Origin of the sequence: Antrihabitans stalagmiti, from assembly GCF_016482825.1 — a bacterium.
Taxonomy (GTDB): Bacteria; Actinomycetota; Actinomycetes; order Mycobacteriales; family Mycobacteriaceae; genus Antrihabitans; species Antrihabitans stalagmiti.
Genome location: NZ_JAEMNV010000008.1, coordinates 173,015 through 230,685 on the forward strand (window position 1 = coordinate 173,015; position 57,671 = coordinate 230,685).

Here is a 57,671-nt window from a genome sequence, read left to right on the forward strand (position 1 = left end):
CCTGCTGGACCAGGGCTTGCGAAACTACTGGGGATACAACACCTTCGGATTTCTCGCACCCCACAACGAGTACGCATCGGCCGACAAGCCCGGCGTGACGGTCTCGGAATTCAAGGCGATGGTGCGAGCCTTCCATGCCGAAGGTATCGAAGTGATCCTCGACGTCGTCTACAACCACACTGCCGAAGGCAACCACAAAGGCCCGACCATCAATTTCCGCGGCATCGACAACGCCGCGTACTACCGACTCGTCGACGACGATCTCGCGATGTACATGGACTACACCGGAACCGGCAACAGCCTCAACGCCCGTCATCCGCATACGCTGCAGCTGATCATGGACTCGCTGCGGTACTGGGTGTTGGAAATGCATGTCGACGGCTTCCGGTTCGACCTAGCCTCGACGCTCGCGCGCGAATTGCACGATGTGGACCGGCTGTCCGCGTTCTTCGATCTCGTGCAACAGGATCCGGTCGTCAGCCAGGTCAAGTTGATCGCCGAACCGTGGGACGTCGGCGAAGGCGGCTATCAGGTCGGCAACTTCCCCGGACTGTGGACCGAATGGAACGGCAAGTACCGCGACACCGTGCGCGATTACTGGCGTGGCGAGCCGGCGACGTTGGGAGAGTTCGCATCTCGCCTCACCGGATCGTCGGACCTGTACGAGGCGACCGGTCGACGACCCAGCGCAAGCATCAATTTCGTCATCGCACACGACGGCTTCACGCTGCGAGATCTCGTCTCCTACAACGAGAAGCACAACGAGGCCAACGGCGAGAACAACAACGACGGCGAGAGCCACAACCGTTCGTGGAACTGCGGCGTGGAAGGTCCGACCGACGACCCCGACGTACTCGAACTGCGCGCACGGCAGAGCCGCAACATCCTCGCCACATTGCTGTTGAGTCAGGGCACGCCGATGCTCGCGCACGGTGACGAGATCGGCCGAACCCAGCAGGGCAACAACAACGTCTACTGCCAAGACTCCGAGTTGTCGTGGGTGGATTGGTCACTCCTCGACAAAAACGCCGACCTGCTCGAGTTCACCCGCAACGTCATCACCCTGCGACGCAAACATCCGGTCTTCCGGCGCCGCAGGTTCTTCGAAGGTCAACCGATCAGGACGGGTGATCAAACCCGCGACATCGCGTGGCTCACACCGTCCGGCGACGAGATGACACCCGAGGACTGGGACAGCGGTTTCGGTAAATCGCTCTCCGTGTTCCTCAACGGCGACGGGATTCCGGAGCCGAATCAACGCGGCGAGCGTGTTGTCGACGACTCGTTTCTGCTGTGTTTCAACGCCCACGATGCCGAACTCGAGTTCTCCACACCCGGCAGTCTCTACGCCTCCGAATGGTCGGTCGCCATCGACACGTCGGAACCGACAGGTCTGGCGGACGTCACACTTACTGCAGGAGAAGCCATCACAGTCGCAGCCCGGTCCCTACTCGTCCTTCGCCGCACAGCATGACGTCGATCCCGATTAGCGCGACGTACCGACTGCAACTGCGCGGCGACGCGTTCACCCTCGATGATGCTCGCGCAGTCGCTGACTATCTGCAGCGTCTCGGCGTATCGCATCTGTACCTGTCGCCGATCCTCTCGGCAGCGGACGGATCGCAGCACGGCTACGACGTCACCGATCCGACCAGTGTCTCGGCTGCACTCGGCGGTTCGGCTGCGTTGCGCTCTCTTCGAGCCGAATTGCATACCCGCGATATGGGTTTGATCGTCGACATCGTTCCCAACCACGTCGGTGTCGCTGATGCTGCACAGAACGCGTGGTGGTGGGACGTGCTGAAGAACGGCCGAAACTCGGTGTACGCCGACTTCTTCGACATCGACTGGGGCGCGGAGAACGGCGCGGGTGGCCGGATCGCGATCGGCGTCCTCGATGGCGAAAACGATGCCGCCGCTTTGGCAGTCGACCGCTCCGGTGCCGAGCCGATGCTGGCGTTCCACGACATGCGGTTCCCGCTGGCACCCGGTACCGCAGACGGCAATCCCCTCGCCGTCCACGACCGGCAGGCTTACCGACTGGTCAACTGGCGGGTAGGTCTGGCCACCTACCGGCGCTTCTTCGCCGTCAGCACGCTCGCGGCCGTTCGCCAAGAAGATCCGCGCGTTTTCGACGCGACTCATTCCCAGGTCGCCGAATGGGTAGCAGACGACATCGTCGACGGGATTCGTGTCGACCACCCAGATGGATTGTCCAACCCCGCAGCGTATCTGGCGCGGTTGCGCGCGCTACTTGGTCCGAACCGATGGTTGGTAATCGAGAAGATCCTCGGCGCCGAGGAACCACTCGACGCCACACTTCCGATCGACGGCACTACCGGTTACGACGCTTTGGCCGAACTCGGCGGCGTCTTCGTCGATCGGTCCGGCGAGGCGACGTTGACTCGATTGGTGCACGACCGAACGGGCGTCGCGGCCGATGCGGAATGGCTCGACGACACCGAGTCCGTGCTCAAACGGACTGTCGCGCAAACGGACCTCGCCCCTGAGGTTCGTCGTCTCGTCGCCGCCATTGCGCGCGAGGTACCGAATTCGGGCGACGCCGTTGCACTGGCTGTCGCGACGGTCGAAGTGCTCGCCTCGATGCGCGTCTACCGCGCAGACTACGAGCCGTTGGCAGGAACACTCACCCGTGTGATCGGCGCTGTCGAGAGGCGCAAACCGGAACTGACGGAACCGCTTTCGGTCCTCACCCGGGCATTGATAGCCGATGGAGAGGCCGCGACCCGGTTCAGCCAGGTGTGCGGAGCTGTCACGGCGAAGGCTGTCGAAGACTGCCTGTTCTATCGAGCGAACCGCCTCGTCTCCCTACAGGAAGTAGGCGGGGACCCAGCTCGATTCGGACACTCCCCCAACGAGTTCCATCTGGCCAATGCAGAGCGCGCCAACCGCTGGCCGATGGCGATGACGACGTTGTCGACGCACGACACAAAACGTGGCGAGGACGTACGCGCTCGCATCGGCGTTCTCTCGCAGGCTGCGCAGGAGTGGTCCGACTTCGTTACCGAGTCCGAAAAAGTGGCACCGAGCCCCGACCCCGCCACCGGAATGTTTCTGTTGCAGAACATGTTCGGGGTCTGGCCTGCCGACGGCGCCGGCGTGGACACCGTACCGGCGCTGCGTGAGCGCATCCACGCCTATGCGGAAAAAGCGATACGCGAGGCCGGCGTACGCACGACCTGGAACGACGTCGACACCGAGTTCGAAGAAGCGCTGCACACCTGGCTGGATACTGTCATCGATGGGCCTGCGGGGGTGTCGATGACCGCCCTCGTAGCGCGACTCGCTCCGCATGGTTGGTCGGATTCGTTGGGGCAGAAGCTCTTACATCTGTGCGGGCCCGGGATACCCGACGTCTATCAGGGCACCGAGGTGTGGGAGGACTCGCTCGTCGATCCCGACAACCGACGCCTTGTCGACTTCGATGCTCGCCGAGGGTTGCTTGCCGCAGCGAAGGAGCCGCCGCCGGTCGATGGCAGCGGCGCAGCCAAGCTGTGGGTGGTCGCGCACGCGCTCTGGTTGCGCAGGCAACGCGCCGAGTCGTTCGTCGGCGGCAGTTACACACCCGTGTTCGCCGATGGCGAGCGCGCGGGACACCTACTCGGTTTCGGTCGAGGTCGACCCGGTCAGGCGCCGGATGTAATCGCTCTGACCACGCGGCACTCGGTTCGGTTGAGCGAGACCGGATGGGGTGATACCGCGCTGACCCTGCCCGACGGTGAGTGGAGTGACCAACTGTCCGGCTCGACCCACTCCGGCAGGATCGATGCGGCCTCGCTGTTTTCCCGCCTTCCGGTCGCGCTGCTCGTACGCTGATTCCAGTCGACAATCTAGGAGTTCCGATGCCCGGACAGTTCAGCGGTACCGCCGTGATCGACCGACCTATCGCCGACGTTTTCGAATTCCTCGCAGCGGGAACGAACGACCCGAAGTTCAGTCCGCGCGTCGTCGAGATGGCCAAGAAGACCGAGGGACCTCCCGGGCTCGGCACGATCTTCGTCAGCACTGTCAAGGATGCAGGCATGACCACCCATCGCGAATTCGAATTGGTCGACTTCGTCGCGCCGACAAGGATCCGCTGGAGCGAGCGGTCGAAGAACAACATCACGGTCACCGAAGGTGGCTACGACCTGGAGGCGATCGGCGACTCGCAGACCCGCGTCACCGTGTTCAATTCGTTTGCTGGACACGGCATCGGCAAGCTCATCGTCGGGTTCGCTCGAAAGGCCGCGGCAAAGGACGCTCCTGCGTTCGCCGAACGGATCAAGGCCGCCGTCGAAGCGTCCTGACACCCCGGCGCGCTCGGAGCGGCACTGACCGCGCGGTTTCGTTCGAGCCTCGGACGGGTAACCAAATCCGTACCTAGTACGGAGGTTGTAGTGGATGGACGCCAGAAGACAGCACGCGATGCCCAGTTGTACACACTCGCGGTTGTCTCGCTAGCGCTGATCGTTCTGATCATTTCGGCAGTCTGGGTTGCCGCCAGCGACAACGATTGCGCCGACGACACCGTTCTCGCATGTCACAGCACAGCGCGCGCGGCGATCACCTATGTTCCGTCCACGCTGCTGCTGGTCGGCGCGGTCGGTGCGTTCGTTCGCACCTACCAGGTGTGGCGCCGAAACGACGAGTGGCGAATCTGGCACGGCGCAGGCTGGGTCCTGTTCGTTGTGCTGGCGATCTACCTCGGTATGGCTGCCGCCCTGATTACCGGCGCGATGTAGGGCATGCTCGAGTACATGAGTTCCATACATCGCTTCGAAGTCTGGGCCCCGATCCCCCGCTCGGTCGGTCTGTATCTCGACGGCGACATCCACGCGATGCAGCGAGACGCGTCCGGCTGGTGGCGTGCCGATGTTGCTGCCCAACCGGATTCACGCTACGGCTTCGTCCTCGACGACGATTCGACCGTATTGCCCGACCCTCGGTCACCGCGACAACCCGCAGGTGTTCACGAACCCTCGCAGCTGGCCGTGCTCGACGAGGCCGGCTGGACCGACGCCGCCTGGACCGGTCGCCAGCTCGCCGGTGCCGTCGTCTACGAGTTGCACACCGGAACCTTCACCGAGGCAGGGACTTTCGACGCAGCGATCGAACGCCTCGACTACCTGGCCGATCTCGGTGTGACACACGTGGAGATCATGCCCGTCAATGCGTTCAACGGCGTACACAACTGGGGCTACGACGGTGTGCTCTGGTATGCCGTGCACGAGCCCTACGGAGGTCCGGCTGGATTGCAGCGCCTCGTCGACGCCTGCCATGCTCGTGGTCTGGCCGTTGTTCTCGACGTCGTCTACAACCACCTCGGACCGTCCGGCAACTATCTCGACCGCTACGGTCCGTACTTGGCCGAGGGTGCCAACACCTGGGGCAGGACCATCAACATCGCAGGTGCCGAGTCGCACGAAGTCCGCCGCTACATCATCGAGAACGCGCTGCGTTGGTTCCGTGAATTCCACATCGACGCACTGCGTTTGGATGCTGTCCACGCCCTCGTCGATCACACCGCGATTCATCTGCTCGAAGAGTTGGCCGTCGAAACCGCCAGATTGTCCGCACATCTGCGCAGGCCGTTGTCGTTGATCGCCGAGAGCGACCTCAACGATCCGCGGTTGATCTCGCCGCGCTCGGCAGGCGGCTACGGACTGACAGCGCAGTGGGACGACGACATCCATCACGCGATCCACAGCGCTGTTTCGGGCGAACAGCAGGGCTACTACGGGGATTTCGGATCGCTGTCCGGCCTTGTTCGCACCCTCGAACACGGATTCTTTCATGCTGGAACGTATTCCAGCTTTCGCGGGCGGCAACACGGCAGACCGATCGATATCCGACGTACCCCCGCAAGTTCGTTCTTGGCCTACACCTGCACGCACGATCAGATCGGTAACCGCGCGATCGGCGACCGACCCGGGTCGTATTTGGCTGCAGGACAATTGGCGATCAAGGCCGCGCTCGTGTTGCTCTCGCCGTACACGCCGATGTTGTTCATGGGCGAGGAATGGGGTGCGAGCACCCCATTTCAGTTCTTCACCTCCCACCCCGAACCCGAACTCGCCGAAGCGACGGCGAAGGGCCGCAAGGCCGAGTTCGGCGCGCATGGCTGGAACACCGACGACATTCCGGATCCGCAAGACCCCGAGACGTTTTCGCGGTCCAAGCTCGACTGGTCCGAGCTGGATTCCGAACCGCACGCGCGGCTGCTCGATTGCTATCGCAGCCTGCTGACGCTGCGTCGCACCCGGTCCGAGATCACCGACCCGTGGCTCACCGAGCTCACCGCCGACTACGACGAGGACGAGCGCTGGATTGTGCTGCGACGTGGCACTTTACGGATCGCTGCCAATCTCGGTCCCGACCCGGTTGTAGTCCCCGTCGGGGGCACCCCGATCCTGTGGTGGGAGGAGCCGACCAGCGCCGAAACCGGTGCGACTACGACGATTCCAGGTCATTCGTTCGCGGTGCTGGAGACGAACCGCAAAACATAGGGCGCTGCGCGCCTCGTGCGTCGCCGCCTACGTCAAATATCGGTACGCCGGCGAACCCGGCTCGAGGCGCTCGCATTGCATCCGCGACTTGTCCATCCGTTCGAGCAGGCCGGAAAGTCCTTCTGCAGCAGCTAGTTCGATGCCGACGAGTGCGGCACCGGTCTCCCTGTTGTTCCGCTTCACGTACTCGAACAGCGTGATGTCCTCTTGCGGGCCGAGTACCTCGTCGAGGAAGCGCCGCAGTTGGCCGGGTTCCTGCGGAAAGTCGACGAGGAAGTAGTGCTTGAGACCGAGGTGCACCAGGGAGCGTTCCAGGATCTCGCCGTAGCGGGAGACGTCGTTGTTGCCTCCTGAGATGAGGCAGACGACGGTCGATCCTGGCTCGACCCGCAGATTCTCCAGTGCCGCAACGGATAACGCACCAGCGGGCTCGGCGATGATGCCTTCGTTCTGATACAGCTCCAGCATCGCCGTGCAGATGGCACCCTCGTCGACGTGCGTCATGGCAAATGCGCCGGACCCTGCTGCGGATTCCGTCGTGAAGACCAGCGGCAACGAACCATGCGAGAACGCGCGCGCACCGAGACCCGACAGCGTCTTGTAGGGCAGATCGCCGATCCGTCGCACCGCGGCGCCGTCGACGAAAGGATCGATCTCTGGCAGCGTGACCGGGCCGCCGGCGATGAGCGCAGCCGTCATGGAGGCTGCACCTGCCGGTTCGACGCCGACGATCGCCGTGGTGGGGGTTCGTTCGCGAAGGTAGGTCGCCACACCCGCTATACATCCGCCACCACCGACCGGAACGATGACCGTGTCCGGAAGACCGTCGAGTTGTTCGAGGATCTCGGCGGCGATCGTGCCCTGACCTGCCGCGGTTCGCACGTCGTCGAAGGGTGGCACCATCGTCGCTCCGGTGCGCGCGACGTCGGCCGCAGCGGCGGCGGCGGCTTCGTCGTACGTCGTGCCGGTTGCGATCACCACGACGTAACGACCGCCGTGGACGCGGATGCGATCGAGTTTCTGCTTCGGCGTGTTGGACGGTACGTAGATGCGGCCGTCGATACCCATCGCGCGGCAGGCGAACGCGACACCTTGGGCGTGATTGCCCGCGCTCGCCGCGACGACGCCTGCTGCGCGCTCGGCATCGGAGAGCTGCACGATCAGGTTGTACGCGCCTCGGATCTTGTACGACCGAACCACCTGCAGGTCTTCACGCTTGAGGAAGACGTTCGCCCCGGTGGCCGCCGACAGTCGATCGCTGCGCTGCAGCGGCGTCGCCGCGATGACCTCGGAAATTCGCTTCGCGGCAGCGTCGATCTCGTCCGCGGTGAGAGCGGAACGAGAATCCTGTAGTTCAGCGACGTGTTGCGAAGTAGACACCCGAACATGCTGTCACCCGAACCACCGCGATGGCCACTTGGGTCGCAGCCAACAAACCCTCTAAGCAGCGGAGAGAACGAAGATCGGGATCTCGCGGTCCGTCTTCTTCTGATATTCGTTGTAATCAGGCCACACTTCGGCCGCGCGCTCCCACCAGGTTGCCTTCTCGTCACCGTGGACTTCGCGTGCGTTGTAATCGCGTTTCGTCGGTCCGTCCTGCAACTCGACGAGCGGTTCGGCGACGATGTTGTGGTACCACACCGGATGCTTCGGAGCGCCACCCAGCGACGCCACCACGGCGTACTCACCCTCGTGCTCAACGCGCATCAACGGCGTCTTGCGCAGTTTGCCCGACTTGGCACCCTTGGTTGTGAGCAGGATGATCGGCACGCCCTGCAGCGTGTTGGCTTTGGTGCCGCCCGACTGCTCGAAGGTCTCGGCTTGCTTGCGGGCCCAATCGGATGGGCTGGGTTCGTATTCACCGGTTAGAGGCATATCGCTGACAACTCCTTGCGTTCGTCTGTGATTCCCGACGCCGATGTTTTTCGTCGACGACTTCAATGTTCGTTGGACCGAAATCTCTGATGCGTATACCCTGAATCCATGGCGACTATGCAGCACGAGGGCTTCGCGGGTAACGCTGCTCCCAAGACTCTCTCCATCGCCGGCACCGAATGGCCGCTCTTCAAACTGGAAGCTCTCGCCGCCGGTCTGCTTGTGTTGATGCTCGTCTTCCTGGTAATCCAGACGCCGCCCGTCGCGGTGCTCTCGGCGGCCGCAGCAAGCGCGGTCGTCTGGATTCTCGGTTCATACCGGCAAGCATCCAGGTCCGAGTAGAGCTTTCAGATCACCCATCAACGCTGACGACGGTGTGACGCGATAACTGTCGTCCACCTTCAACATGGTGGTCTTGTTGTTGCTGACCAACCGCAGATGCACGTCCGCCGTGCCGGGATGGCTCGCCAGAATGCGCTTCAGTGCGCGCACCTTGTCCTCGGTGCAGACCCTCGTCGGAATGCTGACCGCAACCGGCTTCGCCACGCCGACCGACGAAAGGTCGGGCACCGCAAGGTCGTTCGCGATGAGTGAGATCCGGTCGTCGCGTACCGACACTCGCGCCTTCACCAGGACGACGGAGTCTTCGCTGATATCCATGCCGTACACGGCGTAGGCCTGCGGGAAGAACAGCACCTCGATGCTGCCGACCAGATCCTCGATCTGCGCGGACGCCCACGCCAGACCGTTTTTGTTGATCCGCCTGTTGACCGAAGCAAGAATGCCGCCGACGACCACCTGGGTGCCGTCCTTGATGTCACCTTCGAGAATCGCCGCGATCTGAGTGTCCGACTGCGCCGCGAGTACGTGTTCGACGCCGTTGAGCGGATGGCCGGAAACGTAGAGGCCGAGCATCTCGCGTTCCAGGGCAAGACGATGTTTCGTCTCCCACTCTTCGTCAGGGACCTTGACGTTGAAGACGGACGAGATGGATTCGTCGGCACCTTCGCCACCGAACAGGTCGAACTGGCCGATCGCTTCGGCCTTCTTCGTACCCATCACGGCGTCGATCGCATCCGCGTGCACGAGCAACAGGCCCTTGCGCGGATGGCCGAGTGAGTCGAAACCGCCAGCCTTGATCAACGACTCGGTGACCTTCTTGTTGCAGGCCGTCGCGTCGATCTTGTTCAGATAGTCCGAGAAGTCGGTGAAGGCCGACTTCTCCTTGCGCGCTTCGATGATCGCGGCGACCACGTTGGACCCGACGTTGCGTACCGCGCCGAGCCCGAACCTGATGTCGGTGCCGACCGACGCGAAGTTGAGTTCCGATTCGTTGACATCCGGCGGCAGGACCGTGATCCCGAGGCGTCGACAATCGGCGAGATAGACGGCAGCTTTGTCCTTGTCGTCGCCGACGCTGGTGAGCAGGCCTGCCATGTACTCGCCGGGATAGTTCGCCTTGAGGAAGGCGGTCCAGTAGGACACCAAGCCGTAGCCCGCCGAGTGCGACTTGTTGAACGCGTAGCCGGCGAACGGAAGAACCGTGTCCCACAGCGCTTTGATCGCAGCGTCGGAGAAGTTGTTGTCGAGCATGCCCTGCCGGAAGCCTGCGTACGCCTTCTCCAATTCGGCGAGCTTCTTCTTACCCATGGCGCGACGCAGCAGGTCGGCTTGGCCGAGCGAGTACCCGGCGACCTTTTGCGCAAGTTGCATGATCTGCTCCTGGTAAACGACCAGGCCGTACGTCTCGCCGAGGATCACCTTCAGCGGTTCTTCGAGCTCCGCGTGGATGGGTTTTACCTCTTGTCGACCGTTCTTGCGGTCGGCATAGTCGTTGTGCGAGTTCATGCCCATCGGACCAGGCCGATACAGCGCGAGCACTGCGACGATGTCCTCGAAGCCGGTCGGCTGCATACGCCGCAGGAGATCGCGCATCGCACTGCCGTCGAGCTGGAAAACACCGAGAGTGTCACCGCGAGAGAGCAATTCGTAGGTCGCGGGATCGTCGAGCGGCAGGGCGTCGAGATCGAGATCGATTCCGCGGTTGGCCTTGATGTTCTCGATCGCGTCACCGATGACGGTGAGGTTGCGCAGGCCGAGGAAGTCCATCTTGAGCAGCCCGATGGCCTCGCACGACGGGTAGTCCCAGCCGGTGATGATCGCGCCGTCCTGCGCGCGCTTCCACAGCGGGATCGCGTCCATCAGCGGCTCCGAGGACATGATCACCGCACACGCGTGCACACCCGCGTTTCGGATCAGCCCTTCGAGCCCGCGGGCGGTCTTGTAGATCTTCGCGACATCGGGATTGGAATCGATGAGCGCGCGGACCTCGGCTGCTTCCTTGTACCGCTCGTGCGTCGGGTCGGTGATACCTGCGACCGAGATGTCCTTGGCCATGATCGGCGGCGGGAGGGCCTTGGTGATCTGATCCGCGATCGCAAACCCGGGCTGGCCGAACTGAACTCGCGCCGAGTCCTTGATCGCAGCCTTGGTCTTGATGGTGCCGAAGGTGATGACCTGGGCAACGCGGTCGCTACCCCACTTCTCCGTTGCATAGCGAACCATCTCGCCGCGACGGCGATCGTCGAAGTCGATATCGATGTCGGGCATCGACACGCGCTCGGGATTGAGAAACCGCTCGAACAGCAGGCCGTGCGGCAGCGGGTCGATGTTGGTGATGCCCATCGCGTACGCGACGAGCGAACCCGCCGCCGATCCACGACCGGGACCGACGCGGATTCCGACGGCTTTCGCATGATTGATCAAGTCGCCGACGACGAGGAAGTAGGCGGGGAAGCCCATCTCCAGGATGACGCCGATTTCGTAGTCCGCGCGAGAGAGGTATTCCTGTGTCGGTCCGTCCGGGAACCTGCGGTCCAGCCCGGCCATCACCTCTTTACGCAGCCAGGTGTCCTGCGTTTCGCCTTCGGGCACAGGGAAGATCGGCATCCGATCCCGGTGTGTCCACACGTCCTTGTAGGACTCGACACGCTCGGCGATCAACAGCGTCGAATCGCAGGCACCCGGCACCTGGTCGTCCCACAGTGCGCGCATCTCGGCTGCGGACTTGAGGTAGTAGCCGTCGCCGTCGAACTTGAAGCGCGTCGGGTCCGAGAGCGTTTTACCGGTCTGGATGCAAAGCAGCGCCTCGTGGTTCTCGGCGGCTTCCTTGGTGACGTAATGGCAGTCGTTGGTCGCGAGCGGCGCAATGTCGAGCGTCTTGCCGATCTCGAGCAGTCCCTCGCGAACCCGCCGTTCGATCGAAAGCCCGTGGTCCATCAGTTCCAGGAAGAAGTTCTCTTTCCCGAAAATCTCCTGCCACTTGGCCGCGGCCTCGAGCGCCTCACGGTCGTGGCCGAGCCGCAGCCGGGTCTGCACCTCACCCGACGGGCAACCGGTGGTGGCGATGATCCCCTCGGCATGCTCGGCGATGATCTCCTCGTCCATCCGCGCCCACTTGCCGAGCTGACCTTCCAGCGAGGCACGCGACGACAGCTTGAACAGGTTGCGCAGGCCGGTCGCGTTGGCGGCGACCATCGTCATGTGTGTGTAGGAACCACTGCCTGACACGTCGTCGGACTTCTGACTGCGATCGCCCCACAGGATGCGTTTGGTGTCGAAGCGCGACGCCGGCGCAATGTAGGCCTCGATGCCGATGATCGGCTTGATGTCGTGCTTGATAGCCGAGTTGTAGAACTCCGACGCGCCGTACATGTTGCCGTGGTCGGTCATGCCGACCGCGTTCATTCCCAGCCGCTGCGCCTCTTCGAAAAGTGGCGAAATCTTGGCCGCACCGTCGAGCATCGAGTACTCGGTGTGGTTGTGCAGATGAACGAACGAGTCAGCCAACGGGAGGCCTTTCGGGTTTGGAGTCCTAGCGAGTCTAGGCGGGTGGACCGACACGTCGACGAGGCGCGCTGGCACGTGACAACTGTTACGGATGTGGCCTACGAGACCGCCTCACCCGCCACACCATGTCGGTTGTGAACACCACGAGCGCAATCCAGATCAGCCCGAACCCGATCCACCGGGAACCGGGCATGTCCTCACCGACAACGGCTACGCCCCAAGCCATCTGGAGCGCGGGCGTCAGATACTGCAGGATCCCCATCGTGACCAGCGGCAGGCGTTGGGCAGCCGCGCCGAAGAACAGCAGCGGCAACGTGGTCACCGGTCCGCAGACCAGCAACAGCAGCAGCTGACCGACGTTGTCGTCGACCGTTGCGGTGCCGATGACGAACAGATAGCCGATGTAGGCGAGAGCCAAAGGCGCCGCGACCAGACCTTCAGCGGTGAGGCTGCGTAGCGGATCGAGCGGGACGACCTTCTTGACCAGACCGTAGGTCGCGAAGCTGCAGGCAAGGATCAGCGCGATGTAGGGCGGGTGGCCGTAATCGATCGTCAACACGATGACCGCGACACCGGCGAGCACCAACGCGACGATCTGCGCGGGATCGAGTCGCTCCCGGAAGATCACGACACCGAGCAACACACTGACGAGCGGGTTGATGAAGTAGCCGAGGGCGCACTGCACGACCTGCTCGGACGTCACGCCGTAGACGTAGACACCCCAATTGATCGCTATCGCGGCCGATGCGGCGGCGACCAGCAACCACACCCGTGGCGCTATCCCCCGCAACGTCCCCAACCGGCCGAGGACCGCAAGAACGATCAGCATCACGACGAGCGTCCACAGAATGCGGTGCGCGAGGATCTCGATCGGCCCTGCGAACGCAAGCAAACCGAAGAAAGCGGGGAACAAGCCCCACATGAAGTAGGCACCCGCTCCGAAGGCGAGACCCGACTGCGACGGCTGCTGCTGGCTCGCCGTAGTCGGTTTCACTCGAACGAGGGTAGCGACCGCATCCGACGTCGGAGTCCTGGCACCAAGGCCGACCGCGAACGCCTACCCTTTTCGCATGTCGATCGCCACACACGAACCGCTGCGCAGCGGACTCACCTCGGCCGAAGTCGAAGATCGGCGTGCCAAGGGGCTGTCCAACGACGTACCCGACCGCGCGAGCCGCTCGGTCAAGGACATCATCCGCGCCAACGTGTTCACGCGAATCAATGCAATCCTCGGCGTGCTGTTCATCCTCGTCGTCGCGACCGGTTCGATCATCGACGGCATGTTCGGTCTGCTGATCGTGGCGAACAGCAGCATCGGCATCATCCAGGAGACCCGCGCCAAACGGACTCTCGACAAGCTGGCGATCGTCAGTCAGGCCAAACCCGTCGTGCGCCGAGACGGCAAGGCGCACGCGGTATCGCCGAAAGAGGTCGTTCTCGACGACATCATCGAACTCGGACCTGGCGATCAGATCGTCGTCGACGGCTCGGTGCTCGAATCCTCCAGCCTCGAGATCGACGAGTCGCTGCTCACCGGCGAGGCCGATCCCGTGCACAAGGTCATCGACGCGGAAGTGCTCTCCGGCAGTTACGTCGTCGCGGGCAGCGGCGCGTATCGCGCGACCAAAGTCGGCCGCGACGCCTACGCCGCGAAGCTGGCGGACGAGGCGAGCAAGTTCACGCTCGTGCATTCGGAGTTGCAGTCCGGCATCAACAAGATCCTCAAATTCATTACCTACCTGATGATTCCAGCCGGCGCGCTGATCATCTACAACCAGTTGTTCTCGAGCGGTCAGTCGTGGCGGCCCGCCGTCAACGGCATGGTCGCCGCCCTCGTGCCCATGGTCCCGGAGGGTCTTGTGCTGATGACGTCGATCGCGTTCGCGGTCGGTGTCGTTCGCCTCGGCCAGCGCCAGTGCCTCGTCCAGGAGTTGCCTGCGATCGAAGGCCTCGCCCGCGTCGACGTCGTCTGTGCCGACAAGACCGGAACGTTGACCGAGAACGGCATGCGGCTCTCGGAACTGCAGCGCGCCGAGGGAGCCGAATCCGAAGAGACACTGCAGAAGGCACTCGCGTCGATGGCCGCCGACGATCCGCGTCCCAATGCGAGCGTTCAGGCTCTGGCCGAGGCCTTTCCGGACAAGCCCGGCTGGGTCGAGAGCGGCGTGGCGCCGTTCTCGTCGGCGAAGAAGTGGAGCGGACTTTCCTACGGCGACAACGGCCATTGGCTGCTCGGCGCACCGGACATCCTGCTCGATCCCGACAGCGACATGGCCCGCAACGCCGAACACATCGGCTCTGCCGGCCTGCGCGTCCTGCTCCTCGGCAGCAGCGACCGACCCGTCGACGCACCCGACGCACCAGGTGTCGTCACCCCGCAGGCACTGGTCGTGCTCGAGCAGCGGGTCCGCCCTGACGCTAGGGACACGCTGGATTACTTTGCCAGCCAGAATGTTTCGGTGAAGGTGATCTCCGGCGACAACGCGGTGTCGGTCGGTGCCGTCGCGGGGTCGCTCGGGCTTCCCGGCGGCGACCGACCGATCGACGCTCGCCAATTGCCTTCCGAACGTGAGCAACTCGCCGCGACACTCGAAGAATCGACGACCTTCGGCAGAGTTCGGCCCGACCAGAAACGCGAAATGGTTGCGGCACTGCAGTCACGCGGCCACACGGTCGCGATGACGGGCGACGGCGTCAACGACGTTCTTGCTCTCAAAGATGCCGACATCGGCGTCTCGATGGGATCGGGTAGCCCGGCGACAAGGGCGGTCGCGCAGATCGTGTTGTTGGACAACAAGTTCGCGACGCTCCCCTACGTCGTCGCCGAAGGTCGCCGGGTGATCGGCAACATCGAGCGCGTCTCGAATCTGTTCCTCACCAAAACCGTGTATTCCGTACTGCTCGCGTTCCTCATCGGCCTGACCGGCGTGGTGTCGCAGATCTTCGGTTTCGATCCTGTGCCATACCCGTTCCTGCCGAGGCACGTCACGATCGCCGCATGGTTCACGATCGGCATCCCCGCGTTCATTCTCTCGCTCGCCCCGAACAACGAACGCGCTCGCACCGGATTCGTTCCGCGGGTCATGCGGTTGGCGATCCCGTCCGGCATCGTCATCGGAGTCGCGACCTTCGTCTCGTACCTGATCGCGTACGCGGGGCCCGATGCGACCGACGAGCAGGTGGTCCAGGCAGGCACGGCCGCACTGATCACGCTGATCATGATCGCCGTCTGGGTACTCGCCATCGTCGCGCGGCCGTACAACTGGTGGAAGATCGTGCTGATCGCGGGTTCGGTGGTCGGGTACCTGATCCTGTTCGCGCTGCCGTTCACCCGAACGTTCTTCAAGCTCGATCCGACCAACGTCGACGTGACCGTTGCCGCGCTGATCATCGGCGCGATCGGCATGGTGCTCGTCGAGATCGCGTCCCGGATCGGAGTTCGGATGGCGAGCGCCAACGACGCCGACACAGCCGACTAGGCGGGCGGAATCTCGCCGTCGTCGGGGCCAGGACCGACGACATCGGTCTGTTCGGGCAGTAGCGGAGCGACCGCGAAACGGCCGAACACGGCGTCCGCGGGCAACGCTTCGACAGCGCGAACACCGGCGCGCTGCGCCAATTCGGTGAGTTGCTGCGTCGTACCGCGGACCGTGAGTCCGACAACGCAGGCGCAGCCCTGCGCAAGCCGCGCACCCGACACCCTATCGACGCGGGTGCCGCGGTCGTCGCGTGCCGACGTCGACAGGAGTTGCGAGGCAGCCGATTTCGCCGATTCGAGTACTGCCGCGCTGCTGTCGGGCACATCGATGACGACCAGTCGAGTCTGGACCCGCGCGATCGGAACTCGATGCAGCACCTGCGAGATCCGCACGTTGCCCGCCACCTCCACCGCCGCTTCAGGTGTCAGTTCCGTAGCGAAGGAAACGAGGGCATACCGCGGCTCCCCCGTCTCGCCGAGTGTCGCGCGCGCCCGCTCCAGATAGGCGTCGACCTGCTCACCCTGATCCGGACCGAGACGGTCCGTCGCAATCGAGGCGTCGTTCGGCTTGCTCGCAATGCCGGCAACCAGAACGACGACGACCAACGCGACCACAGCGCCCGCTACGAGCGCCAACGATCGGAACCGGTCACGCACCACGAAGAACGGCAAGCGCAGCCGCTAGATCCGCCGGATATTCGCTGGTGATCTCTACCCAACGACCGTCGCTCGGGTGCGCGAAACCGAGCGATTTCGCATGCAGCCACTGCCGTTCGAGGCCGAGACGCTGCGCAAGTTTCGGATCGGCACCGTAGGTGATGTCGCCGCAGCAAGGATGCCGGATCGCCGAGAAATGCACTCTGATCTGATGGGTGCGACCGGTCTCGAGATGGATGTCGAGCAGGCTGGCAGCCTGGAACGCCTCGATCGTGTCGTAGTGCGTGACACTGGGTTTGCCGTCTGCGGTCACCGCGAACTTCCAGTCGTTGCTCCGTGATCGACCGATCGGAGCGTCGATGGTGCCACTGCTCGGATCCGGATGACCCTGCACGAGAGCGTGATACCGCTTCTCGATCGTTCGCTCCTTGAAGGCGCGCTTGAGCACCGTGTACGCCCGCTCGGACTGTGCGACGACCATGACACCCGACGTACCGACGTCCAACCGCTGCACGATGCCCTGGCGCTCGTGCGCGCCCGACGTCGAGATGCGGAAGCCAGCGGCGACAAGTCCACCGATGACCGTCGGACCCGTCCACCCGACGCCGGTGTGTGCCGCAACGCCGACCGGCTTGTCGACGGCGACGATGTCGTCGTCCGCGTACAGAATCGTCAAGCCCTCGACGGGTTCGGCGTCGATCGTCAATTCGCGCTTGGGTTCCGGCAAGGCGACTTCGAGCCAACTGCCACCGCCGAGGCGATCGGACTTCGCAACCGGCACGCCGTCGACGAGGACCGCACCCTCTTCCGCCATCGTCGCGACCGCTGTTCGTGACAGACCGAGCAGGCGCGCAAGGCCGGCGTCCACCCGCATGCCGTCCAGTCCGTCAGGAACCGGCATGGACCTACTTTCGCCCATCTAGCTGTCCTCGTTACGGGCGTTCGACGTCGCGCGGGTGCCGTCCGGTTCGAACCCGAACAGCGTCAGCCCGACGAGCAGGATCGCACCGCACACGATCGCCGAATCGGCGACGTTGAAAACGGGCCACCACCCGACGGACACGAAGTCGACGACATGGCCGCGCAACGGTCCAGGCGAACGGAAGAATCTGTCGATGAGATTGCCGAGTGCACCGCCGAGCACCATGCCCAACCCGATCGCCCACCACAGCGACCGCATCTTTCGACCGATCCGCACCACACCGATGACGACCGCGACCGCTACGAGGGTCAGCACCCAGGTCCACGCCGTCGCCATCGAAAACGCCGCGCCCGGGTTGCGGACCAACGTCAACGTCACGACGTCGCCGATGATCCGGACCGGTTTCTGCGGGTCGATATTCGCAACCGCGAGGACCTTGGTGAGGAGGTCGAGAGCCAGCAACACACCAGCGATCGTGAGCAGTAGCGGCAGCCGCAGCTTGCCCTTCGGTGCGGCCGTAGGTGTCGATTCGGGCGACTCGGACACCGAGCCAGCCGGTTCGGCTGGAGTGTCTCGAGCGGGCACAGCCGGGACGTCTTCGCCGGCTCGTCGATCTTGTGTCACCTGACCATCATCCCTCACCGCGTAACCTGGTCGAGTGACGGTGTTGTCGTACCCGGTCCGGTCCAGCATCTTTGCGCTGGCCGCGACGCTCAGCCTCAGTTCTTTCGTCTCTGGATGCAGCGAGAGCGCAGACTCGCCCGCGCCCGAAGCAGAATCCACACAAGCGGTCAAAAACGAAGTGACTGTGCCTATTTCGGCGGTCACAGTGGCCTTGGTCGACCCGGGCGAGGGTCCGCACGAAGTTCTCGCGCCACACCCGGCAATGGGTGCAACGCAGCAGGTGACGTTGCGTACGACCAACCGAATTCGCCAGCAGATCAACAATCAGGCCGACCAGGAACTCTCCTCACCCGCGCTGACCATTCCGCTCACGGCGGCGGCTGACGAGCACGGCGCGCGGCTGACGATCGGCAAAGTCACGACACCCGACGCCAAGCTGTCAGGCGGACTCGGACCGGCCGAGGGCTCGCACGCCGGTTTCACCGTCAACCCACGCGGAGCCATCACGTCGCTACGCCTGAGCCCACCCGCCGACGCCACCGATGCCGTTCGCTCGGCAATCGAGCAGGCGTTCTATCAGGCCGTCTACAGCGCGGTTGTGTTCCCCGACGAACCCATCGGCGTCGGCGCTGTATGGACGATGCAGCAGCAGGTGTCCGGCGGCGTGACGCTCGACCAGATCACGACAGCGCGACTCGCAGAACGCGACGGTAATCGCGTCGTCGTGACTGTCGACGTCATGCAGAAGCCGAAGTCCGAGATCTGGAACCTGCCCAACGACGCCGGAATGCTGACCGTCGAGGACTTCGTCATGAAAGGCAGCGGAACCGTGACGATGGACCTCGGCCTGCCGTTGCCGATCGACGGGTTGATCAGCCTCGGGGGTGACCAGACCTACGCCGACCCGGAGACGTTGACGCGGCTCAAACAGTCCACGGGCAGCACCGTCCAGTGGGGCGGTTAGCCGTGCGCGTTGCACACTCCGTGGCCGTGTGCGCTGCCGTATCGGTTGTTCTCGTCGGCTGCTCCGACGACAAAGCGACGCCGTTGCAGACGGTCGACTCGCTCGGTGAAGTTGTTGCGGCTCCGACTGCCATCACGGCACCGCCGATCACCGATGCGGCGGCGCTGCGGGCGCTGCTGCTGACGCGCGCCGACCTGCCACCGGGCTTCTCGCCGCTCGCCGATCCCACGATCGATCTCGGCCTACCTCCGGCACCCGATGGACCGGACAAGGCTCGCACCGACCCTGCACAGTGCTCGGCGGTACTCGAGCCACTTGCCGTGCAGCGGACGGGCGCAACCACCGACGGCGCCGCCAGGTTCGCAGGTCCGGACTTCACCAGCATCGACGTCGATGCCGCGAGCTATTCGACCGACGCTGCCGCCGATGCCTTCACCCGAGTGCAGCAGACGCTGCGCGAGTGCGCGAGCTACAGCGGTACCGATGCCGACGGCGTTGCTGTCGACTACCGGATCGGTGCCCTCGATCAGCCGACGAGCGGCGACGCGTCGACGGCGTTTCGCATCCTCACCGAAAGCGACGGCATCACGCTGACCACCGATGCTGTGCTCACCATCGTCGGCTCGACGGTCGTCCAGTTGACCGCCTCGGGCCAGGAGCCCATCGATCCGACGGTCCTCACCGGTCTCGTTGCGCGGCAGGTCGATCGATTGCGGACCCCGCCCCAGACGTGACACGGCGTGAGGGGTGACCTCACACCGTCGGACGGCGTCAGAGGGCCCTTCACTGCGCTGTTCGAGCTCAGGCGCAGGCCGGCGATTGTTGCCCTAGATTTCCGAGCACAGCGCACACCCAGTCCTTCTTCAGCTTCCATCGGCCGTCCTCGGGAACGAAGTCGACGGTGATGACGTTCGGCTGACCGCTGATGGTGAGCGTGCCGGTTGCTTGCAATTCGTTGGTGCCGAACGGCTCGACGCTCTCGATCGATGCTGTGACGTTCGCGGCGCGCGCAGCCTCGACGAACTGGTTCACAAGTGCCGGATCAGCTTCGGCGCCCTGAACTTGCCCGACCTTCTCTTCGACCGGAACTGCGGGATCGAGCGCACGCTGGAACTGAGCGTTCAACTCCTCCGGCGTCGGTTGCGGGGGCAGGTCCGCAGCCCGCGTCGATTCCGGAATCGTCACACCCGTCGGCGCTGGATTCTCGGTGGGATCGGAACCACAGGCCGTCATGGTGAGTGCGCCGACGATCGCAACTGTGGCAATCAGTACACGGGAGGTGCTGCGCTGCATCAACTCAGGGTCCTTACCTTCGGGTAGTCGTCGGCAACACAAATGGCCGGCACCTCAGCGGTACCGGCCATTCGAGCAAGACTGTCTAGCGATCAGGCGCAGGCGGGTGAAGGCTGCTGCAGGTTGGTCAGCAGAGTGCAGACCCATTCCTTCTTGAGCTTCCACTTGCCGTCTTCGGCAACGAAGTCGACGGTGATGTCGCCAGGCTGACCGTTGATCGAGAACGTACCCGCCGCCTGCAGCTCGTTGGTGCCGAGCGGCTCGACCTTGGTGATGGTCACCGTGGCGCCGGCATTACGCGCTGCTTCGACGAACTGACCGACCAGAGCCGGATCAGCCTCGGCGCCCTGGACCTGGTCGACCTTCTCCTCGACCGGGACGGCAGGATCGAGTGCACGCTGGAACTGTGCGTTCAACTCTTCCGGTGTCGGCTGGGCGGGCAGGTTCGCGTCACGCGAGCCGGCGCTTGCCGAGGTCGTCGCCGCTGCCGCCGATGTGGTGGTGGGTGAGTCGGCACTCTTGTCGTCGGAGCCACACGCGGTCATCGTGATCGCGCCGACGATCGCCATTCCGGCGATCAGTGCGCGGCTGGTGCTGCGAAGCTTCAACTGCTCGTCCTTACGTTTCGAGGTCATCTGGTTCTGTCCCACTATTGCAGCTACGGCCGAGTAGGCCCGTGCTGCCGGAAGCACCCAGGCTACCTTCACCGGAGGCTGTCCAGGGGATCCGCCCTGGCCAGCAGCGCGTCGCCGCCAGGAAACGTCCTGGTCGGGCCGGGTCCGGTCGACCGGGTCTCGAACCGCACCGTTACTACTCCGTGACCGGCTCCCTGCACCCAGCCGTGCCCGAACTCCGGATGAGAGACATCGATACCCGGGTGCCATACGGGCGTCCGCGGGCCGTCGTTCGACGATTCCGACGACGCGGATGGCTCGGACGACTCTTCGTGCTGCTCCTCGGCTGCGATCACACCGTCGACACCCGACGTTTCCAGTTCGGGGAACAGTGAACCCTGCCGAAATGTCGACAACCCGCCGAAGCCGACACCGACGAGCCGGACCGGACCGAGCTCGAGCGGATCGATCACCGAACGCTGTGCCGCACCGATCAGGGGTGGCTTTTCCGTTGTTGCGTACGGCAACGTGATCGACCTCGTGATGATGGTCATGTCGGATCGCTTGAGTTTGAGCACGACCGTTCGGGCAGCTCGGCCGTCTTCGAGCAGTCGATCGTGTGCGTGCGAGGCGATGCTGTCGACCGCAGAGCGAAGGTCGGCAAGCGTAACGATGTCGGTGGCAAAGGTGGTCTCGGCGCTGATCTGCTTCGCCTCGGCACGCTCGGACACCGTCCGATCGTCGACTCCGTTCGCGAGGCGATGCAACGCGGTCCCCACTGCGTTGCCGAGAATCGACGCGGCCTCCGATTCGGGCATTGCTGCGAAACCACCGATCGTCTCGACGCCGAGCTTGCGCAGCTTCGCCTCGGCGACAGGACCTATCCCCCACAGCTTTCGGACGGGAAGGGCTGCAAGCAGTTGGTCCTGTTCGGCGGGCGAGACCACTCGCACCCCGTCCGGTTTCGCAAGGCCGGACGCAATTTTCGCGACCTGCTTGCCAGTCCCTGCACCGATCGACGCGACGAGTCCGGTCTCGGTGCGAACGAGCGACCGCAGCTGTTCGCAGAACTGCCACACCTCGGCAGCGGTAGCACCGGCCAACTCGACGGGCTCGCCGAAGGCCTCGTCCATAGACAGCTGTTCCAGTACCGGCATCCGCTTGCGCAGGGCATCGAACACCTGCTTGCTGACCGCGGAATAGACGCTGTGCCGAGGCGGCAGCACAACCGCCGCTGCACCGACCATCCGCCGCGCCTGATGCATCGGCATCGCCGACCGTGCGCCGAACACCCGTGCCTCGTAACTCGCACCCGCGACCACGCCGCGGCCGCCGGCACCACCGACGAGCACGGGTCGGCCACGCAAGGTGGGTCGCGTCAGCTGCTCGACGGAGGCGAAGAACGCGTCCATGTCGAGATGCAACACCCAGCGGCGGCTACGGGTCGGATCGAGTTCGGTCACCTTGTCGTCGGCGGCTTCTTCGTTACGGGCTTCTTCTTCGCGGTCTTGGGCTTGGGTGCAGGCAGGACATCGGCGGTACGTTGCACAAATTCGTGCAACCATTCGGTGTCGGCCAGTTTGTCGTCCGGCACCGCGTAGTAGTCCTTGGATCCCGGGTAGGCGGGCGCGAGATAGGTTGCGTCGGAATACTCTTCGGCGATGTCGGTCGGTTTGACGAACAGCGTGTCGTCGCAGACGAACGCAACGATCTTGTCGTCGCAGTACAGCCCGTACTCGCCGAACATCGCCCTGGTGCGTACGTCGAGCGGCTCCAACTGTTCGAGGAGATACGCGATCGTCTCCTTGCTCGTACTCATGAGAGTGCAACCTACGCGCAGACCCCGACAATCGATGGAAACCACCGGAGCGAATGTGCCAGCGGTACCGCTATGCGGGCCGGATGCGACATTCGCTCCGACTCGCACGGACCTCTGCAGCATCATGTAGGCGTGGACATCGGATTCGCGCTACCCGTCTCGGGATCCTGGGCTACGCCCGACAACGTCGTCGAGATCGCCGAGACCGCCGAAAGACTCGGCTATACGACGTTGTGGACATATCAGCGCCTGCTCTATCCGGAGGGTACGAAGCTGTCGTCGGTGTACGAGAGTGTGCTCGATCCCGTCACGGTCCTCGGTTTCGCAGCCGCCGTGACGACGAGAATCCGGCTCGGCACCGCGATCGTCAATCTGCCGTTCCAGTCGCCCGCGGTGCTCGGTAAGCAGTTCGCAACACTCGACGTGTTGTCCAAGGGCCGGCTGGAGGCAGGTCTCGGACTCGGTTGGGCGCAGGAGGAATTCACGGCGGCAGATGCCGAGTACACGCGAAGGGGCGCACGTGGTGACGAGTTCATCGCAGCGATCCGCGCCGTCTGGGGTCCCGATCCCGTCGAATTCGACGGGGATTTCTACACGATTCCGCGCTCGAAGATCCTGCCGAAACCGGTCCAGCGGCCGCATCCGCCGATCTTCATCGGCGGCATCGCCAAGCCGGCGCTCGATCGGACCGGCCGTCTTGCCGACGGCTGGATCAGCAGCAGCGGGGCCGACCTCTCGACGCTCGCCGACCCCATCGAGCGGGTCAAGAGCGCGGCACGTGCCGCGGGCCGCGACCCGGACGCATTGCGCTTCGTCTGCCGCGGCATCATCCGCGACACCAACCGCAACGGTCCGCTCACCGGGACCCCCGAGCAGATCCGAGCGGACCTGCCCGACCTTGCCGCACAGGGGATGACCGAAACCTTCCTCGATCTCAACTTCGACCCGACGATCGGCAACCCTCGCGCGGACCCGGCCCAATCGATGCGCCGGGCCCGCGAAATTCTCGAGGGACTCGCGCCCGCTTAGGGCGTGCCTCTCACACCTATCACCGAAAGGGTGTGGGAGACACGACCTTAACCCTTGTCCACCACGATCCGGACCCGTGTGCCCGACGCGAGGTCGAGTACCGACTCGCCGGGTTCGACCGCGGCGAAGTCGAGTTGCGTCGCAAGCACTTCGCCCGCGATCAGTTCGCGGTGCGTCTGTGCCCAATGCGCGAACTCCGCAGGCACAACGAGGGTGACGAGAATGCGATCGGACACGTCGAGGTCGAGTGTCTTGCGCGCCTCCTGCAGTTCGCGGATCAGATCTCGCGCCCAGCCCTCGGCTTCGAGTTCTTCGGTCACGACCGAGTTCAACACGACGAGGCCCGCGTTACCCGGCAGTGCCGCCGTCGATTCGGGCTCAGCGGCAACAAGGCGCTGCGTGTACTCCTCGGGAAGCAACTCGATACCGGCGGCACGAACGACGCCGTCGGAATCTTCCGCCCAATCCCCCGCCTTGACGGCCTTGATCACCGACTGCACGTCTTTGCCGAGCCGAGGCCCGGCAGCGCGCGCGTTGACGACGAGTTCGAACCGACCGTGTGAATCGACGTCGGTGGTGAGGTCGACCTTCTTGACGTTGACTTCGTCGGCGATGATCTCGACGAACGGCGCCAATCGTTCGGCGTCGGCTGCCGCGACCGTAACTTCCGACAGCGGGAGACGAACACGAAGATTCTGCGCCTTCCGCAGACTCGACACCGTCGAGCACACCAGCCGGACCTCGTCCATCGCGTCGACGAGCTCCTGATCAGCCGGAAGCTCTTCCGCCGCAGGCCAATCGGCAAGATGCACCGAACGGCCTCCGGTCAGGCCCCGCCAGACGACCTCCGAGATCAGCGGCAAAAGCGGTGCAGCCAATCTCGTGACGACCTCCAGCACGGTGTGCAGCGTGTCGATCGCATCGCGATCTTCACTCCAGAACCGCGAACGCGACCGCCGCACATACCAATTGGTCAGCGCATCACAGAACCAGCGCAGCTCGTCGCAGGCCCCGGCGATATCGTAGGTCTCGAGTGCATTCGTCATCGCGTCCCGGGTCGCCGCCAACTTGGCGAGGATGTAGCGATCGAGCATGTGCGGCGAATCAGTGCGCGACACACCGGGTTTCGATGCGTACAGCTGCAAGAAGGTCCACGCGTTCCAGAGCGGCCGCAACGCCTGTCCCGCACCCTCGCGGATACCGCGCTCGGTCACCACGAGGTTGCCACCACGAAGGATCGGCGACGCCATCAGGAACCAACGCATCGCGTCGGAACCGTCGCGGTCGAAGACCTCGTTGACGTTGGGGTAGTTGCCCTTCGACTTGCTCATCTTCAAGCCGTCGTCACCGAGCACGATGCCGTGCGCCGCAACGGTTTTGAATGCAGGTCGATCGAAAAGAGCGGTCGCGAGCACATGCAGCGTGTAGAACCAGCCACGCGTCTGCCCGTTGTATTCGACGATGAAGTCGCCCGGGTAGTGCGTCTCGAACCAGTCGGTGTTCTCGAACGGATAGTGCACCTGCGCGTACGGCATCGAACCCGACTCGAACCAGCAGTCGAGCACCTCGGGGACACGACGCATCGTCGATCGACCGGTCGGATCGTCCGGGTTCGGACGCGTCAGGTCGTCGATCATCGGGCGATGCAGGTCGTCGGGACGGACGCCGAAGTCACGTTCCAATTCGTCGAGCGAGCCGTAGACATCGAGCCGCGGGTATGCCGGATCGTCGGACGTCCACACCGGGATTGGACTGCCCCAGTAGCGATTTCGGCTGATGTTCCAATCCCGCGCGCCTTCGAGCCACTTGCCGAACTGACCGTCCCTGATGTGCTCGGGCACCCAGGTGATCTGCTGGTTCAGCTCGACCATCCGGTCGCGGAACTTGGTGACAGCGACGAACCACGAGGGCACCGCCATGTAGATCAGCGGCTCACCCGAACGCCAGCTGTGCGGGTAGGAGTGCTCGATCGTCTCGTGCCGCAGCATCTTTCCCGCAGCCTTGAGGTCCTTGATGATGTTCGGATTCGCATCGAAGACCATCTGGCCTTCGTACGGCGGCACCAACGCGGTGAACTTTCCGCCGGCATCCAACGGTTGGACGATCTCGATGCCGTTGGCCGTCGCGACATCCATGTCCTCTTCACCGAAAGCCGGTGCGAGGTGGACGATGCCGGTACCAGAATCGGTGGTGACGTAGTCGGCGGCGAGCACACGGTGTGCGTTTTCGTGGCCCTTGCCCGGACCGTAGAAGAAGTCGAACGGCGGCGTGTACGTCAGGCCGACCAGTTCGGTGCCCTTGTGCTCGGACACAACCTCCGGTGCTTCGCCCAACTCACGCGCGTAGTGCGCAACACGCTCTTTGGCAAGCACGTACCGCTTACCGTCGGCAGCGGTCACCTGGACGTAGTCCGTATCAGGGTGGACCGCGATGGCGAGGTTGGAGGGCAATGTCCACGGCGTCGTCGTCCAGATGACGGCATTCGCGCCGTCCAGGACTGACCCCGGTGCGTTCAGCGGCATCTCGACCGTCACGGCCGGGTCTTGGCGCATCTTGTACGCGTCGTCGAGCCTGGTCTCCTGATTCGAGAGTGGCGTCTGCTCGTACCAGCTGTAGGGCAGCACGCGGAAGCCCTGATAGATCAGGCCTTTGTCCCACAACGCCTTGAACGCCCACATGACCGATTCCATAAAATCGACGTCGAGCGTCTTGTAGTCGTTGTCGAAGTCGACCCACCGCGCTTGACGCGTCACGTAGTCGCGCCACTCGCCGGTGTACTTGAGGACCGAGGCCTTGCACGCAGCATTGAACTCCGCGAGACCCATCTCGTCGATCTGCGACTTGTCGGTGATGCCGAGCTGCTTCTCGGCCTCGATTTCGGCAGGAAGTCCGTGACAATCCCACCCGAAACGCCGCTCGACCTTGTTTCCACGCATCGTCTGGAAGCGCGGAACGAGGTCTTTGACGTAGCCGGTCAGCAGGTGACCGTAGTGTGGCAAACCATTGGCGAACGGGGGTCCGTCGTAGAAAACGAACTCCGGACTGCCGTCTCGTTGCTCGACACTGGCCCGAAAAGTACCGTCCGCTTCCCACGCGGCGAGCACCTGACGCTCGAGATCGGAAAACGCGACGCTGCCTGCAGCCGTACCACCGGACAGGTCGACGCGGGGATATGAGGTGTTCTGATCGTCCGAAGACTTATTGTCCGAAGACTGGCTGTCCGAAGACACTGCGGGCTCCCTACGTGCCGTGTTCTGGCACGGGGACGATGTCGGCGCAGTATGCGCCGGTACCGCGGTACCACCCCGCTTGCCTCGACGAGCTGAGTCGAGGCCTCTCTCGTGAGCTGTGTCGGGCTCACCCGTTCGGTTCTACTGAGCCGGAATCGGCCGTTCTTCCGAAGGCTCCCCGGTGATGGCCGGATCGACGCCTACAACAAGTGCGTGTTGAATCGATACTAACCGAGCGGCGGTCGTGAATGCCTGCCCTTTTTCCGGCGGTCGGGCGCGGGCTTGGTCAGATCGACCGCCCCCGTCCCGCTCGACACGGTCGCGTCGGGGCCGCCCCGCGTGGTGAGGGCACTCGCCAGGAGCAGCAGGGCCCCGACTACGCAGGCAGCGATGCATCCCCACGCCCACACGACGGATCCGGTCATCAACGAAATGATCAACAACCCGAATCCGACGGCAGCGAGAACAAGCGTCAGAACCAGCACGCCACACCCCGTGCAGAGCTAGCGGCAGCAGCGACCACCGACGTGGTTACTTGCTCCCCTTGGCGAAGGACGCCTGGCTGTGGTTGCTCGACGTGCCGTCCTGGCCGAACGCCTCGCCACCGTCGACCGGAATGGCCGACCCACGATTGTCGAGCTCTTCGAGCTGTGATTCGAGGTAGGACTTCAGGCGGACCCGGTATTCACGTTCGAACGTCTTCAACTGCTCGATTCGGCCTTCGAGGACCGTGCGCTGCTGGTTGATCGTCGCCATGATCTCGGTGTGCTTGCGCTCGGCGTCGGCCTGCAGTGCGTCGGCCTTCTCCTTGGCCTGACGAAGCTGGGTCTCGGACCGGGTCTGCGCGTCGGCGAGGAGGGCTTCCGACTTCTGACGTGCGTCGGAAATCATTGCCTCCGAACGCGACCGTGCGTCGGTGACGAGGCGCTCGGAGTTGGTCCGGGCATTACCCAGCAACTGCTCCGACTCGGTCTTCGCGTCGTTGGTGAGGCGGTCGGCCATTTCCTGCGCGAGGCCGAGCACCTTTGCGGCCTGCATGCTTGCATCGCCGGTGGCCGGGGCTGCCGGCGCGGCGGATGCAATCGGTGCAGGTACCGGTGCGGGTGCCGGAGCTGGGGCTTTCGCCGTCTCGACGACCCGTGCTGCGGGTGCAGGCGGTGCGGACTTGTTGCCGCGGCCCTTCTTGGAATCGGAAAGCTCTGCATCGAGTTCGCCGACCCGCTGGCGCAGGTCTGCGTTCTCCTCGATGAGACGGGACAGCTCCTGCTCTACCAGGTCGAGGAAGGCATCGACTTCGTCTTCGTTGTATCCGCGCTTACCGATGGGCGGCTTGCTGAACGCAACGTTGTGCACATCAGCTGGTGTCAGCGGCATGGAAGGATCCCTTCACGCGTCATTTGTCGGTCTAGCAAGCATTCAGTTATAGCGCACTTCGCTTTGATATCAACCATCACACTGTAACTGGCGTCCATTCTGTCACACCTGACCCGCGGGTTGCGTCTGTCTCGACACAATCGACATCAGACCGAGTTCACTCGACATCAGACCGACCTTTCGACGATGGACATGAGGATGAAGACGACGAACAGCAAGACCATTATCGAGAGGTCGAGCCGGATCCCGCCGAGGTTGATCGGTGGGATCAGTCGCCGAAGAAGTTTTACGGGCGGATCGGTGACCGTGAAGATTGCTTCGAGAAGCACAACCACGATCCCGGTCGGGTGCCAATCACGGGCGAAAGATCGAATGAATTCGACGATGATGCGACCGATCAGCAGCAACCAGAAGATGAAGAGCGCGAAGTAGATCACACTGAGGGCCACGACAACACTCTGCCTGAGTTTCCCTCATCGATCAAAATGGCCGAAACTTCCACAGCACTCCCCCGACACGTTTCCACCACGATCCCCCCCGATCGACCCCCGGTTCAACCAGCCCTAGGACTGGTTGTAAAAGCCTGTTTCGGCGATACGCTTGCGCTCTTCTGCCGAGACATCGATGTCGGCGGGTGAGAGCAGGAACACTTTGGTTGCCACTTTGTCGAATGAGCCACGCAGAGCGAACGCGAGGCCGGCAGCGAAGTCGACGAGACGCTTCGCATCGGCATTGCTCATCTCGACGAGGTCCATGATGACCGGCGTTCCATCGCGGAATCGTTCACCGATCGTGCGTGCCTCGCCGTAGTCACGCGGCCGAAGCGTCGTGATCTTCGACAGCGGTCCACCGTCGTCGAACAACGGCGTGCGGCGCGGTTCGACGCGGGCTTCCATCTGGGTGTCGATTGCGAGAGCACCGCGGGTTGCGCCACGAGAGATAGGAGCGGGGCCCCGAGCGGAAAGCGGCTCGAGCCGTGGGCTGCGCCGAGCGGGCTCGTAGGCGGCGGGTACATCGTCGTAGTCGTCTCGGCGTGCTGGTGCGTAGCCGGCGCGCGGCGCCGGGTCGGCGTAGTCGACGTCGTAGGACTCCCGAACCCGAGCGGGTCGGCGCGCCGGACCCGGCTCGTCGAGATAGTCGTCTTCATAGTCCTCGAGCGGAACCATGCCGAAGTAAGCCTTGAACTTGTGCAGGGTGCTCATTGATCGACCTTCCTTGGCACGGCTGGCCTTGGGGTATTTCAGGTGATACGCATGGGATCGAACTGTGTTTCAGGTGTTACTGATGGGGTTCAATTTATCGGCCGGGTACCTAACAACGCGGTACCGACACGCACGCAGGTCGATCCGTGTTCGATCGCAATTTCCAAATCACCCGACATGCCCGCAGATAGCTGCGTCGCGCCGGGATGGCTTTGCAGCACACGAGATTGCAACTCCTGCAGAGTCGCGAACGAACGGGCCGGCTCCGCGCCGACCGGAGGTATCGCCATCAGACCGGTCAGCTGCAGGTGTTCGGCGTTCGCCACCTGATCGGCTAGCTCCATCAGTTCCGCCGCGCTCACACCGCCGCGATCGGGATCGTCGTCGAGACTGACCTGCAACAGCACTCCTGGCGCGACGGCACGCTCACCGGCAGCGAGTGCTGCACCGGATGCCTTGTCCAACGCGCGGACCAGTTTGGCGTTGTCGACCGAATGGATCGCGTAGGCCCAGCCTGCGACTGCCCGCGCCTTGTTGCGCTGCAACCGCCCGATCATGTGCCAACGAACTGTGTGATCGTCCGTGGCACTCGCAAGCGCCGCAACTTTTGCCGTCGCTTCCTGCTCGCGCGACTCACCGAATTCCCTTGCACCGAGTCGATACAGGACCTCGACATCCGAGACGGGGAAAAATTTGGTGACCGGAAGGAGCACGACCTCGTCTCTGCGCCGACCCGCACTGCTGCAGGCGGCGGCGACACGGCTCTCGAGCCGCTCGAATGCCGAAGCGAGTTCGGTTTCGCGGCTCATCTGCTGGTTTGCATCCAAATCACGCCTGCGATTCTCCCGGTGGGTGCTTCGCGCCGATGACTGAACAAAGCGCGGTCCTCGATCGTGCAACGAGGATCCTCCGCGACGCCGGAGATACCAGCGTCGAGCAACTGCCGTCGGATTCCGGCGCGCAGGTCGAGACCGGGTGTGCCTCGTACGGTCTTCGTCCGGCTGCCCGGAAGATGGCGTTCGACATCGGCGGCCATGGCCGCGGGTACTTCGTATTGCCGACCGCTCGCGGCGGGACCGAAGAATGCACCGATTCTGCTCAGCTGTGCGCCTTGGGCGACCATGACGTCGAGAACCCGAGGGACGATACCGATCCGGGCTCCGACCCGACCGGCGTGCACAGCCGCGATGACGCCTGCCTCGTCGTCGGAGAGCAGGATCGGCACACAATCCGCTGTCAGAACGACCAATCCGAGATCGGTCGCGGTGGTCACGAGTGCATCCGTCGCCGGAATCGGCTCGGCGGAGGGGCCGTCGACGACAGTGATGTTGCGACTGTGGATCTGTTCCATCCAGACGAGCCGATCCGGCCCGAGCCCGATCTCCGTAGCCAGCCGCTCTCGGTTCCTGGCTACTGCTGTGGGGTCGTCACCGACATGGTCCCCCAAATTGAACGAGTCGTACGGTGGGGCCGAAACCCCACCCGTACGACTCGTGACGACCCTGCGTGTGCGCCGAACGACTTGTGTCACACCGTAACTCTGTGTCACCGCGTGTCCGCCCGTCAAACTGCGTCCGTGTGCCGGACTTTATCTCCCGGACACTTTCGATCAGCGGCGCATGAAGTCCGGTACGTCGACATCGTCTTCGACGTCGACGGCAGCAGCGGAACGTTGCGCAGAATGCGCGGGTGCTCCGTTGCTTACCGACCGTGCCGGCTCGCGGTCCCGGTAGTGCGCACCGTTGCCGTTCGATTGACCGATCTCGCCGGCGCGAGCAGACCCGATCGGCTGCGTCCGAGCAGCGGGTGCAGCTTCGACCGGACGTCTTGCCGGTGCTCCCGACTCGAATCCGGCAGCGATGACGGTGACCCGCACCTCGTCGCCGAGCGAATCGTCGATCACCGTTCCGAAGATGATGTTGGCTTCGATATGCGCGGCTTCCTGCACGAGGGATGCAGCCTCGTTGATCTCGAACAGACCGAGATCGGACCCACCGGCAATGGAGAGCAACACACCTTGCGCGCCTTCCATGGACGCTTCGAGCAGCGGGGAGTTGATCGCCGATTCGGCGGCCTTCACCGCGCGGCCGTCACCACGTGCCGAACCGATACCCATCAAGGCACTGCCTGCACCCGACATCACGCTCTTGACGTCGGCGAAGTCGACGTTGATCAAGCCTGGTGTCGTGATCAGGTCGGTGATGCCCTGCACGCCGTTGAGCAGCACTTCGTCTGCCGAACGGAACGCATCCATCAGACTGACGGCCGCGTCACCGAGCTGCAGGAGCCGGTCGTTCGGAATGACGATCAGGGTGTCGCACGACTCGCGCAGCGATGCGATGCCGTGTTCGGCCTGCCCGCCGCGACGTTTGCCCTCGAAAGAGAACGGGCGGGTGACGACGCCGATGGTGAGTGCGCCGAGCTTACGTGCGATGCTCGCGACGACAGGAGCGCCACCGGTTCCGGTGCCACCACCCTCGCCTGCGGTGACGAAGACCATGTCGGCGCCCTTGAGCACCTCTTCGATCTCGTCCTTGTGGTCCTCGGCGGCCTTACGGCCGACGTCGGGATCGGCGCCAGCGCCGAGACCTCGAGTCAGTTCACGGCCGACGTCCAATTTGACGTCGGCGTCGCTCATCAGCAGAGCTTGCGCGTCAGTGTTGACGGCAATGAACTCAACTCCCTTGAGTCCCTGCTCGATCATGCGGTTGACGGCGTTGACGCCGCCGCCGCCGATGCCTACGACTTTGATTACGGCGAGGTAGTTATGCGGGGGCGTCATGGGCTCTCGCCTTCCTTCGATCGCAAAGATTGTGTTCGCCTGTCGGCGTGGCCTACTTCAACCGAGTTGCCCGTAAACCCTAAACCTCAACCACAGGTTCAACGTTATGTCAAGTACTCGACTAGGGGCAAACGCTATGCACCGGCACACCGATCCGCACGCAGGCGCGCCGTGTCGGGCGCGGATTCTTTTACTTCTGCCACCTGTGCCACCGCCCGTCGGGTACGACAGGGCCGTGCGCCCGAGCGAAACAGGCTTACTGCAACGTGTTTCGCGTCACCGGACGGTCGGCAGGTCCGGACTCGACACGTCGTAGATCCGGCCCGGCTGCGTGAGCAGCGGCAGCGCGATGTCGGCTTTGCGCTGCGAATTGTCTCGACTCCCCCACACGATCACCCGCCCGTCGAGCAGGTTGAGCGTGATGTCCGAGATCGACGTTGCCACCACTTCCCCGACCTGCAGTCGCAACGGCGGCGGCGTAGCAGCGAGAACGGCGAGGACCGCCTGGGTCGTCGGGTCGCCTGCGCCCGGATTGTCGACCTTCAACCTCGGCACACCGGGCGGTGGCGGCTCGATCGCATAGTCGACACCGGTCGCGTCCAGCAGGTGCGTCCCCTGCGGGGAATCGAAGAACACGGCCGGCGCACGCTCGGTCACCGTCACCCGGACGGTCGACGGGTACACCCGCTGTACGCGGACCGACGCCACCTTCGGCAACTGCGCGACACGTCGGGCCGCGGCATTGGTATCCACCCGTAGCAAGGGTCTGCCGTCCTCGATCGCGAGCGCTGCCAGCACCTCTTCCTCAGGTATCGAGACGAGCCCGACCACCGCGGTCTCGCGCACCGACATGACCGGCGTGAACCATCCGCCCACGACGACGGCAACCGCGACGACAACGATGCCGACGATCGTCCACAGCGCCGGCTTGCCGATCCGCCGCGTCGACCTCGGTTCCGCTGCCTCGTCGCGTCGACGACCGGTCCGTCGATTCGAACTGCGAGTCGAATTCCGCGCCGAGTTCCGAGACGATGTGGGCGAAGAACTCAACGTCGCTGCCGCCCGTTTTGCGGACGGGACCGGAGACCATCGAGGATCTGCGTGCCGAGCATCGTCACGTCGCCCGCACCCATCGTGATGATGACGTCACCTGGCTGGCTCAGCCCGGCAACCTGACGACCGACGCGAGACATATCCGGCTGATAGTGCACCGGCTTCGTCACCGAGCGAGCGACGAGCGCGCCGTTGACGCCGGGCAGCGGCTCTTCGCGCGCACCGTAGACATCGAGCACGACGACCTCGTCGGCCAGGTCGAGCGCCGCAGCAAAGTCTTCGGCGAAAGTCGCTGTGCGACTGTACAAATGAGGCTGAAAGACAACGATGACGTTGCCACGTCGAGAGCGTGCGCCGTCCTTCGCCTCCTGCGCAACCAGTTCCGCTGCCGCACCGAGCACCGCGCGGACCTCGGTCGGATGGTGGGCGTAATCGTCGAACACGCGCACACCACCTTCGCGACCCGTGAACTGGAAGCGTCGGTGCACACCGGCGAATCCGGCCAGTCCTTCGAGGATCTCGCCGATATCGGCGCCTGCCTCGTGTGCCGCGAGCAACGAAGCAAGCGCGTTGAGCGCCATGTGTTTACCCGGCACGGCAAGTCGCAGCGTGCGCGGGCTCGTTTCGCCTGCAAGCAGGAACTGCGCAACTCCGCCGACATCACGGGGCTCCCAGCCGTGCAACTCGACCGCGACCTCGACGCCGTCGATCTGCGGTGCGCCGACCGATCCGTAGCCGATCACCCGGACACCAGGCAGGTTGCGTGCGGCGACCCGCCCCGCCAGGGCAGCGGAACCCGGATCGTCGAGACAGGCGACGAGGACTCCCCCGTCACCGAGTCGTGCCGCGAAATCGTCGAAAACCTGGACGTAGGCCTCGGTGGAACCGAAATGATCGAGATGATCGGACTCGACGTTGGTGACGACGATGACGTTGGGGTCGTACTGCAGCAGCGAACCATCGCTCTCGTCCGCCTCGGCGACGAAGATGTCACCCGTCCCGTGATGAGCGTTCGTTCCCGCTTCGTTGAGTTCGCCGCCGACCGCGAACGACGGATCGAAACCGCAGTGCTGCAACGCAACCACGAGCATCGAGGTCGTCGACGTCTTGCCGTGTGTCCCCGACACCAGCAGCGTCCGGTGACCCTGCATCAATGCGGCGAGCACCTTCGGGCGCAGCACGACGGGGATGCCGCGCTCCCGAGCTTCGACGAGTTCCGGATTGTCCTTCGGGATCGCGGCATGGGTGGTGACCACAACGGTCGGGCCGCCGGGTAGCAGATCCAGCGCACTCCCGTCGTGACCGATCCGGACAACAGCGCCACGCGCACGCAACGCGAGCACGCCACGGCTTTCCTTCGCATCGGAACCCGATACGAGTCCGCCGCGAGCGAGGAGAATGCGGGCGATACCGGACATGCCTGCGCCGCCGATTCCAACCATGTGCACACGCTGGAGTTCCTCGGGCAGTACCGAGGGGTCCTGTGTCGTCGGGTCGTGAGAATCCGTCATCGTCTTGCTTCCTCCAAAACGATTCGCGCGACTTCGATTGCGGCATCGCGGTGCCCGGCGTCGGCTGCGGCCCTGCCCATCTGCAGCAGTCGCTCACGGTCACGCAACATCGGGATCACCTGATTCACCACATAGTCGGGATCGAAATCCGCGTCGGCGACAATCCTTCCACCACCCTGGGCGACGACGGGCTTCGCGTTGAGTTCTTGCTCGCCGTTGCCGTGCGGAAGCGGCACGTACACGGCCGGGAGCCCCACGGCGGACACCTCCGCGACGGTCATCGCGCCTGACCTGCAGATCGCCGCGTCGGCCGCCGCATAGGCGAGATCCATCCGCGTCAGGTACGGAACAGCGATGTAGAGCGCGTCCGAGCCGGAGTTCGGGTCGGGTTCGGGCAATTCGATGGTGTTCTTCGGGCCGTGCGCGTGCAGTACCGACACACCCGCGGCGACGAGCGCTTTCGCGGCGCCGGACACACCTTCGTTCAGCGAACGTGCACCCTGGGAACCGCCGAACACCAAGAGGACGGGCCCCTCGGCGGGGAGCCCGAAGTGGGCCCGCGCACCGGCTCGAAAGGCTTCACGATCGAGTCCGGTTATCGACGATCGAACCGGGATACCCACCAATTCCGCTTCGCTACGACCGCGGGCGTGGATGCCCGAATCCGGCACTGCTGCGAGGACACGTGCAGCACGCCTGGCACCGATCTTGTTGGCGATGCCCGCCTTCGCATTCGCCTCGTGCACGACGATCGGCACAGCTCGGCGGCGTCGACCGACACCTTTGCCTGCCGCGAGATAGGCGGGCAAAGCCACGTAGCCGCCGAAGCCGACGATGACGTCGGCGTCGAGCCTGTCGATGATCTCGCGGGTCGCTTTGACCGAAGCACGCACGCGCGCAGGCAGTTTGGCAAGGTCGGGCGTCGGTTTACGTGGCAGCGGCACCGGCGGAATCAGCTCGAGCGGATAGCCGCGCTCAGGCACGAGGGTTGTTTCCAGCCCACGCGACGTGCCGAGCGCTGTGACCCTGATCGACGGATCGAGCCGATGCAGTGCGTCCGCGACGGCGAGCGCAGGCTCGATGTGCCCAGCCGTACCCCCGCCCGCGACGATCACCGAAATGGCAGTTCCGTCCGGTCTGTCTGGGTCCGAGCTCACCTGTCGAATCCTCGCTCTCCATTGCGCTGCCTCGGCTGCCGCCGAGGATCTCGCGCCTCCACCGGGCGACCTCGCCGCGGCATATCGTTTCGCATCTCCCGCTTACGTGCGGCTTTGACCGCAGCCCGACGGGCGGCCTCGGCACGCGCAGCCTCTGCCTTGCTCGGCGAATACGCCTCGGGCTTGGGTAAACGTACCAACCGTGCGAATCGCCCTTCCTGTCCCGCATGCAGTGCAGCGATGGCCTCGGGTTCGTGCCGAGCCGCATTCGCGATGATGCCGAACATCAGCAGCGTAATCGCCAGCGACGATCCACCCGCCGACACCAGCGGCAACTGCAGCCCGGTCACCGGTAGCAATCCGACGACGTAGCCGATGTTGATCACTGCCTGGGCGGTGATCCACGACGTGGCAGCCGCGGTCAGCAGACGAAGGAACGGATCAGCGGACCGCATCGCGATGCGCAGGCCCGTGTAGACGAAGAGGGCGAAGAGTCCCATCACCAGGGAGCATCCGATGAAGCCGAGTTCTTCGCCGATGATCGCGAAGATGAAGTCGTTGTGCGAGTTCGGTAGATAGCTCCACTTGGCACGGCTCTGACCGAGGCCGCGACCGAGGATGCCGCCGTCGGCGAGTGAATACAGTGCCTGCCGCGCCTGATAGCCGGTGCCCTGCGGATCGTTGTCCGTGCCGAGCCAACCGGTGACACGCGCGGAGCGGTAGCCTGCCGACAACGCGAGGACGACTGCCGCGACCGCACCCGACGCCATGATCGCGGCGAAGACCTTGACCGGTAGCCCACCGAACCAGAGCAGGGCGGCGAGCACGATGCCGAGCGCGATCGTCGTGGACAGGTTCGGTTGCAGCACGACCAGCCCACAGACGATCAAACCCGCAGGCACGAGCGGAATGACGATGTCCTTGAGGCTTGCGTTCTCCGACCGACGCGACGCGAGCAGATGGGCGCCCCACAGCGCGAAGGTGACCTTGGCGATCTCGGAGGGCTGCACCGAAATACTGCCGATCATGAACCAGCGGCGCGCGCCCTGCACTTCGACACCGATACCCGGAATCAGGACGAGCACCAGCATGACCACCGAGATCACGAACGCCGGGAACGACAGCTTCCGCAGCGTCCTGATCGGCATTCGCAGCGCGATGTAGAAGAGAGCCACGCCGAGCACCGCATACATGGCCTGCTGGTTGAACAGTGCGTAGGCCGATCCGCCACCGGCGTACGACTCGACACTCGACGCCGAAAGGACCATCACCAGACCGAGCACCGTCAGCAACGTCGCGATCGTCACGACCAGGTGGAACGACGCAAGCGGCCGCTGCAACCACGTGCCGAAGCGGGTCCGCGGTTGGGGCTGCCGCTCCGCGCGGGCGGCACTCGTCTTGTCGGGCTTTCGACCAGCGGTCGGCGAACTCGGGCGAGCCGATTCGCGGATGCTCATCGGGGCAACCGCGAGATGTCGTCGGACTGCAGCGTTCGAACCGCCGCGGCGAAGCTGTCGCCACGTTGTCCGTAGTTGTCGAACATGTCGAGGGACGCCGCGGCCGGTGCGAGCAGAACGGTGTCGCCGGGCCGCGCCAAACGTGCTGCCTGCCGGACCGCTTCGGCCATGACGGTGTCGGAATCGACGGTCGAATCCACGGTTTTGGTCACATCAGCCACATCGGTCACTACTGCATCGTCTCGCGCACGCACCCCGACCACGGGCACATCGGGCGCGTGTCGCGCCAAAGCCTCTGCGATCTGCGCCGCATCCCGCCCGATCAGCACCGCGCCGACGAGCCGATCCGCGACCTCGCGCACAAGGTCGTCGACCTGGGCGCCCTTCAACAAACCGCCGGCGACCCAGACGACGCTCGGGTGGGCCAGAATCGACGAACGAGCCGCATGTGGGTTGGTTGCCTTCGAATCGTCGACGAACGAGACGTCGGAAAGCTCACGCACACGTGCTGCGCGATGTGGTCCGACGGTGAACGAGCGCAGCCCGCGGCGGACCGCTCCCGGCTCGATGCCGATCGACCGCGCAAGCGCTGCAGCCGCGAGCGCGTCCATCACACCGGCCGGTCCAGCCGGCGTGATCTCGGCGATCGGCGCAAGCACCTCGTCGTCACCGAACGCACGGTCGAGCAGGTGCCCGCCCCAGACGCCGAGTTCGTTCTGCTCCGGCTCACCGAGCCGAAATCCGATGGTGCGGTCCGCAGGCGAACCGGCCGCCAGCCCCGCGGCGACTGCGTCGTCGAGGCCGAGCACACCGACCTTGCCGGTCAGCGCCTGGCGTTTCGCGTCGACATAACCGGCCATGCCGCCGTGCCAGTCGAGGTGGTCTTCGGCGATGTTGAGGACAACCCCGGCGTCGGGATGCACCGACGGCGCCCAGTACAGCTGAAACGACGAAAGCTCGACGGCAAGGACTTCCGGACGCGGCTCGCTGCGCAACGCCGCCAACACGGGGAGTCCGATGTTTCCGCACGCTGCGTTCGGTATCCCCGCCGCGGTGAGAATCGATTCGAGCATCGACGTCGTCGTCGTCTTCCCGTTCGTCCCCGTCACGACGAGCCACCGCGTCGTCGGTCCGTAGAGCTGCGCCTGATCGACCCGCCAGGCGAATTCGACGTCACCCCAGATCGGAATGTCACGCGCGGCGGCGGCCGAGAGAACCGGCGAATCAGGTCGCCAACCGGGACTGGTCACCACGAGCTCCACGCCGTCGAGACCACCGTCCGCCGTCAGCTCGTCGGCCGTTGCGAACGAGACGTGCCGCGCCTGCGCCTCGACTGCAGCACTCGGACTGCCATCGCTCACCGTGATGTGAGCACCGAGTTCACGCAGCGGCTCGATGAGCGCGCGTCCGGTGACACCCCACCCGGTGACGAGAACCCGCTTGCCCTGCAGAGAGTCGAGCGGGACCACCTCAGTCACCGACCGCCGACAGGTACTGGCTGTAGAAGAGGAACAGCCCGATCGCCGACGCTATCGCCGCGAGCAGCCAGAACCGGATGATCACCGTGGTCTCTGCCCAGCCTGCGAGTTCGAAGTGATGATGGAACGGGGCCATTCGGAAGACCCGTCTGCGCGACGACCTGAACACCGCGACCTGGATGACGACCGACGCCGCCTCGGCGACGAAGAGCGCGCCGATCACAACCATCAGCAGTTCGGTGCGCGAGGTGATCGACAGGCCTGCGAGCATGCCGCCGAGGGCGAGCGAGCCGGTGTCCCCCATGAAAATCTTTGCGGGCGCGGCATTCCACCAGAGGAAGCCGACGCAGGCACCGGCACCGGCGCCGCAGATCAGGGCGAGGTCGAGCGGATCGCGGACGTTGTAGCAGCCTTGATCCGGGGATGTCTCACACGCGTTGCGGTATTGCCAGAACGTGATGATCACGTACGCGCCGAGCACGAGACCCATCGAACCGGCTGCGAGACCGTCGAGGCCGTCTGTGAGGTTGACTGCATTCGACCAAGCGCTGATCATCGCGTAGCACCACAGGATGAACACCATCGCGCCCATCGAGACCGTCGTGATGTCGCGGACGTAGGACAGGTGTGTGCTGCCCGGTGTGAGACCGCTCGCACCACGGAACTGCAGTGCAAGGATGCCGAACGTGATCGCTGCGATGAACTGACCGACAAGTTTCGCCGTCTTGTTCAAACCGAGGTTGCGCTGCTTGCGGATCTTGATCAGATCGTCGAGAAAGCCGACGCCACCGAGCGCCGTCGCAAGTCCGAGAACGAGCAGACCCGACGCCGACGGACCGTCCGCGTTGTAGCCGATACCGATCAGATGTGCGCCCAGGTAGCCCGCCCACAGAGCGGCAAGGATGGCGACGCCACCCATCGTCGGCGTCCCGCGCTTGCTCTGGTGACTCGCAGGTCCCTCGACCCGGATCTCCTGCCCGAAGCCCTGTTTCGAGAATGCCTTGATGAGCACAGGCGTCAGGAGAATCGAGACCGCGAGCGCGATCCCTGACGCGAAAAGGATCTGCCTCAATTAAGTCGCCTCCATGCTCGGTCGCAGCGTGGACAATAGCCGGTCTGCGATCACCCACAACCCGATCGACTGAGATGCTTTGACGAGCACCAGGTCACCTGCTTCGACTTCGGCTTCGAGAAGTTCGATCGCGGCGGCGATATCGGGCACCAGAATCGACTCGTTGCCCCATGACCCTTCCATCACGGCACCTTGATGCATGCCGTGGGACGGACGTCCCGTTCCGATCACGACGAGCCTGTGCACATCGAGGCGGACGGCGAGTCGGCCGATCGCGTCGTGCTCGATGACCGTGTCGGGTCCGAGTTCGGCCATCTCACCGAGCACGGCCCAACTTCGCCGCGGCTTGGCGGGATCCGCACGGGCCATCGACACCAGCGCCTTGAGCGCGGCCCGCATCGAATCGGGGTTCGCGTTGTAGGAGTCGTTGATGACGGTGAGCCCGTCTGGCCTCGTCTGCACATCCATTCGGCGAGCCGACGCGGCATGAGCCCCGGCGAGTGCCGTCGCGACCGTCGGGAGGTCGGCACCGCATTCGAGCGCAACCGCGGCCGCGGACAGTGCGTTGCCGACCTGATGCTCGCCGTGCACGGCCAGTGTCACCGGGATACGTCCCGCCGGCGTGACGAGATCGAACGATGCTCGTGCCTCGTCGTCGAGCACGATGTTCTCGGCGCGAACGGTCGCTCGCGCGTCCCTGCCGACCAGCACCACACGTGCGGACGTGCGGTCTGCCATCGCCGCTACCAGCTGATCGTCCGCATTGAGAATCGCGACGCCGGTCGACGGAAGCGCTTCTGCCAGTTCGCCTTTGGTCGCCGCGATCGCGTCGCGCGAACCGAACTCGCCAAGGTGGGCGGTACCGACGTTCAGCACGACCCCGATCCGCGGCGGCGCAGTCGCAGCCAGGGTCGCGATGTGACCGACGCCGCGCGCCGAGAGTTCGAGCACGAGAAAGCGGGTGGATTCGTCGGCGCGCAATGCCGTCCACGGGTGTCCGAGCTCGTTGTTGAACGACCCTGGTGGCGCGACGACAGGCCCGAGTGGAGCAAGCACCGCCGCCAAGAGGTCCTTCGTCGACGTCTTCCCCGACGATCCGGTCACCCCGACGACCGTCAGGCCGCCGTCGCTCAGCCGATCGACAACGGCACGGGCAAGTTTCGCGAGCGCAACCAGGACGGCCGCACCCGATCCGTCGGTGTCGTGCTCGAGCGCCATCGCGTTCGTCTCGGTCTTCGCTTCCGGAGCGACGACGATCGCAGGCACGCCGACGGGGCGGGCCGCAAGCACGGCGACCGCTCCAGCGGCAACCGCTGCGGCAGCATGGTCGTGTCCGTCGACGCGAGCGCCGGGCAACGCAAGGAACAGGCTGCCCTCGCCGATCTTCCTGGAATCGAATTCGACTGTTCCTGTGATGCGTGCGGTCGGATCCGGCACGTCGTGCAGTGTGCCGCCGACGATCTCTGCGATCTCGGCCAACGTCAGCGCGATCACCGTCGGGTCCGATCGTCGATTGCCGCCGCGAGAATCTCGCGGTCGTCGAACGGATACTTCACGCCCTGTATCTCCTGACCTGTTTCATGACCTTTTCCCGCGATCAGCACGACATCGCCTGGTTGTGCCCACTCGACCGCAGCGGCAATCGCCGCCGCACGATCGGCGACGACGCGGACCTCACCACGCTGCGTCTCCGGCACGGCGAGCGCACCCTCCTCGACGGCCGTTCGGATGGCAGCGGGATCCTCGCCACGGGGATTGTCGTCGGTGATCACAAGCAGGTCGGACCACCGGGCACCGACGGCGCCCATCAGCGGCCGTTTGCCCGCATCTCGGTTACCGCCTGCACCGACAACGACGGCGATGCGGCCGTTGGTGTGCGCCCGCAACGTCGAGATGACGACCTCCAGCGCAGCCGGCTTGTGCGCGTAGTCGACGACCGCGAGAAATTCCTGGCCACGATCGACGCGTTCGACGCGACCCGGGACATCGACCGTACTCAAGGCGTGGGCAACCAGTTCGGGGTTCGCGCCCGCAGCGGCACAGGTCGCAACGGCAAGGAGCGCATTCGCGATGTTGTAGCGACCGGGCAACCGTAATTCGGTCAGGATCGTCGCCGAGACACCGTCCACAGCGGGTGTGACGATCTCGAAATGCTGACCCCCACCGACCGAGGTGGCCTCGTTGCGCGCCGACCAATCGGCCTCGGCGGATTTGCTTGCCACCGTCACGACGTCGGGACCGGCGACCTGCGCCATTCGCGCACCCCATTCGTCGTCGACACACACAACCGCGTGGCGCGCACGGACAGCGGAGCCTTCGGCGAACAGCCGGGCCTTCGCGGCGAAGTAGTCCTCGAAATCCTTGTGGAAATCCAGGTGGTCCTGCGACAGGTTGGTGAAGGACCCGATGTCGAACCGAGTGCCGTCGACGCGGCCGAGCGAGAGGGCATGGCTCGACACCTCCATCACGACGCTGTCGATGCCCTGCTCGACCATCGCGGCGAACATCGCATGCAGTTGCGGTGCCTCCGGGGTCGTCAGCGCGCTCGGAACCCGATGACCGTCGATACGTGTCTCGATCGTTCCGATCAGCCCAGGCCGGTGCCCGACCGCACGCAGACCTGCTTCGACGAGGTATGCGGTCGTCGTCTTGCCGGACGTTCCCGTGATCCCGATGACCGTCATCCGCTCCGACGGCCTTCCGTAGATCGTCGACGACAACTCGCCGAGGACGCCACGCGGTCGGTCTGCGACAACTATCGGAACATCCCGCGGAATGTCGGCGTTCGCCCGCAGCAACTCGGCACCTGCGTCGTCGGTCAACACCGCGACAGCACCCGCGGCGAGCGCGGCGGCAGCAAACTCGGCACCGTGTGTGTGCGCTCCGGGAAGAGCGGCGAAAAGGTCGCCCGCAACGATCGCCTGGGCGCGAAGCTCGACGCCGGTCACCGCTACGCTCGCGTCCATTGCCGGGTCGAGCAAAGTGACCGACGGTACCGCGCTGATCAGCTGCGCGATCGGCGTCGACGGCGGGTCGACAGGGCGGAGCGGAGGTTGCGAGCGTGATTGCGCGGGCACCGTGCTCCTCTCGAAGTGTGCCGGGCACGCCCGACTGGTCGACTGGTCAGGTTACCGGCGGTGACGTTCCCGCGTGAATTCCTGGCCGTATTGAGACTGTTGTCGTCGTCACGTCCTGCGGTCGCGACTGGTCGATCGGAGGCGTCGACACAGCTCAGCTGGCTTGCAGCACGAGCGGCTGGCCTGGATCCGGAGACAACGGCACGCTGTCACGTTGCAGCAGCCACGACGCAATGTTGTGGAACAGCGGCGCAGCGGACTGGCCACCGCCACCGTCGACACCACGTACCGGGGCGTCGAGCATGATCCCGACCACATAACGGGGATTGTCGGCTGGTGCAACACCCGCGAAGGTGATCCAGTACTCGGACTGGGAGTAACACTTGCACTTCGGATCGACCTTCTGCGCGGTCCCGGTCTTACCCGCGACCTGGTAGCCCTCGATCCCCGCGGATGCGCCTGTCCCCTGCTGGACCCCCATCGGGTCGCGCTGGGTGACCGCTCGGAACATGTTGCGCAGCGTGGCAGCCGTCTGCTCGCTGACCACCCGAATTCCCTCGGGTGCTTGCTCTTCGGTGCGGTCGCCGTCGGAGTCGACCTTCGCGCGCACGATGCGCGGCGGGACTCGCACACCGTCGTTCGCGACCGCCTGGAACATCGCGGTCATCTGCAGCAACGTCATCGAAAGACCCTGCCCGATAGGCAAGTTCGCGAAGGTCGAACCGGACCACTGTTCGCGGCTCGGCACGTAACCCGCACTCTCGCCAGGCAAGCCGACATCGGTGCGCTGGCCGAGCCCGAACTTCGTCAGCATGTCCGCAAACCGAGTCTCACCGACACGTTGCGCAAGCATCAGCGTTCCGACGTTGGACGACTTACCGAAAATTCCGGTCGTCGTATACGGCTCGACGCCGTGCCCCCACGCGTCGCTCACAGTTGTGCCCGACATCCTGATGCTGCCCGGAACCTGAAGCACCTCATCAGGATTGGTGACGCCGTACTCGATTGCCGCTGCAGCGGTGACGATCTTGTTGACCGAGCCGGGCTCGAACGGTGACGTCACCGACAGGTTGCCCATCTCGGCGTTCTTGTTGTTGCCGACACCTTTGGACGGATCGAAGGTCGCGTCGTTCGACATCGCAAGCACTTCACCGGTAACGGAGTCGAGAACGACCGCCGACGCGTTCTGCGCACCGGACAGATCCTTCGCCTGCTGGACCTGCTGTTGCACGTAGTACTGCAGGTCGGCGTCGATCGTGAGTTCGACACCCGAGCCGTTGACCGCTGGTTGTTTGTCCCGCCAACTGCCTGGAATCACAGCGCCGTCGGAGCCACGGTCATAGGTTTCGGAACCGTTGGTGCCTGCGAGCGAGGAGTCGAGCGAGGATTCCAAACCGAGCAGACCGTGCCCGTCCCACCCTGTCGCGCCGACGATGTTCGCGGCGAGCGAGCCGCCCGGGTACTCACGAATGTCTTGACGCTCCAAGCCGACCTCGGGAAACTTCTCCGAAATCTCCGTTGCCACAGCGGGATCGACGCCACGTGCCAGGTACACGAACGAGTCGGAACTCTTCAGACTCGCAAGCACGTCCTTTTCGACCAAACCGAGCTTGTCGTGCACCAACTTTGCGATCGCCTTCAGTCGATCGTCGACCTGCGGCGCGGTCGGATCCTTCTCGTGTGCCTTGGTCAGCTCGTCACGGACCCGAGTCGGCTGGAACGTCAACGCTTTTGCCTGCATCGTGAATGCGATCGGCTTGCCGTTGCGGTCGGTGATCGCTCCGCGCGTCGCCGGATCGACGAGGGTGGTGGTCCGCTGGTCGGCGGCCTGAGCGGACAATTCCGCCGCAGAGAAGCCCTGCACCCACAACAGTTGCACAGCCGCAATTCCCAAGGCCAAGAACATAACTGTGCGACCGACACCGAATCGATAGCGCATGGCCGACTGCTTCTTGGACCGGTTGTTCGCTTGTCTGTTGGTGGACACCGGGCGCGCTGCGGTCACTCTGCCGAGGTTGGCACGACGGTCCGCGGTTCGACGGGGATCGGTCGCCCTGCGGTCGCCGGCCGAGCGTGGCGAGCGATGCGGCGGGCGACTCACCGCGGCCCCGCATCGGCGGGCTGCGGACTGATCGTCATGGGTACCAATTGTTCACCCTGGGCTTGTACCTGAGGACTATTCGGAGTCTGCGGCGTGGCGCGTACGGGGGGTGCCGTGCCAGGTGGAGTTGCTGCGGGTGGTGTCGCTGCCGGAGGTGCCGTCGCGACAGGCGTGCGGTTGGGCACGGTCGGTACGCCGGGACGCACCTGTGTCGCACCCGGCGCCGGGGCGTTGAGCAGCGGAGCCGGCGCACCCTGGGCGGGTGCGGGCGTTCCGACGACAAGGACGCCGCCGTCCGGTGCGACAACAAGTTTCGCCGGATCCTTCGCGGGAATCATGCCGAGGTCGCGCGCCTTCGCGGCGAGCTCGGGTGGCGAATCGTTGCTCTGCACTTCCTTCTGCAACGCGTCACGCTCCTGCGCGAGCTTCTGGTTGGCTTCACGTGCCGCACTGAGCTGATAGCTGTCCTCGGCCGCCCGTGTCGTCAGCAGGAGCGTCATCATCAGACCGACGGACAGCATTCCGATGATGGTCGCCACGAACGGAATTCGCGCCGCGAACGCGCTCGATCGCTTCGGGAGCACACCGGTTGCCACATCGTCACCGAGTACGGCTACGGCACGCTGCTGGCGGCGTTCGTACGCGCGGGAGGCAGCACTCGACCGACCGGCCGACGCGTCGGCCTTCTTGCCGCCGCTGCGCTTCGCCAGCACGCCGGAGCCCGACTTGTCCTGCTTCGCAAGACCTTTGCGATCCACGCCTGTTGCCTCGCCCCGCGACTTCGTGCCGCGAGACTTGGCTTTTCGAGAATCGGTGCTTCTAGCTGCAGTTCCAACACTCATGCCGCCGACCTCCTGGCAATCCGTTCCGCAGCACGCATGCGCACCGGAGCCGATCTCGGGTTTTCGTCTATTTCTTGTTCGGTTGCCCGTTCCGCGCCGCGGGTCAGCAGTGCGAATTCGGGCCCCATACCTGGTAGCTCGACCGGTAGACCGGCGGGTGTTCGTGACACGACCCGTGGTGCAAGGGCTTGTTTGACCACGCGGTCCTCCAGTGATTGGTAGGACATGAAGACAATTCGACCGCCGACCCTCAGCGAATCGAGCGCTGCGGGTATCGCTGCCTGCAACGAATCGAGTTCGCCGTTCACCTCGACGCGTAGCGCCTGGAAAGTCCGCTTGGCAGGGTGACCACCCGTGCGACGGGTCGCGGCTGGAATCGCGTCGTAGAGCAGTTCGACGAGCGCCGCACTCGTGGTGAACGGCTTCTCCTTGCGGCGGCGCAGCACCTCCGAGGCGATGCGGCCTGCAAAACGTTCCTCGCCGTAGGTCTTGAGTACCCGCGCGAGGTCGCCGTGACCGTAGGTGTTGAGGATGTCGGCGGCGGTTTGTCCGGTGGTCGGGTCCATCCGCATGTCGAGCGGAGCGTCTATCGAGTACGCGAAGCCACGGTCGGCCTCGTCGAGTTGCATCGACGAGACACCGAGATCGAAGAGGATCGCACTTACCGACTCGGTCGGCGGGAGACCCGCCTGGTCCAGAGCGTCGACGATACCGTCATAGGTGCTGTGCACCAACGTGATTCGATCCCGAAATGGAGCCAGTCGAGCGGCAGCCAACTCGAGCGCTGCTGGATCGCGATCGAGTCCGACGAGGCGCAGTTCGGGATAGCTACGGAGAAAATGCTCCGAATGTCCGCCGAGGCCGAGGGTGGCGTCGATCAGAACGGCTCCGTCGACGTCTATACCGTCGACGCGCAACGCCGGTCCGAGAAGGTCGTCCGCGCGGTGCAGGAGTACCGGGATGTGCCGCGTGTTGCCGGCTGTGTCGGATCCGGTCGGGCTGCCCGCATTCTCGTCCCCCTCCACGTCGCGGTCCACCTTGTCCTCCGGGTCGTGCACGCTGACTGTCGGCCGCTACGTGGGTGCGAATGCTTCGGGGTCCCTGTCCGATTGGGGAACCTGGCGCTGGGGAAGTGCGTCAGGGTCCCGGTCGGGCAGAGGCCTCGCGGCACTCGCCTTCGGGTCGTAGGCGGGCTACAGGATCCCGCCGAGCGACTCGTGGATTCCTTGCGAGTAGTTCTCTTCGCTGCGCGCGGTGTATTCCTCCCACGCTGCTTTGTCCCAGATCTCGAGGAAGTCGAACGAACCCGAGACAACACAGTCCTTTGTCAGGCCTGCGTAGGTCCGGTGAGCAGACGACAACGTGATCCGACCTTGCGCGTCGGGATGCTGCTCATCTGTTCCCGATGCCAGGTTGCGAACGAATGCGCGAGCATCCGGATCGCTACGAGGTGCTGCCGAGGCTCGCTTCGCAAGCTCCATGAACTTGTCGCGGGGGTAGACGGCGAGGCTGTGATCTTGCCCTTTTGTCACCATCAACCCTCCTGCCAACTCGTCACGGAACTTAGCGGGCAACGTAAGCCGCCCCTTGTCGTCGAGCTTTGGCGTGTAGGTACCGAGAAACACTCGACACCTCCCACTGGATCACCACGGCTCTCCGCTGAGCACCACATTACCCCACTTTCCCCCACATTCAATGACCACTAGAGAGTTTCTTCTCGGGCGCGGCGACAAACCTGCAGTTCAGTTGGCATAACCCCAGGAAACATCGCAATTCGACAGCTGGTGTCAGCGCGTCCCATGCGGCCCCGGGACGGTCGATTATCGGGCTCGAGGCGGCCCAAAACAGCGTTCGGGTGGGATTTGTGGTGCTCGATGCGCCCAGTGGGGCGAAGTGGAGAGGCGGGTGGGGCAAAGTGGGGGCGGCCCTGAAATCAGTACCGGCACCCCACCCACCCGGAGCAAATGTCACATTGGTACCCGCATGCGGGACCGATGCCACATCCGCTCCGCAATTTCCGCCGACCTCGGGGCGTGAGGGGTCCTCTCACGCCGTCGGCCGGGGACAAAGGACCCCTGACACCACCGCCCAGCGGACGTGGACCGGACGCACAAAAGGCGCCGCACCTTTCGGTACGACGCCGTTATGCGTTGCTATGGCAGAGAGGTGGACCCGAAGGTCCGATTCCTACTCTTGTTCGAATCTGCGGCGGAAACGGTCTTCCATCCGGGACGCGAAGCCACCGGATTTGCGGGGACCACGCGACTTACCTGGACCGGAGGGTTTGGATCCGCCTCCCCCGGTGCCGGTAGACGTATCGGATCCGCCGTTCGGTTGAGCCTTGCCCGATCCACCGAGCAGGAGCAACACTCCTGCTCCGAACATCACCAGGAAACCAACCAGGCTGATGATCGGGAAGTTGCCCGGCCGCAAAATCGGCAGAGCTACGCCAGTCACGAGTAGTACGAGCCCTAGGGCGAACAGAGCGATTGCTTGCAGACGACGGCGACTTGTCGCCGCTCGCATCCGACCAGCTTTCACGGTCGACGCAAACTTGGGATCCTCAGCATAGAGCGCGCTCTCGATCTGATCGAGCATGCGCTGCTCGTGCTCGGAGAGTGGCACGGTACCTCCCCCGGCACTAGAAACTGTCGACGTCTGTGTGCAAAGACGACGAATAGCCGACTTTCGCGGCTACCTATTCACCATGATACGAGGTGAATCTACGTGGGACCACCTACTCGGCAAACGACATGTCAAGAATTGACGCACCAGACCGGCAGGTATCCAATTCGGACACCCGCATCGAAGCCGTCGCAAACCCGTTATCAGCACGTCGAGCGGCCTTCATCGGCTCGTCACGACCTCGAAACATCCCAAGAATCTGCTCAGGCAGAAACTTCGGTGTCCCAGTCCGGTGCCGGGCGTAGCCGTCCCCCGTCGCCCACCGCGTCCTCGACGTCGTGCAAAAACGCACCGACGCGGGTGTAGAAGTCGTCCGCCTCGGCAACTGTGACATCACGTGAGAGACCAGCTTCCAACGCAGCCCTCGTTGCGGAGTGATCGGCGAAGTAGTCGGCCCACATCACGAACTCCGGGGCCGCGCGGGCCATCAGGACCCAGGCGCTGCGCGACCGCTCGCGGGTCGGCTTGGCCGGTGCGCTGCCGGCGAGAAGCGCGGCAGCGCCGCGGAGCGCAGCGAGATAGGCAACCTGGAAGCGCTCTCTCGGATCGTCTTCGCCGACTGCATCCATCAACAGGCGATCAGCACGCTCCAGCAGGACCCGCGGACCTCGCGTGTTCCCGGGACCGTGGGTTAGCTTGGTCCGAGCAATCTGACCAGCCATGTCAATGACCTCCTCGCTATCGGCCGGACAATCAAGAACCGAGAACCGTTCGCCCGACGACCCGGCGAAACCCGCTTCCCACGGGCATTCGCCGGATCAACGGCGTCGAACATTCATTCGACGGTTTGAATATAGATCGACCCACCGACAAGTTCGCCAATCGACAAGTCGCCGACAGAAAAGGGTGAAGGCAGTGGAGATCGACCCCGCCATCAACCCAGCGGACGCTCCCGTCGTCGTCGATCTGTCCGCAGCCGACGTGCGAGCGAGACTGCGCGAAGCCTTGGCGATCTATGTCGCAGCCATGGAGTACCCGCGCGGAACCGAACACCATCGCGCACCCATGTGGGCCGAACATATTTCGCGGCCGGGGTGGCGTGCTGTCGGCGCGGTACTCGCCGACCCGAACTCGCACGCGAATCGAGACTCACCACTGGTCGCCGTTGCCTACGGCTACCGCGGCGCACCGCATCAGTGGTGGCATCAGCAGGTCCACGACGGCATGCGCCGATTCGGTTGGACGGAGGAAGCCACGCTCGCGATGCTGTCGAGTTATTTCGAACTCACCGAACTGCACGTCCACCCCGCCGCGCAGGGACACGGTCTCGGCGAGGCCATGTTGCGACGACTCCTCGACGTCCGCACCGAACGAACGGCACTGCTCTCCACTCCCGAGGTCGACGGCGAGAGCAACCGCGCCTGGCGGCTGTACCGCAGACTCGGCTTCACCGACGTCGTCAGGCAGTTCACCTTCACCGGCGACAGCAGGCCGTTCGCTGTGCTCGGCAGGCCACTGCCGTTGCACCTGGCTGCGCACACGCTGCGGACGCCGCTGACGACCGATCCGGCCCCGCCACTGTGATCGACGTCGTCATTGTCGGCTCGGGACACAACGCTCTCGTCGCCGCGTGTTATCTGGCCGAAGCGGGCTGGTCCGTCGAGGTTCTCGAACGCGACACCGTCTTCGGCGGTGCCGTATCGACGGTGGAACGCTTTCCTGGACACCGCGTCGATCGTGGCTCGTCGGCGCACATCATGATCCGGCACACCGGCATCCTCGACGAGCTCGACCTGGACGCACACGGCCTGCGTTATGTCGACTGCGATCCATGGGCCTTCGCGCCTGCCGGTGCCGACGGCGCTCCCCCGATCGTCTTCCACCGAGACCTCGACCGCACCTGCGAATCGATCCGCGCCGCCTGCGGAACGAGCGATGCCGAGAACTACCGCAGCTTCACCGCCGACTGGGCACCACGAAGCGCTCGGGTGATGCGCGCATTCGGCGGACCGCCGACCGGCCCGAAACTACTGCGCTCGTTCTGGGGACTCGACGTCGGACCGAGCCCGAGCGAACTCTCCCGCCAGTTCCTCACCTCGGGAAATGCGTTGCTGGACGCCACTTTTCGCAGCGAGCGACTCAAGGCCGCACTCGCCTGGTTCGGCGCCCAGTCCGGACCGCCGATGTCGGAGCCGGGTACGGCACCCATGGTCGGGTTCGCCGCTCTTATGCACACACTGCCGCCGGGCAGGGCGGTCGGCGGCAGCGGCGCACTGACCGAGGCACTTGCGTCGAAGCTGCAGGCGGACGGCGGCACCATCGTCGGCGGTGACGCCGTCGTCGCACTGCGCCACGCTCGCGACGGTTGGCACGCCGAGACCGCGAACGGACGTTCCGTCCACGCCCGCCGCGTCGTCGCGGGATGTCACATCTCGACGACCCTCGACCTGCTCGAACGCGGCGGCCACGACCCGACGGTTCTCGACAGTTGGCGCAGACGTATCCGGGTCGGGCCGGGAATCGGTATGGTCGTTCGACTGGCGACAAATGCGCTCCCTCGCTACTCCGGAGCCGACTCCGTCGCGGAATCGACGTCGGGCCTGCAGCTCCTCGTCGCCGACCGAAGTCAGTTGCACCTCGCACACGGCGCCACCCTGGCAGGGGAATTGCCGCATCGCCCAGCTGTTCTGGCGATGAGCTTCAGCGGCATCGACCCGTCCGTCTGTCCCCCGGGCCAGCACCAGGTGTCACTGTGGTCGCAGTGGCATCCGTACGCGCCGAGCGGTGGCCGGAACTGGGACGACCTCGCTGAGGGCGAAGCCGACCGGATCGTTGCCGAGGTCGACGCTGTCGCACCGGGCTTCGCAGCATCGGTGCTCGACCGGCACGTGCAGACACCGAAGGACCTGGAACGCGAGATGGGCTTGCTCGGGGGCAACATCATGCATCTCGACATGTCGCTCGATCAGATGATGATGTGGCGACCGATCCCCGAACTCTCCGGACATCGCGTTCCCGGCTCGAAGGGCCTCTACCTGACGGGCGCGTCCACACACCCCGGCGGTGGGGTGAGCGGGGCAAGCGGTCGAACAGCAGCACGACTCGCGTTGTCCGACGCACGACTACCGTGGCGGCGGAGATGACACTCACACAGCGAATTCCGGCCGGTCTCGCGGTGGCGACCATCGCCGCGCAGATCGCGTACCCGCTGACCAACGGCGACGTGCGAGATCAGGTGACGATGACAGTCGTCGCACTGTTCGCCTCGACGTGCCTCGGGCACGCCGTGCTCGTGCGTGGCACCGCGTGGACCCTCGGCTTCCTGGCATGCACGGGCGGACTCGGGCTTGCGGTCGAAATGCTCGGCACAGCAACGGGTTTCCCGTTCGGCCCGTACGACTACGCGGTCGGCAGGCTCGGCAACACGGTCGGCGGGGTCCCCCTCGCGGTCGCGTTGGCCTGGACGGCAGGGATTTACACGGTGTGGACCGTCGCGACGATATTGTTCCGCCGCAACGGATTACAAATTCTCGCGACCGGCTTCGGCGCGGTCGGTTGGGACCTCTATCTCGACCCGCAGATGGTTGCCGACGGCCAGTGGACCTGGCACTCCGAGATAGCTGGCCTACCGGGACTCGGACACATACCCGTCACCAACTATCTGGGCTGGTTCGCTGTCGCCGTCACGATGGCATTTGCGATCTCACGGCTCCCCCGCTCCGACGTCCCGGACGTCCCCGACCGAATGCTTGCGGTGCCAATCGCACTGTTCGTGTGGACCTGGCTCGGCTCCGCGCTCGCTCACGCGGTGTTTCTGTCCGCACCGGAACTGCGCTTCTCCGCGATCTACGGTCTTGTCGTCATGGGTGTGCTCGGCGTCCCGCTGCTGGCACGTATCGCGCCCGAGGTCGCAGCTCGAGTGACCAGCTATGCCGAACTACGAGTCCACGCACCCAAGAATCGCTGATCGCCGCCGGTCGGAGCAGTTCGGGCGAATGTCGATGACGCGACGACGGCGCTCGGATGGCAGGATGACCTCTGTGCCGCTGACTTCGAGGGACTCCACACGCGGCCGCGTACGTCGCGTCGCCGCTCTGACCATGCTCGCGCTGCTCGTTCCGCTGCTTGCGGGCTGCCTGCGCGTCCAGGTCTCGATGGGCGTTTCCGCCGACGATCGCGTGTCCGGCCAGATCGTCGCCGCGACGGTGCCGAAAGACGAAGCCGACAAGGGTCCGCAGCTGGAACCGCCGGAGTCACTCGAATCGAAAGTCCGTGTGCAGGAGTACAAGCAGGACGGCTACGTCGGCAGCCAGGCCTTCTTCCAGGGACTGTCGTTCGGCGACGTGCAGCAGCTCGGTCTGATGTCGGATCAGAGCGCGGGTGCGTTCCAGTTGCAGCTGCAGCGCAGTGGCGACCTCGTGACATTGACCGGCAAGGTCGACCTGAAGTCCGTTCCAGCACAGGGCACCGACGTGCAGTTCACCATCGCCTTTCCCGCCCGCGTCGCAACGACGAACGGCACGAGGGAAAACGACTCGATCGTCTCGTGGAAGCTGCCACCCGGTGAGGTGACGACGATCCGCGCAGAGGTCAGATACTCGGATCCGAACACCCGCAGCTTCGCAGGCTGGGCGGGAATCGTCGGCGGCGCGACACTCGGCGTTGCCGCGATCATCGCCGCGCTCGCCTACGTCACCCGCGATCCGAGGCCTAGGCCGGGCGGCGGCGGTGCCGCCGCGGGCGGCCTCTCGTTGCCGGGCAAGCTCTCGGGCAAGCTGGGCGGCCGCAAGAAGGAAGAGCAGACCGAAGACGCGTGAGGGTAGCGCGGCTCGGCACAGTTCTCGCCGTCGCCGGAGCGACGGTCGCCGTGTACAACCGGTGCACCGTCGGGCAACTGTGTTCCGGGCGAACGACGTCGGAGCCTGTGACGGTGTGCGTGCCCGCCCGCAACGAAGCACAGCGCCTGCCGGAACTGATCGGTGATCTGCGCGCACAGACCGGTGTCGCTGCGTTGCGCGTGCTGATTCTCGACGACAACTCCACCGACGACACCTACGCCGCCGCTGTTGCCGCGATCGACGGCGACACCCGATTCGCACTGCATCACAGCGAAGCAGACCCCGCACCTGGCTGGACGGGCAAGTCTGCAGCATGTTCGACACTCGCCGATCTCGCTGAGAGTTCACAAGGTGCCGATGCAGGCACCATCGTGTTTCTCGACGCCGACGTCCGGCTCGAACCTGGCGCGCTCGCGGCAGCCGTCGACGAATCGAAACGGTCCGGCGTTGCGCTGCTGACCGCGTGGCCTCGACAGGACGCGCTCACCCCGACCGAACGTCTGATTCAGCCGCTGCTGTGCTGGTCGTGGGCTTCGACGCTGCCGATCGTGCCGTCGCAGCGGTCCCTGCGTCCGTCGATGGCTGTCGCCTGTGGGCAGTTTCTCGTGTTCGATGCCGCGTCCTATCGCGCGGTCGGCGGCCACAGCGCGGTTGCCGCAAGCGTCACCGAGGATCTCGATCTGGCCCGCGCCATCCGCCGCGCAGGCATGCGAACCTCTGTCGTCGGGGCCGGTTCGCTTGCCCGCTGTCGGATGTATCGAACCTCCGACGATCTGGAGCAGGGCTACGAGCGCTGGCTGTGGACCGCATACGGTTCGGTCGCAGGCAGTGCCGGGGTCGGCGTCTACGCGGTGCTGGCCTATCTGATTCCGCCGCTCGCAGCGGTTGTCGGCAGCGAGCGCCGGTGGGGACTGATCGGGTACGCCGCCGCCGTCGCAGGCAGGGTGGCTGCCCGATCGACCGAAAGCGGCGGGACGCCGACGACGACCTTGCCGGACGCCCTGCTGCACCCGGTGTCGGTGCTGCTGTATCTACGGTTGACCTGGCGTTCGCACCGGTCGCGGCGACGCGGCACGCTCGCCTGGAAGGGCAGGGCGCTAAACGTGGGTGACAGCGAGACCTAGGTTGGCCAACACTTCGCTCGTCGCACGAGCAAAGTTCAACGTGATGAAGTGCAGCGCCGGTGCGCCCTCGGCGATCAGACGCTCGCCCATCTTGGTGGCGACGTCGATGCCGACCTCACGTACGGCGGCCCGATTTTCCTCCGGCCCGTCGCCCGCGGCGGCAGCGAGGCGTGCCTCCAACGCCGGCGGAAGCACAGATCCGGACAACTCGACCATCTTGCGGACCGAGCGCAGCGACGTGATCGGCATCAGCTCGGGGATGATCGGCTTGGCGGCCTGCTCGGCGTCGAGCAGTGCGACCCGATCACGCAACCGCAGGTAGTGCTCGACGTCGAAGAACATCTGGGTTATCGAATACTCCGCGCCCGCACGCAGTTTCGAGACCAGGAACTTGGTGTCGTGCGCGAGATCGGGCGAACGATGGTGACCCTCGGGGAACGACGCGACGCCGACGTGGAAGTCACCGAGATCACGCACCAGCCGAACCAGTTCGTCGGCATATTCGACGCCGTCGGGATGCTTGCACCACTCGCCCATCGGATCGCCGGGCGGGTCGCCGCGTAGCACGAGGATGTTGCGAATGCCGCGGTCCGCGTATGCGCCGACCATCGATCGCAGCTCGTCGACACTGTGCGATACCGCGGTCAGGTGTGCGACCGGCAGCAGCGTCGTCTCCTCGGCAAGCTGGCCGGTGACGCGAACAGTGCGGTCGCGCGTCGATCCGCCCGCGCCGTAGGTCATCGATACGAACGCCGGTTGCAGCCGCTCGAATTCGCGCACAGCTCGCCAGAGCCGCGCCTCTGCGGCAGCGTCTCGCGGTGGGGAGAATTCGACGGAGAACGGCACTCGGCCGCCCTCGTCGGTCCGCAATCGGTCCACGATCGAAGGCGTTCGGGATACCCAGCCCGCGCTGTCGCGGCCCCGGACGGAATCGAATGTCACCGGGCAAGCATAGGTGAGCCGGCTCGGAGTGCAGGTGTGGCCGGGCTCGTCGGCTCACCCCACTATGGTTGGGATGCACCCGCACCCGAGATCGTTCTCGGCCGATCTGGGAGGTAGCACTGTCCACCGGAGTTGTCCCGATCTCGACCGAACCCGCAGAACTTTCCGCCGCATTCGAGTCGGCTCTGCGCGCATTCTTCGCGTCGCGGCGGGAGTTGATCGATCCGGTCGGCGGCGATTTCGCAGCCGCGGTGCGCCACCTCGAAGAGTTCGTCCTGCGGGGCGGCAAACGTATTCGGCCGGCCTTCGCCTGGACCGGTTGGCTGGGTGCCGGTGGCGATCCGGCAGTCGACCCGGTCAGCGCCTCCGGTGTCCTACAGGTCTGCGCGGCACTCGAACTCGTGCAGGCCTGCGCGCTGATTCACGACGACATCATCGATTCCTCGCACACCAGGCGCGGCTTCCCGACCGTTCACGTGACCTTCGCCGATCGGCACACCTCGCACGGTTGGTCGGGTGAAGCGGCACAGTTCGGTTCCGCTGCCGCGATTCTGCTCGGCGATCTAGCGCTGGCCTGGGCGGACGACATGGTGCGTGAAGCGCAACTCGACCCGGCTGCGGTCGCTCGGTTGGCTCCGGTCTGGTCGGCGATGCGCACCGAGGTCCTCGGCGGTCAGTTCCTCGACATCGCCGGTGAGGCGAGTGGCGACGAAAGCGTCGAGGCCGCGCTCCGCATCAATCGCTACAAGACCGCGGCCTACACCATCGAACGGCCACTGCACATCGGAGCGTTGCTCGCCGGTGCCGACGCATCGCTCATCGAGGCATACCGGACGTTCGGTACCGATATAGGCATCGCGTTTCAGCTGCGTGACGACCTGCTCGGCGTCTTCGGCGACCCCTCGATCACCGGTAAACCGTCCGGCGACGACCTGCGGGAAGGCAAACGCACGGTGCTCTACGCCGTCGCCCTGCAGTGCGCCGACGCGAGTGCGCCCGGTGCGGCGCAACGGCTGCGCGACGGGATCGGCACCGACCTTTCCGATACCGAGGTCGACGACATCCGCAGGACACTGATCGATCTCGGCGCTGTCGACGACGTCGAGCATCGGATCGGCACGCTCACCGCTCGAGCACTCACCGCGTTGGACAGCAGCAGCGCGACGCCACCGGTCAAAGACCGCTTGCGGGCGATGGCGTTGGCGGCGACGTCGCGCAATTCCTGACCCGGCGCCCGGCCATCGCGAGGCAGAAGCGTGGTTTTCGCCCGCTAGCTACTAAACTCGGTACCCGACCGGACACTTCCACGGCCAATGCGGCCTGCGCACCTTCAGGGGAGGAAACACAGCAGATGTCGCTCCTCACCTCGCGAACCAGATTCTCCGCCGCGTCCCGCACCATGTCGCACTTCGTCCGCAGCCCCGAGGGGCATGCCGCGGTACTCGGTTTCGTCGGCTCGGTCATGATCATGTTCGGTGGCTTCGGCGCAGGCAGTGTTCGCCGCCAGGATCCGCTGCTCGAATCGGCACATCTGTCGTGGTTGCGCTACGGACACGGCCTCGCCCTGTCGACCGCATTCGTATGGATCGGCGTCGTATTGATGATCACCGCGTGGGTTCGGCTCGGGCGAGCGACCATCGCGGGTGGCGTCACCCTCAACGAACTGCGCGCCATCGTCCCGATGTGGATCGGACCACTGCTGCTCGCGGTCCCGATGTTCAGCCGCGATGCCTACTCCTACCTCGCTCAAGGCGCCCTGCTGCGTGACGGCTTCGACCCCTACGCCGTCGGTCCCGTTGCCAATCCCGGTGTGCTGTTGGACAACGTCAGCAACGTATGGACGACGACGACTGCGCCGTACGGCCCGATTTTTCTGCTGCTCGGCAAGGCGATCACAACGATCACCGGCGAGAACGTCGTCGCGGGCACCATGCTGTTGCGGCTGACGATGCTGCCCGGTCTTGCGCTGATGATGTGGGCGGTCCCCCACATCGCCCGCCACCTCGGCGGTAAGCCCGCTGTTGCACTGTGGCTCGCCGTCCTCAATCCCCTTGTGCTGATTCACCTCATCGGCGGCGTGCACAACGAGATGCTGATGGTCGGCCTGATGGCCGCAGGCATCGCGCTCGTCCTCGAACATCACCACGTCGCAGGCATCGTCGTAGTCGCAGTC

General features: G+C 64.7%; 51 protein-coding genes (2 of these 51 running past the window's edge). 17 read left to right on the forward strand and 34 right to left on the reverse strand.

Translation table 11 applies throughout. The annotated features are described in order from the left end of the window. The 5 genes from glgX to treZ all read left to right on the forward strand — a co-directional run. A protein-coding gene (gene glgX / locus JGU71_RS22690; protein WP_199706784.1) for a glycogen debranching protein GlgX crosses the window boundary here: on the forward strand, nt 1-1,474 show its 3' portion. Its footprint begins 647 nt before the window's first position; only the last 1,474 of its 2,121 coding nucleotides appear in the window; the start codon falls outside the window, past its left edge; its stop codon occupies nt 1,472-1,474. After that, entirely contained in the window at nt 1,471-3,837 is a 2,367-nt protein-coding gene (gene treY / locus JGU71_RS22695) for a malto-oligosyltrehalose synthase (protein WP_233529927.1), read from the forward strand. Before glgX ends, treY begins: the two co-directional genes overlap by 4 nt. 26 nt (nt 3,838-3,863) lie before the next feature. After that, on the forward strand, nt 3,864-4,310 hold the full coding sequence (locus JGU71_RS22700) for an SRPBCC family protein (protein ID WP_199706785.1): 447 nt from the start codon (nt 3,864-3,866) through the stop codon (nt 4,308-4,310). 90 nt (nt 4,311-4,400) lie between these two features. Continuing rightward, a complete protein-coding gene (locus tag JGU71_RS22705; RefSeq protein ID WP_199706786.1) occupies nt 4,401-4,745 on the forward strand; it encodes a hypothetical protein in 345 nt (114 codons plus the stop codon). A 24-nt stretch (nt 4,746-4,769) separates the two neighbouring features. Beyond that, entirely contained in the window at nt 4,770-6,509 is a 1,740-nt protein-coding gene (gene treZ / locus JGU71_RS22710; RefSeq protein ID WP_199706935.1) for a malto-oligosyltrehalose trehalohydrolase, read from the forward strand. 27 nt (nt 6,510-6,536) lie between these two features. Here the strand turns inward: treZ and ilvA are convergent, their stop codons facing one another. Together ilvA and JGU71_RS22720 are read right to left on the reverse strand one after the other, a co-directional pair. Further along, nucleotides 6,537-7,889, reverse strand: a complete 1,353-nt coding sequence (gene ilvA, locus JGU71_RS22715) for a threonine ammonia-lyase IlvA (protein WP_199706787.1) — start codon at nt 7,887-7,889, stop codon at nt 6,537-6,539. Nucleotides 7,890-7,949: 60 nt separating this feature from the next. Next, on the reverse strand, nt 7,950-8,384 hold the full coding sequence (locus JGU71_RS22720) for a nitroreductase family deazaflavin-dependent oxidoreductase (RefSeq protein WP_199706788.1): 435 nt from the start codon (nt 8,382-8,384) through the stop codon (nt 7,950-7,952). Between the two features lie 108 nt (nt 8,385-8,492). On the opposite strand from JGU71_RS22720, the gene JGU71_RS22725 reads away from it, so the two are divergent. Continuing rightward, on the forward strand, nt 8,493-8,726 hold the full coding sequence (locus tag JGU71_RS22725; protein ID WP_233529929.1) for a hypothetical protein: 234 nt from the start codon (nt 8,493-8,495) through the stop codon (nt 8,724-8,726). Here the strand turns inward: JGU71_RS22725 and dnaE are convergent. Further along, entirely contained in the window at nt 8,697-12,233 is a 3,537-nt protein-coding gene (gene dnaE / locus JGU71_RS22730) for a DNA polymerase III subunit alpha (protein ID WP_199706789.1), read from the reverse strand. The genes JGU71_RS22725 and dnaE overlap by 30 nt on opposite strands. An 85-nt stretch (nt 12,234-12,318) precedes the next feature. Next, a complete protein-coding gene (gene rarD, locus JGU71_RS22735) occupies nt 12,319-13,227 on the reverse strand; it encodes an EamA family transporter RarD (protein ID WP_307829787.1) in 909 nt (302 codons plus the stop codon). 76 nt (nt 13,228-13,303) lie between these two features. Between rarD and JGU71_RS22740 the strand changes: the two genes are divergently transcribed. After that, entirely contained in the window at nt 13,304-15,712 is a 2,409-nt protein-coding gene (locus JGU71_RS22740; protein WP_199706790.1) for a cation-translocating P-type ATPase, read from the forward strand. On the opposite strand, the gene JGU71_RS22745 is transcribed toward JGU71_RS22740, so the two are convergent. The 3 genes from JGU71_RS22745 to lspA are packed head-to-tail and all read right to left on the reverse strand — an operon-like array spanning nt 15,709 to nt 17,914. Beyond that, a complete protein-coding gene (locus tag JGU71_RS22745) occupies nt 15,709-16,368 on the reverse strand; it encodes a hypothetical protein (protein WP_307829788.1) in 660 nt (219 codons plus the stop codon). The genes JGU71_RS22740 and JGU71_RS22745 overlap by 4 nt on opposite strands. After that, entirely contained in the window at nt 16,361-17,287 is a 927-nt protein-coding gene (locus JGU71_RS22750) for an RluA family pseudouridine synthase (protein WP_199706791.1), read from the reverse strand. Before JGU71_RS22750 ends, JGU71_RS22745 begins: the two co-directional genes overlap by 8 nt. Beyond that, nucleotides 17,288-17,914 (reverse strand): signal peptidase II, encoded by a 627-nt coding sequence (lspA, locus tag JGU71_RS22755; RefSeq protein ID WP_372433216.1) that lies wholly within the window; start codon nt 17,912-17,914, stop codon nt 17,288-17,290. It abuts the gene before it with no gap. A 34-nt stretch (nt 17,915-17,948) separates the two neighbouring features. Between lspA and JGU71_RS22760 the strand changes: the two genes are divergently transcribed. Together JGU71_RS22760 and JGU71_RS22765 are read left to right on the forward strand one after the other, a co-directional pair. Continuing rightward, nucleotides 17,949-18,878 carry a hypothetical protein gene (locus JGU71_RS22760; RefSeq protein ID WP_307829789.1) on the forward strand — a complete coding sequence of 310 codons (930 nt, stop codon included), beginning with the start codon at nt 17,949-17,951 and terminating at the stop codon, nt 18,876-18,878. A 26-nt stretch (nt 18,879-18,904) separates the two neighbouring features. Continuing rightward, a complete protein-coding gene (locus tag JGU71_RS22765) occupies nt 18,905-19,612 on the forward strand; it encodes a sensor domain-containing protein (protein WP_307829790.1) in 708 nt (235 codons plus the stop codon). A gap of 67 nt (nt 19,613-19,679) precedes the next feature. Here the strand turns inward: JGU71_RS22765 and JGU71_RS22770 are convergent, their stop codons facing one another. The 4 genes from JGU71_RS22770 to JGU71_RS22785 form a co-directional block, all read right to left on the reverse strand. Then, nucleotides 19,680-20,171 (reverse strand): WKL family lipoprotein, encoded by a 492-nt coding sequence (locus JGU71_RS22770; RefSeq protein ID WP_199706793.1) that lies wholly within the window; start codon nt 20,169-20,171, stop codon nt 19,680-19,682. A 92-nt stretch (nt 20,172-20,263) separates the two neighbouring features. Next, nucleotides 20,264-20,863: a YceI family protein gene (locus tag JGU71_RS22775; protein ID WP_307829792.1), complete on the reverse strand. Its 600-nt coding sequence runs from the start codon at nt 20,861-20,863 to the stop codon at nt 20,264-20,266. A gap of 11 nt (nt 20,864-20,874) precedes the next feature. Next, nucleotides 20,875-22,248 (reverse strand): DNA polymerase IV, encoded by a 1,374-nt coding sequence (locus JGU71_RS22780; protein ID WP_307829794.1) that lies wholly within the window; start codon nt 22,246-22,248, stop codon nt 20,875-20,877. Beyond that, the gene (locus JGU71_RS22785) at nt 22,245-22,604 is read right to left on the reverse strand and encodes a TfoX/Sxy family protein (RefSeq protein WP_199706795.1); all 360 of its coding nucleotides are present in this window, start codon (nt 22,602-22,604) and stop codon (nt 22,245-22,247) included. The genes JGU71_RS22780 and JGU71_RS22785 overlap by 4 nt, the downstream gene beginning before the upstream one ends. A 132-nt stretch (nt 22,605-22,736) precedes the next feature. On the opposite strand from JGU71_RS22785, the gene JGU71_RS22790 reads away from it, so the two are divergent. Beyond that, on the forward strand, nt 22,737-23,633 hold the full coding sequence (locus JGU71_RS22790) for a TIGR03619 family F420-dependent LLM class oxidoreductase (protein WP_199706796.1): 897 nt from the start codon (nt 22,737-22,739) through the stop codon (nt 23,631-23,633). A gap of 47 nt (nt 23,634-23,680) precedes the next feature. Here JGU71_RS22790 and ileS read toward each other — a convergent pair whose 3' ends face one another. The 22 genes from ileS to JGU71_RS22900 form a co-directional block, all read right to left on the reverse strand. Continuing rightward, nucleotides 23,681-26,863: an isoleucine--tRNA ligase gene (gene ileS / locus JGU71_RS22795; protein WP_199706797.1), complete on the reverse strand. Its 3,183-nt coding sequence runs from the start codon at nt 26,861-26,863 to the stop codon at nt 23,681-23,683. Nucleotides 26,864-27,090: 227 nt separating this feature from the next. After that, nucleotides 27,091-27,348 carry a hypothetical protein gene (locus tag JGU71_RS22800; protein ID WP_199706965.1) on the reverse strand — a complete coding sequence of 86 codons (258 nt, stop codon included), beginning with the start codon at nt 27,346-27,348 and terminating at the stop codon, nt 27,091-27,093. 46 nt (nt 27,349-27,394) lie between these two features. Continuing rightward, complete coding sequence (gene wag31 / locus JGU71_RS22805; protein WP_199706798.1) at nt 27,395-28,237, reverse strand: DivIVA-like cell division protein Wag31; 843 nt, start codon at nt 28,235-28,237, stop codon at nt 27,395-27,397. 167 nt (nt 28,238-28,404) lie between these two features. Then, nucleotides 28,405-28,686 carry a YggT family protein gene (locus tag JGU71_RS22810; protein WP_199706799.1) on the reverse strand — a complete coding sequence of 94 codons (282 nt, stop codon included), beginning with the start codon at nt 28,684-28,686 and terminating at the stop codon, nt 28,405-28,407. Nucleotides 28,687-28,800: 114 nt separating this feature from the next. Beyond that, nucleotides 28,801-29,439 carry a cell division protein SepF gene (locus JGU71_RS22815; protein ID WP_199706800.1) on the reverse strand — a complete coding sequence of 213 codons (639 nt, stop codon included), beginning with the start codon at nt 29,437-29,439 and terminating at the stop codon, nt 28,801-28,803. 89 nt (nt 29,440-29,528) lie between these two features. Continuing rightward, a complete protein-coding gene (locus JGU71_RS22820; RefSeq protein ID WP_199706801.1) occupies nt 29,529-30,248 on the reverse strand; it encodes a YggS family pyridoxal phosphate-dependent enzyme in 720 nt (239 codons plus the stop codon). Further along, entirely contained in the window at nt 30,245-30,970 is a 726-nt protein-coding gene (pgeF, locus tag JGU71_RS22825) for a peptidoglycan editing factor PgeF (RefSeq protein WP_199706802.1), read from the reverse strand. Before pgeF ends, JGU71_RS22820 begins: the two co-directional genes overlap by 4 nt. 78 nt (nt 30,971-31,048) lie before the next feature. After that, the gene (ftsZ, locus tag JGU71_RS22830; protein ID WP_199706803.1) at nt 31,049-32,221 is read right to left on the reverse strand and encodes a cell division protein FtsZ; all 1,173 of its coding nucleotides are present in this window, start codon (nt 32,219-32,221) and stop codon (nt 31,049-31,051) included. Between the two features lie 276 nt (nt 32,222-32,497). Next, nucleotides 32,498-33,271 carry a cell division protein FtsQ/DivIB gene (locus JGU71_RS22835; RefSeq protein WP_233529931.1) on the reverse strand — a complete coding sequence of 258 codons (774 nt, stop codon included), beginning with the start codon at nt 33,269-33,271 and terminating at the stop codon, nt 32,498-32,500. After that, a complete protein-coding gene (gene murC, locus JGU71_RS22840) occupies nt 33,268-34,785 on the reverse strand; it encodes a UDP-N-acetylmuramate--L-alanine ligase (protein ID WP_199706804.1) in 1,518 nt (505 codons plus the stop codon). Before murC ends, JGU71_RS22835 begins: the two co-directional genes overlap by 4 nt. Beyond that, nucleotides 34,782-35,951 carry an undecaprenyldiphospho-muramoylpentapeptide beta-N-acetylglucosaminyltransferase gene (murG, locus tag JGU71_RS22845; protein ID WP_372433221.1) on the reverse strand — a complete coding sequence of 390 codons (1,170 nt, stop codon included), beginning with the start codon at nt 35,949-35,951 and terminating at the stop codon, nt 34,782-34,784. Before murG ends, murC begins: the two co-directional genes overlap by 4 nt. Beyond that, the gene (gene ftsW / locus JGU71_RS22850; RefSeq protein ID WP_199706806.1) at nt 35,939-37,399 is read right to left on the reverse strand and encodes a putative lipid II flippase FtsW; all 1,461 of its coding nucleotides are present in this window, start codon (nt 37,397-37,399) and stop codon (nt 35,939-35,941) included. The genes murG and ftsW overlap by 13 nt, the downstream gene beginning before the upstream one ends. Next, the gene (murD, locus tag JGU71_RS22855) at nt 37,396-38,877 is read right to left on the reverse strand and encodes a UDP-N-acetylmuramoyl-L-alanine--D-glutamate ligase (RefSeq protein WP_307829797.1); all 1,482 of its coding nucleotides are present in this window, start codon (nt 38,875-38,877) and stop codon (nt 37,396-37,398) included. Before murD ends, ftsW begins: the two co-directional genes overlap by 4 nt. Continuing rightward, on the reverse strand, nt 38,870-39,949 hold the full coding sequence (gene mraY, locus JGU71_RS22860; RefSeq protein WP_199706807.1) for a phospho-N-acetylmuramoyl-pentapeptide-transferase: 1,080 nt from the start codon (nt 39,947-39,949) through the stop codon (nt 38,870-38,872). The genes murD and mraY overlap by 8 nt, the downstream gene beginning before the upstream one ends. Further along, nucleotides 39,950-41,443: a UDP-N-acetylmuramoyl-tripeptide--D-alanyl-D-alanine ligase gene (locus tag JGU71_RS22865; RefSeq protein ID WP_199706808.1), complete on the reverse strand. Its 1,494-nt coding sequence runs from the start codon at nt 41,441-41,443 to the stop codon at nt 39,950-39,952. It lies immediately after the preceding gene. Next, the gene (locus JGU71_RS22870) at nt 41,440-43,026 is read right to left on the reverse strand and encodes a UDP-N-acetylmuramoyl-L-alanyl-D-glutamate--2,6-diaminopimelate ligase (protein WP_199706809.1); all 1,587 of its coding nucleotides are present in this window, start codon (nt 43,024-43,026) and stop codon (nt 41,440-41,442) included. The genes JGU71_RS22865 and JGU71_RS22870 overlap by 4 nt, the downstream gene beginning before the upstream one ends. A 154-nt stretch (nt 43,027-43,180) precedes the next feature. Further along, nucleotides 43,181-44,965 (reverse strand): peptidoglycan D,D-transpeptidase FtsI family protein, encoded by a 1,785-nt coding sequence (locus tag JGU71_RS22875; protein ID WP_199706944.1) that lies wholly within the window; start codon nt 44,963-44,965, stop codon nt 43,181-43,183. Between the two features lie 158 nt (nt 44,966-45,123). Next, entirely contained in the window at nt 45,124-45,969 is an 846-nt protein-coding gene (gene ftsL / locus JGU71_RS22880; protein WP_233529932.1) for a cell division protein FtsL, read from the reverse strand. After that, nucleotides 45,966-46,994: a 16S rRNA (cytosine(1402)-N(4))-methyltransferase RsmH gene (gene rsmH, locus JGU71_RS22885; protein ID WP_307829817.1), complete on the reverse strand. Its 1,029-nt coding sequence runs from the start codon at nt 46,992-46,994 to the stop codon at nt 45,966-45,968. The genes ftsL and rsmH overlap by 4 nt, the downstream gene beginning before the upstream one ends. A 168-nt stretch (nt 46,995-47,162) precedes the next feature. Continuing rightward, entirely contained in the window at nt 47,163-47,594 is a 432-nt protein-coding gene (gene mraZ / locus JGU71_RS22890) for a division/cell wall cluster transcriptional repressor MraZ (RefSeq protein WP_199706811.1), read from the reverse strand. Nucleotides 47,595-48,156: 562 nt separating this feature from the next. Further along, nucleotides 48,157-48,594 (reverse strand): SCO2097 family morphological protein, encoded by a 438-nt coding sequence (locus JGU71_RS22895; RefSeq protein WP_199706812.1) that lies wholly within the window; start codon nt 48,592-48,594, stop codon nt 48,157-48,159. 263 nt (nt 48,595-48,857) lie between these two features. After that, a complete protein-coding gene (locus JGU71_RS22900) occupies nt 48,858-49,316 on the reverse strand; it encodes an SAV_6107 family HEPN domain-containing protein (RefSeq protein WP_307829799.1) in 459 nt (152 codons plus the stop codon). Nucleotides 49,317-49,515: 199 nt separating this feature from the next. On the opposite strand from JGU71_RS22900, the gene JGU71_RS22905 reads away from it, so the two are divergent. From JGU71_RS22905 to JGU71_RS22925, 5 genes are all read left to right on the forward strand, one after another. Beyond that, the gene (locus JGU71_RS22905) at nt 49,516-50,178 is read left to right on the forward strand and encodes a GNAT family N-acetyltransferase (RefSeq protein WP_307829818.1); all 663 of its coding nucleotides are present in this window, start codon (nt 49,516-49,518) and stop codon (nt 50,176-50,178) included. Continuing rightward, a complete protein-coding gene (locus JGU71_RS22910) occupies nt 50,175-51,737 on the forward strand; it encodes a phytoene desaturase family protein (RefSeq protein WP_199706813.1) in 1,563 nt (520 codons plus the stop codon). Before JGU71_RS22905 ends, JGU71_RS22910 begins: the two co-directional genes overlap by 4 nt. Continuing rightward, nucleotides 51,734-52,561 (forward strand): carotenoid biosynthesis protein, encoded by an 828-nt coding sequence (locus JGU71_RS22915; protein WP_199706814.1) that lies wholly within the window; start codon nt 51,734-51,736, stop codon nt 52,559-52,561. The genes JGU71_RS22910 and JGU71_RS22915 overlap by 4 nt, the downstream gene beginning before the upstream one ends. Before the next feature lie 64 nt (nt 52,562-52,625). Continuing rightward, entirely contained in the window at nt 52,626-53,411 is a 786-nt protein-coding gene (locus JGU71_RS22920) for an LppM family (lipo)protein (RefSeq protein ID WP_233529933.1), read from the forward strand. Then, a complete protein-coding gene (locus tag JGU71_RS22925) occupies nt 53,408-54,556 on the forward strand; it encodes a glycosyltransferase family 2 protein (protein WP_199706815.1) in 1,149 nt (382 codons plus the stop codon). The genes JGU71_RS22920 and JGU71_RS22925 overlap by 4 nt, the downstream gene beginning before the upstream one ends. Here JGU71_RS22925 and JGU71_RS22930 read toward each other — a convergent pair. After that, nucleotides 54,530-55,498, reverse strand: coding sequence for a methylenetetrahydrofolate reductase (locus tag JGU71_RS22930; protein WP_199706816.1), 969 nt, complete (start codon nt 55,496-55,498; stop codon nt 54,530-54,532). The two genes, JGU71_RS22925 and JGU71_RS22930, sit on opposite strands and share 27 nt — an antisense overlap. A gap of 68 nt (nt 55,499-55,566) precedes the next feature. Between JGU71_RS22930 and JGU71_RS22935 the strand changes: the two genes are divergently transcribed. Then, nucleotides 55,567-56,724, forward strand: coding sequence for a polyprenyl synthetase family protein (locus JGU71_RS22935; RefSeq protein WP_372433217.1), 1,158 nt, complete (start codon nt 55,567-55,569; stop codon nt 56,722-56,724). A gap of 125 nt (nt 56,725-56,849) precedes the next feature. After that, nucleotides 56,850-57,671 carry the 5' end (the start) of an alpha-(1->6)-mannopyranosyltransferase A gene (locus tag JGU71_RS22940; RefSeq protein WP_199706817.1) on the forward strand. It continues 828 nt past the right edge of the window, so only the first 822 of its 1,650 coding nucleotides appear in the window; it begins with the start codon at nt 56,850-56,852; its stop codon lies off the right edge, out of view.

Bases quoted from the DNA above. Each gene is read 5' to 3' on its own strand.
- treY (WP_233529927.1), top strand. From the start codon at position 1,471: ATGACGTCGATCCCGATTAGCGCGACGTACCGACTGCAACTGCGCGGC.
- JGU71_RS22700 (WP_199706785.1), top strand. From the start codon at position 3,864: ATGCCCGGACAGTTCAGCGGTACCGCCGTGATCGACCGACCTATCGCC.
- JGU71_RS22720 (WP_199706788.1), bottom strand. From the start codon at position 8,384: ATGCCTCTAACCGGTGAATACGAACCCAGCCCATCCGATTGGGCCCGC.
- JGU71_RS22725 (WP_233529929.1), top strand. From the start codon at position 8,493: ATGGCGACTATGCAGCACGAGGGCTTCGCGGGTAACGCTGCTCCCAAG.
- JGU71_RS22740 (WP_199706790.1), top strand. From the start codon at position 13,304: ATGTCGATCGCCACACACGAACCGCTGCGCAGCGGACTCACCTCGGCC.
- JGU71_RS22750 (WP_199706791.1), bottom strand. From the start codon at position 17,287: ATGGGCGAAAGTAGGTCCATGCCGGTTCCTGACGGACTGGACGGCATG.
- JGU71_RS22770 (WP_199706793.1), bottom strand. From the start codon at position 20,171: ATGCAGCGCAGCACCTCCCGTGTACTGATTGCCACAGTTGCGATCGTC.
- JGU71_RS22785 (WP_199706795.1), bottom strand. From the start codon at position 22,604: ATGAGTACGAGCAAGGAGACGATCGCGTATCTCCTCGAACAGTTGGAG.
- wag31 (WP_199706798.1), bottom strand. From the start codon at position 28,237: ATGCCGCTGACACCAGCTGATGTGCACAACGTTGCGTTCAGCAAGCCG.
- JGU71_RS22815 (WP_199706800.1), bottom strand. From the start codon at position 29,439: ATGAGCACCCTGCACAAGTTCAAGGCTTACTTCGGCATGGTTCCGCTC.
- JGU71_RS22820 (WP_199706801.1), bottom strand. From the start codon at position 30,248: ATGAGCCGCGAAACCGAACTCGCTTCGGCATTCGAGCGGCTCGAGAGC.
- ftsZ (WP_199706803.1), bottom strand. From the start codon at position 32,221: ATGACGCCCCCGCATAACTACCTCGCCGTAATCAAAGTCGTAGGCATC.
- murC (WP_199706804.1), bottom strand. From the start codon at position 34,785: ATGACGGATTCTCACGACCCGACGACACAGGACCCCTCGGTACTGCCC.
- ftsW (WP_199706806.1), bottom strand. From the start codon at position 37,399: ATGAGCATCCGCGAATCGGCTCGCCCGAGTTCGCCGACCGCTGGTCGA.
- JGU71_RS22875 (WP_199706944.1), bottom strand. From the start codon at position 44,965: ATGCGCTATCGATTCGGTGTCGGTCGCACAGTTATGTTCTTGGCCTTG.
- ftsL (WP_233529932.1), bottom strand. From the start codon at position 45,969: ATGAGTGTTGGAACTGCAGCTAGAAGCACCGATTCTCGAAAAGCCAAG.
- JGU71_RS22900 (WP_307829799.1), bottom strand. From the start codon at position 49,316: ATGGCTGGTCAGATTGCTCGGACCAAGCTAACCCACGGTCCCGGGAAC.
- JGU71_RS22915 (WP_199706814.1), top strand. From the start codon at position 51,734: ATGACACTCACACAGCGAATTCCGGCCGGTCTCGCGGTGGCGACCATC.
- JGU71_RS22920 (WP_233529933.1), top strand. From the start codon at position 52,626: ATGACCTCTGTGCCGCTGACTTCGAGGGACTCCACACGCGGCCGCGTA.